This window comes from Caulobacter sp. GW821-FHT09B11 (assembly GCF_059418205.1).
In genome coordinates this window covers 131438-189108 of sequence record NZ_JBWKPK010000006.1, presented here as the reverse complement: position 1 = coordinate 189108, position 57671 = coordinate 131438, and the positions used below count along the sequence as shown (strand labels likewise).

The window sequence follows — 57671 nt, the reverse complement described above, 5'->3', positions numbered from 1 at the left end:
CCAGCCGCCAGGAGCCGTCCGACAGCGGCTGGGCCTCGCGCACGTGGGCGAGGTTGACCAGGGTCGAGCGGTGGGCGCGGGCGAAGAGGCGGGGGTCCAGCCGCGCTTCCAGCCCCTGCAGCGTGGCGCGCAGCAGGCCCTCGCGGCCGGCCCAGTGGACGACGACATAGTTGTCGGCCGCGCCGAACCATTCGACGGCCGAGATCTCGACCGGGATGCGCCGGGCGCCCGACATCACCATCAGCCGCTCGGTCTCGGGCGCGGGAGCGACGGCGCGAGCTTCGGCCAGGGCGCTCTCCAACAGGGCGTTGCGAGCCCGGGCCTCGGCGGCGCGGCGGTGGTGGACGGCCGCCAGCCCGACCGCGACGATGGCCGAATAGAGCAGTAGGCAGACGGGCGTGCGCCCCAGCATCCGCGCGCCGAAATCGCCGTCGCCGAGAAAGCCGGCGTCGATCAGGCTGGAGATCGCCGCCTGCGCAGGAACCACGGCGATCCCCGCGACGAAGCTCGCCGCCACGCCGCGCGCCCCGGCTCCGAACCGGCGCAGCAGCCACCAGACGATCGCCGCCGCCGGCAGCCAGGCGGCATAGATCGAACCTTGCCAGAGCAGTGACGGGACGACGCCCAGCGCCTCGCCGCGATCGGCGGCGAACCGGCGGGCGAACCAGGCGGCGCTGACCGTGGTCATGGTCCAGCTGTAGGCGACGAAGGCCCAGACCCAGGCGCGGGGCGGGGCGGCCTTCAGGCGGGCGACCATACTCGCCGCCGCCGGATGATCAGCACCGCGATCCAGCCCATGGCCAGCGGTTGGAACAGCAGGGTCGGCCAGAGCTGGCTCCATGGCGGCGGCAGGAAGGTCAGGAAATTGCCCGAGAAGGCGCTGATCACCGCCCCGTAGGCGCACAGCATCTTCGCTAGATGCTCGTAGGTCCAGAGGTCTGGGCTGAACGGCCAGTCGGTCGGCCGGGCGAACCGCCAGAGGTCCCAGCCGCCGAAGGCGAAGGCGGCGTAGGCCAGGGCCAGGGTCGGCATGCGCGGGCTCTTCGAGGCGCCGGTCAGCAGCTGGCCCACCACCCAGGCGCCGATGGCGACCACGGCCAGGGCCGCCGCCCAGTCCAGGGGCCGGGCGCGCTGGCGCGGGTCGAGGTCGGGGCGCTTGCGGCCCAGCACCCGGAAGCCGGAGAACAGGCCGATGCTGGCCGTCGCCGACAGGGCGGCGAAATAGGCGTTGAAGCGCAGGACCGTCATCACCCAGGCCGCCGCCAGCAGCGTCCCCATCACCGCCACATAGACCCGCCCCGACAACCGGTGCAGCCGCGAGCCCTTGCGGGCCAGCAGCGGAACGAGGCCGGCGGCCACGACGGCGAAGCCGCAGGTCACATGCAGGGCGAGGGCGGGGGAGAAGAGGCTGTCCATGGCCGCCGTGATGGCCGGCTGGCGCGGGCGGCGACAGCGGTGTGGGGCGGACGGCGGCGGGCGGGGGCGAAGCTGCGCGCCTTCCATCGTCATCCCGGCCGCAGCGAAGCGGAGAGCCGGGACCCAGGGGCGGCCGCACTGCGCTGGACCGTCGCTGGGGCGCTTGATCGATCCGCCGAGCCCGGTCCCCTAGGTCCCGGATAAGCCCTGCGGGCTTTCCGGGATGACGAACTTATTGTGGAATTGGCGCCGCCTCAGTCCTCGATCGCCTCGATCCCCTGCGCATCGAGCCGGGCCAGGTGGTCGCGCATGGCCTGGAGCTGCTCGGCCGGATGGCCCGTCCAGTCGGTCACCTCGCCGACGACCCGCAGCGGGTCCTTGGTGCGGTACGACAGGGTCGGATTGCCGGGGAACTTCTTGTCGGTGAGGTTGGGATCGTCCTCGAACGGTCCGGTCGGCTCGACGACGTAGATCCGGCCGCGACCCTCGCCCCGGGCCAGTTCCGCGCCCCAGGTCGCCGCGTCGAGGGTGGCGCTGAAATAGACGTAGGCCGCCGCCCGGCCCGCGCCGTAGTTGGAGGCGTAGCCGGCGCCGATCAGGTCGCCGATTTCGAGGTCGGCCTTGGTGCCGTGATAGTACGCGGTCGTTGAGGTCATGGTCGGGGCCCTTTCGGATGGGGCCGCGGCCCCGCGTCGAAGGCGCTACAGACTGCGCATAATTCGCCGGCCGACAATTCTTGAACTTCGGTTTTTCGACCCCAGATCCATGACGAGCGAGGGACGGGCGTCAGGCCGCCTCGCGTTCCCCCGCCCAGGTCTCGATCGTCGCATAGAGCACGTCCTTCTGGATCGGCTTGGCCACGTGATCGACCATGCCGGCCTCGCGGCACTGGGCGACCTGCTGGGGCAGGGCGTCGGCGCTCATGGCGATGATCGGCACGGCGGCGGCCGGGCCGGGCAGGGCGCGGATGGCGCGGGTGGCGCTCAACCCGTCCATGCCGGGCATGTGGATGTCCATCAGCACGACGTCGAAGCCGCCGGCCCGAGCCAGGTCGACCGCCTGCCGGCCGTTGTCGGCGGTGGTCACCTCGCAGCCGGCCAGGGTCAGGAAGGCGCCGCCGATCTCGCGGTTCATCGGGTGGTCGTCGACCAGCAGGACGCGGGTCCCGGCGATCCGGCCGGCGGCGGCCAAAGGCGCATGGCGGGGCGCGTCGCACGCCTCGGCCGACAGCTCGATCCAGAAGGTCGAGCCCTGGTCGGCGTTGGCCTCCATGCCGATCCTGCCGTCCATCAGCTCGACCAGCGCCTTGCTGATCGCCAGGCCCAGGCCCGCGCCGCCGAAAGCCCGCGTGACCGAGCTGTCGCCCTGCGAGAAGCGCTGGAACAGCCGGTCGCGCAGCTGCGGCGGCACGCCGATGCCGGTGTCGCTGACTTCGATCCGCAAGGTGTCGGTTTCGGGGCCGGACGTCACGATCAGGCGGGCGGTCACCTTGCCGGCCGGGGTGAACTTGACGGCGTTGTTGAGCAGGTTGAGCAGCACCTGTCGCAGGCGGGCGGCGTCCAGGCCGTGGTGGCGATCAGCCTCGCCGACGATCTCGATGTCCAGCGCCAGGGCCTTGGCCTGCGCGTCGTGGGCGACGATGGCGGCGGCGTCGCGCAGCACGGTCTCTGCCCGGGCGGGCGCGATCTCCAGCTCGACCCGGCCGGCCTCGACGCGCGAGAAGTCGAGCACGTCGTTGACCAGGGTCAGCAGGGCGCCGCCCGAGCCGTCGATCAGGGCCACGTGGCGGCGGGCCTCGGGGGCCAGATCGTCGCGGTCGGCCAGCAGGCGGGTGAAGCCCAGCACGCTGTTCAGCGGCGTGCGGATCTCGTGGCTCATGGTGGCCAGAAACTCGGTCTTCGCCAGGCTCGCGGCCTGGGCGCGGGCCTGGGCCTGACGCGCCAGGGCCTGGCGGCGCACCAGCAGTTGCTTGAGGCGCTGCTGGTTGGCCAGCACCAGGGCGGCGGCCAGGCAGGTGAAGAAGAGGGCGCTGACGAGGAGCTGCAGGGCATGAGCGCGCTCGGACGCCTGGGCTCTCGTCGCGGCTTCGGCGACGATGCCCAGCACGCTGAGCGGCGTGGCGATGGCGGCTGTGATCAGGGCCGACCAGGCCGCGCCCTTGGGACCCAGCCGGAAGGCCACCAGCACCCCGGCCGGAAACACCAGGAACGGCAGGGTGTGGCCGGGGCGGCCGAACGCCAGCAGGGCGGCGACGGCGACCGACAGGTAGCACGCGGCCTTCTCCCAGGCCGACCGCTCGAAGCCGCGCTTCATCCGTGGGTCGAACAGGATCAGGGCGGCGGGCAGGCCGACGCTCATGCCCAGGATGTTGATGAACAGCCAGTTCTTGATCAACACGGGCAGGGGCGCGTGCAGCATCGGCGCGGTCGCGAAGGCCCCCGTCACGGCCAGCACCACGGTCACCGGCAGGGCCAGGCTGACCGTCCGCACGGCGCGCCCCAGGTTCTTCAGCCGGGGCGGTCCGCCGAAGGTGCGCGACAGCACCAGGGCGATCAGCACCGCCTCTAGCGAATCCAGCGTCGTGAACAGCACCGTCATGGCCGGCGGCGTGCCGCCCAGGCCGTCGAGCAGCAGGTGGCTGGCGGCGCTGACCACCAGCAGGATCGCGCTGCGGCCGGGCGTCAGCAGCATCAGGCCGGCGGCCAGCAGGCCGTTGCACGGCCACATCGAGGCCATGCCCGACGGGCCCCGGGTCAGCAGGTCGCAATAGGCGATGGCGACGGCGTAGGCGGCGATCAGCGACAGCAGCAGGCGGGTCTGGCTCGCCTCGCCCTCGAAACGCTTTACTGCAAACATGACGCCGTACTCGCTCGTCCCGTCCGAACTCGAGAGCAAGGTCGCGTCTAACCCCGCCTATAACGTTAAGGCGCGGCCGAATTTGAGGAAAATGGGCGAGGCGCCTAGGCTTCCAGGCCTTCCAGCGCCGAAATCAGCGCGGAAAACGCCTCGGGCGGGGCGTCGCCCTGCGCCAGCAGCAGGTCGTCGAGGTCGCGGGCCAGTTCGGTGATCTCGCCATAGCCGAACACGCCCGCCGCGCCGGCCAGGCGGTGAACGACATAGTGGCGGTCCTTGATCGAGGTCTCGTCCGACCGCAGCAGCGCCAGGTCCTGCGCCGCGCGGACGAGGAACTTGGCGCGCAGCGGGGCGAGGGGATCGCTCATCGGGCCAGGATCGCCCGCACGTCCTGGGCCAGGGTCATCGGGTCGAACGGCTTGGTGATGACGTCGGCCGCGCCGAAGCCCAGCAGGCGGGCGCGCTCCTCGGCCTGGGCGCGGGCGGTGATGAAGATCACCGGCGCGCCGTCGAGGTCGCCCCGCTCGCGCAGTCTGGCCAGCACGGCCGGACCGTCCATGTCGGGCATCATCACGTCCAGCAGCACCACGTCCGGGCGCCAGGCGTCGCGATCGAGCATGGCGAAGGCCTCGGCGCCGCCGTCGGCGGCCCTCACCTCGATGCCCGGATCCAGCTCCAGCGAGAAGGTCGCCACCTCGCGGATGTCGGCCTCGTCGTCGACGTAAAGGAGCTTCAGGTCGGTCATCGGCGTCTCTTGGAATCGGCGTCCGCGGCGAGCTTGCGCACAGTTCGGGCCAGCTGGTCCAGAGTGGTCTTGGACTTGGTCAGCACCGCGTCGACCGAGGCCGCCAGGGCCTTGTCCTCGATGGGCTGGGCCGAGAACACGATGACCGGAACCGGATCGCCGCCATCGTGCAGGTCGCCCAGCAGCTCCACGCCGTTGCCGTCGCCGAGGCCCAGATCGAGGATGACGACGTCGGGCCTGGCCATCGAGAGGGCGGCGCGTCCGGTCCGCACGCTGTCGGCGTGGCGGACGGTGCAGCGGTCCAGCAGGGCGTCGCGGACCACGGCGTGGACGTCGCGGTCGTCCTCGACGTGCAGCACATCGATGCGGCGGGTGTCGGCATGGCCGTTGACGGCGCGATGGACGGCGGTGCGCAGGCGCTCCAGGTCGATCGGCTTCTGCAGCCAGTCGACGACGTCCAGCGCCTCGCCCCGGCCCTCGGCGGCCTCGGCCGAGATCACCAGGGCGGGGATGTCGCGGGTGTTGGCGTCGGCGCGCAGGCGGCGCAGCAGGTCAAGGCCGCTGCCGTCGGGCAGGCGCACGTCGGTGACGAAGGCGTCGAAGCCGCCGATCTCCAGCACCGCCCGGGCCGAGGCCACGTCGCCGACCGTGTGCACCCGCACCCCGGCCTCGCGCAGGGCCTGGGACAGGATCTCGGCGATGTCGGGATCGTCCTCGCACAACAGCACCCGGGCGCCGCCGTCGCCGGCCTCGATCGTCCGGGGGCGGGTCTCGACGGTCGCCAGCTCGAACTGGAAGGTCGCGCCCTGGCCGGGCTCGGACTCGAACCACAGCCGCCCGCCGTGGCGCTGGACGATCTCGCGCGAGATGGCCAGGCCCAGGCCCGTGCCGCCCTTGGCGCGGGTGTCGGAGGCGTCGGCCTGGGCGAATTTCGAGAAGATGCGGTCGCGGAAGGCCTCGGGCACGCCGGCGCCGTGGTCGCGCACCGAAAACCGCAGCAGGTCGGGACGCGGGGCGTAGACCCTGACCTCGACCACGCCGTCGGGCGGCGAGAACTTGGCGGCGTTCGACAGCAGGTTGGCGGCCACCTGGGCCAGGCGGTCGGCGTCGCCGCGCACCGGCGGCAGGTTCGGCGCGACGTCGAGCTTGAAGGTCACGCCCATCTGGCCGCCCAGCCCGCCCATGCCGTCCACCGCCCGCTGGGCCAGGTCGCTGAGGTCGAGCGGCTGGAGCGCGAACTCCATCTGGCCGGACTCGATCTTCTCGATATCCAGGATGTCGTTGATCAGCCGCACCAGCCGCTGGCAGTTGCTGTGGGCGATGCCCAGCAGGCGCGCGGCGCGCTCGGGCAGGGCGCCGGCCGCCCCGCCGACCAGCAGCCCGAGCGAGCCGGCGATCGAGGTCAGGGGCGTACGCAGCTCGTGGCTGACGGTCGAGACGAACTCGGCCTTCAGCCGCTCGACGCGGCGGCGCTCGGAGATGTCGCGCACCGAGGCGGTGATGCGCTCGCCCTCGGGCAGGCGGACGAGGCCGATCGAGGCCTCGACGGGGAAGGTGCTCCCGTCGGTGCGGTAGGCGACGAACTCGCGCAGCACGCCCTTGGACAGGTCTTCGCCGCCGGCCAGGTGCTGGACGAACAGCTGGCCGCGGTCGGGCAGGTCGACGAATTGCGACAGGGCCCGGCGCACGAGCGTCTCGCGCGGCAGGCCAAACATGGCCTCGGCCGCCTTGTTGACCGTCTCGATGGTGCCGCTGGGATTGAGGGTGATGACGGCGTCCTGGGCGTTGTCGAGGATGGCGTCCAGCCGTCCGGCCGTGGCCTGGGCCACGGTGAACAGCTGCTGGCGGGCGCGGATCTGGCGCGACAGCAGGATGAAGGCGGCCAGCAGGAACACCACCAGCACCGCGAACAGGGTCTGGGTCAGGCGCTCGGTGCGCAGGGTCAGGGCGTCGTTGGCGGCGATGCGGCGGTCGAGGGCGGCCTTGTCGGACGCCTGGAGCTCGCGGGTGACGAGACGGATCTCGTCCATGATCACCTTGCCCTTGCCGCTGGAGATCAGGGTGCGGGCCGCGTCGTGCCCCTGTTCGCGGCGAAGGCGGATGCCCTCGGCCATCGTCTGTTGCTTCTGCTCGATCAGGGCTTCGAGGCGATCGAAGACCGGATCGTCGTTGGCGATGAGGTCGCCGACGTCGCGCTGGCGCAGGGCGCGCAAGGAAGCCAGCTGGCTGGGCAGGCGGCGCAGGGCGGCGTCGTAGGGCTCCAGGAACCGGTCCTGGCCGGTGATGACGAAGCCGCGCTGGCCGGTCTCGGCGTCCTGCATCAGCGAGAACACCGTCTGCAGCTGCATGCGCTGCTCGTAGGAGTGGTCGACGGCGTCGCGCAGCATGCGGCCGCGGGTGAACTCGCGCTGGATCTCCCAGGTGGTCAGCAGCAGCAGCAGCGGCGCGACCACCAGGCCCAGCAGGACCGAGATCAGCAGGCCGCGCTGCTCGCGGCGCAGGAGGAAGCTGGTCATGGGCGTGCTTTTCCTCGCGGCTTTCGAGTCACAGCTTACGGCCGGTCGCGGGGACGACTCAACGCGCCATTCCACGGACCCCCGCACTTGGCTTCTCCACCGAGCGTTGACTTACCCGGGGTCACGCCGAAAACCATGTTCTTCGAACGGCCGCGCCAGACGGCTTCACCGGGAGAGCAGCGATGATCCAGGACGCCGTCGATTTCGCCCGCATGCCGACGCTGGGCGACGTGCCCCGCTATCACGCCCAGGTGCGGCCCGACGCCGTGGCCTTCGCCTTCGAGGGGCGTGAGACCAGTTTCTCCGAGCTCGACCGCCGCACCAACCAGGTGGCCCGGGCCCTGATCGCCGAGGGGCTGAAGCCCGGCGACCGCATCGCCTATGTCGGCAAGAACAGCGACAGCTATTTCGAGCTGCTGCTCGGGGCGGCCAAGGCCGGGGTGGTGATGGCCCCCGTCGGCTGGCGCCTGGCCCCGGCCGAGATCGCCTACATCGTCGCCGACACCGAGGCGAAGATGGTCTTCGTCGGCCCCGAGCTGGTCGAGCACGTGGGCGAGGTCGCCAAGCTGCTGGCCGGACCCCAGCCGCCGGTCGTCGCCATGGAAGGCGGCGGCGATCTTGCGGCCTTTCCGGCCTGGCGCGACGCCCAGGACGAGGCCGATCCCGCCGTGCCGCTGGCGCCGTCGGACGTGGTTTTGCAGCTCTACACCTCGGGCACGACGGGCAAGCCCAAGGGCGCGATGCTGACCCACGACAACCTGCTGGCCATGCGCAAGGCCGCCGCCGAGCAGACGGCGATGCCCTGGAACGTATGGGGTCCCGACGACGTCAGCCTGGTGGCCATGCCGGTGGCCCATATCGGCGGCACCGGCTGGGGCTTGGTGGGCCTCTTCAACGGGGCCAAGGGCGTGGTGGCGCGCGAGTTCGACCCCTTCAAGGTGCTGGACTTCATCGAGCACGACCGGGTGTCGAAGATGTTCCTGGTGCCGGCCGCCCTGCAGATCGTCGTGCGCCTGCCCCGCGCCCGCCAGATCGACTATTCGCGGCTCAGCTACATCCTCTATGGCGCGGCCCCGATCCCGCTGGATCTGCTGCGCGAGAGCATCGAGGTGTTCGGCTGCGGCTTCGTCCAGCAGTACGGCATGACCGAGACCACCGGCACGGTGGTCTATCTGCCGCCCGAGGACCACGACCCGGCCGGCAACACCCGCATGCGCTCGGCCGGCCTGCCGATGCCGGGGGTCGAGCTGCGCATCCTCGACGAGGCCGGCGGCGTTCTGCCTGCGAACACCGTCGGAGAGATCGCCGTGCGCAGCGCCTCGAACATGGCCGGCTACTGGAAGCTGGACGCGGCCACCGCCGCGACCATCGACGGCGACGGCTGGCTGCGCACCGGCGACGCCGGCTACCTGGACGACGACGGCTATCTCTTCATCCACGACCGGGTGAAGGACATGATCGTCTCCGGCGGCGAGAACATCTATCCGGCCGAGGTGGAGAGCGCCGTCTACGGCCATCCGCACGTGGCCGAGGTGGCGGTGATCGGCGTGCCCGACGACAAGTGGGGCGAGGCGGTCAAGGCGGTGGTCGCGCCCAAGCCCGGGATCACGCCCGACGCCGATGACATCATCGCCTTCGCCCGCACGCGGATCGCGCACTTCAAGGCCCCCAAGAGCGTGGACTTCGTCGAGGCCTTGCCGCGCAACGCCTCGGGCAAGATCCTGCGCCGGCAGCTGCGCGAGCCCTACTGGGTCGGGCGCGAAAGACGGGTGAACTGATGGCCGATCCCCTCTCGCGGGCCGCCGCGCGACTGCTGAAGCCGGACGGGGGACCGGCGATCGACTTCTCCGCCCCGCCGGGCGCGGCCGCCCTGATCGCGCCGGACTCGGTGTCGTGGCGGGTGTTCAAGAACCCGGTGTCGCTGTTCGTCGGCGGCATCACCGCGGTGCTGCTGGAGCTGGCCGAGCCGCGCGTGCGCTCGGGCGTCTGGGATCATTCCAGCTTCAAGGCCGAACCCCTGAAGCGCCTCAAGCGCACGGGCCTGGCGGCCATGGTCACGGTCTACGGCCCGCGCGAAACGGCCGAGAAGATGATCGCCGGCGTGGTGCGCATGCACGGCCATGTGACGGGGCAGACGCCGGGGGGCGTCGCCTACCAGGCCAACGACCCGGTGCTGCTGGACTGGGTGCAGGCCACGGCCAGCTTCGGCTTCATCGAGGCCTATCACGCCTACGCCCACGCCCTGACCCCGGCCGAGCGCGACGCCGCCTTCGCCGAGGCCGCCCCCGGCGCGCGGCTCTACGGCGCGACCGGCGCGCCGACCAGCGAGGCCGAGTGGAAGCGGCAGATGGCCTTGATGCTGCCGAGTCTCGAGCCGTCGGACATAGTCTTCGAGTTCCTCCACATCATGACGTCCACGCCGCTGCTGCCGGGGCCGCTGCGGCTGATCCAGAAGCCGCTGGTGCGGGCGGCCGTGGCCATCACCCCGGTCGAGGTGCGGGCGCGGCTGGGCCTGGGCGAGACCTGGCAGTTGAACGGTGTCGAACGGCGCCTGGTGCGTCTGGCCGGGGCCAGCGCCGACAAGGTGCCGATCAAGGGTTCGCCGGCCGTCGAGTCTTCCCGCCGCATGGGCCTGCCGGACGACTATCTCTATCGCCGCCGGGCCGCCTGAGGCAGTCTCGTCCCCAGAAGAAAACCATGACCTGGGGAGGGCATGATGAGCCAGATCAAGAGCAAGACGCCTTGGCACCTGTGGCTGGTGGGCGCGGTCGCCGTGCTGTTCAATTCCGTCGGCGTGTTCGATTTCGTGATGAGCATGGCCCAGGGGCCGGCCTACATGGCCAGCGCCGGCATGACCCAGGCCCAGATCGACCACTACCAGCGAATGCCGGGCTGGATGACGGCGGTCTGGGCGATCGGCGTGTTCGGGGCCTTCGCCGCCTCGGTGCTGATCCTCCTGCGCCGGAAGATCGCCGTGCCGGTGTTCGCCGTGTCGCTGGCCGCGTTCCTGCTGAGCCTCCTCTACACCTATGTCCTCAGCGACGGCGGCAAGGTGATGGGCCAGCAGATGGCCGTGACCAGCGCGGTGATCGCCGTGCTGCTGGCGCTGTTCATGGCCTACGCCTGGTGGCAGACGAAGCGGGGCGTGCTGCGGTAGGGGCTTCGTTTCCTACCAAGTTCGTCATCCCGGATAAGCGCTACGCGCTTTCCGGGATGACGAGCGGGGGGGAGAGCGTTTGAAAGCGTGATCTAGACCAGCGCCGACGCCACCAGCGCCGCCGCGAACGCCACCAGCCCCGCCATCGTCGAGGCCACCGTCCAGCTCCTGAACGTCTCGGTCTCCGACAGGCCCAGATACTGCCCGACCAGCCAGAACCCCGCGTCGTTGACGTGGCTGACCACGGTCGCGCCGGAGCCGATGCCGATCACCACCAGGGCGACCTGGTTGGCGTCGAGCCCGGCCGCCGTCGCCAGCGGCGCGGCGAGGCCGGCGGCGGCGACCATGGCCACGGTGGCCGAGCCCTGGGCGATGCGCATGATCGCCGCGATCAAGAAGCCGAACACCAGCGGCGACAGCCGGGCGCCCTCGACGGCGGCGGTCAGGTGGGCGCCGGCCCCGCTGTCGATCAGCACCTGCTTGAAGGCCGCGCCGGCCCCGATGACCAGGGCGATAGCGCCGGCCGGCTCCAGGGCGCGTCCAGCGATCCCCAGCAGCCGATGCCGGTCGACGCCGCGCCGGCGCAGCAGCACCCAGGCATAGCCGCAGGCCACGGCCAGGGCCACGAACGGATGGCCGAAGAACTCCAAGGCGGTGCGGACCGGTCCTTCCGGCAGGGCGGCGTGGGCCACGGCGCCGGCGACGATCAGGACGAGCGGGGCCAGCATGCCCACCAGGGCCGGCCAAAGGCCGATCAGGGCGTCGGCCGCGCCGTCGTCCGCGACCGGTGACGTCTCTGGTGCGACGTAGACGCCCTTCCGGAAAGCGGCCAGTGCGTAGAGCGGCCCGGCGACCAGCACGGCCGGGATGCCGCAGGCCAGGCCCCACAGGGCGATGCGGCCATAGTCGGCGTGCAGCAGTTCGGCCGCCGCGACCGGTCCGGGATGCGGCGGTAGCAGGCCGTGCATCACCGCCAGGCCCGCCAGCACCGGCAGGGCGACGAAGGCCACGGCCTTGCCCGAGCGCTGGGCCACGCCCAGCATCAGCGGGGCCAGGATGATCAGGGCGACGTCGAAGAAGAGGGGAATGCCCACAAGCACGCCGATGGTCGCCAAGGCCCAGGGCGCGCGGCGTACGCCGAAACGGTCGAGCAGGGCGCGGGCCATGACGCCCACCCCGCCGCCGGCTTCCAGCAGGGCGCCGAAGATCGAGCCCAGGCCCAGTATCACGGCGACGAAGCCCAGGGCCTCGCCCGCGCCCTTCTTCACCGAAGCCAGCACGCTGACCGGCTCGGCCCCGAAGGCGATCCCGGCGGCGATGGCGGTCAGCAGCAGGGCGAAGAAGGCCGGCAGGCGCAGTTTCAGCGTGGCGAAGACCACCAGGGCGACCCCGGCGGCGACGACCAGCAGGGTCCAGAGCGGCCCGCTCACGCGAGGCTCACGGGCGTGAGGATGGCGGTCGCCGGATCACGGCCCTTGCCGGGCGCGGTGATCGTGAAGGCCCCCCTCAGCCGGATGTCGGCCGATGACGAGCCGACCATGACCTCGACCTTGCCGGCCTCGATGATCCAGCCGGCCGGGCTCCAGATCGCCAGCTGGGCGGGCGTCAGGGTGAAGGCCGCGCGCTTCTTCTCGCCGGGCGCGAGGGTCACGCGCAGGAAGCCGCGCAGCTCCTTGACCGGCCGGGCGACGCTGGCGACCGGGTCACGGACATAGAGCTGCACCACCTCGTCGGCGGCGACCGATCCGGTGTTGGCCACGGTCAGGGAGATCCTCACCGCCCCGCCGGGCGCGACGGTCTCGCGATCCAGCGCCAGGTCGGAATAGGCGAAGGGCGCGTAGCTCAGGCCATGGCCGAATGGGAACAGCGGCCCGATGTCGACGTCGTGGTAGCGGACGGTGTCCTTGGCGAGATCCGGATCGGCCGGACGGCCGCTGGGCGTGTGGGCGTAGAAGGTCGGCGACTGGCCCGTGGCGCGCGGGAAGCCGACCGGCAGTCGGCCGCCGGGGGCTGCCTTGCCGAACAGGATGTCGGCCAGGGCCGGTCCGGCCTCGACGCCGAGGAACCAGGTCGCCAGCACCGCCGGGGCCTTCTCCAGCACCTCAGGCGCGACCAGCGGGCGGCCCGACGGCAGCAGCACGACGACGGGCTTGCCGGTGGCCAACACCGCGCGGGCCAGGGCGCTCTGGGCGCCGGGCAGCGACAGGTCCGAGCGGCTGCGGGACTCGCCGCTGTGGTCGAAGTCCTCGCCGACCATCAGCAGCACGAGGTCGGCGGCCTTGGCGGCCTCGACGGCGGCGGGGATGCCGCTCTCGTCGAGGCTGCGCGGCGAGGCGCCGGCCACATGGACGATCTCGGTTCCGGCCGGCGCGGCGGCCTGCAGCGCCGGCAGCAGCGGGGCGACGTCGGCGACTTGGCCGCGCGCCTTCCATGAGCCCAGCTGCGAGAGGTTGTCGGCCGCCAGGGCGCCGATCACGGCGATCTTCTTCGTGGCGGGCGCGATCGGCAGCAGGCCGCCGTCGTTCTTCAGCAGCACCACGGCCTTGCGCGCCGCCTCGCGGGCGATGGCGCGGTGCGGCGGGCTGAGGAACACCGTCTTCTCCCGCTCGACGTCGCCGAAGCGGTAGGGATCGTCGAACAGGCCAAGCCGCATCTTGGCGGTCAGGATCCGGGTCACGGCCTGGTCGAGCAGGGGCGCAAGCGACGGATCGGCGGCGATCGCGGCCTTCAGGTGGGCGGCGTAGACGCCGCTGGCCATGTCCATGTCGACCCCGGCCTTCAGGGCCAGGGCGGCGGCCTGGACCGGGGTCTCGGCGATGCCGTGGTTGATCAGTTCGAGGATGGCGTTCCAGTCGCTGACCACCAGGCCCGGCCAGGTCCACTGGGTCTTCAGCACGCCGCGCACCAGGGCGGCGTTGGCGGTGGTGGGGGCGCCGTTCAGGTCGTTGAAGGCGGTCATCATCGTACTGGAGCCCGCCATCGCTGCCGCATGAAAAGGCGGCAGGTAGACCTCGTTCAGCGTGCGGTCCGACAGCTCGGCGCTGTCGTAGTCGCGCCCGCCCGCCGCCGCGCCATAGGCGCCGAAGTGCTTGGCGCAGGCCAGGATCGAGTCCTTGCCCGCCAATCCCTTGCTTGAGGGCCCGTCGCCCTGGAAGCCGCGCACCTGGGCGTCGGCCATGACGCTGCCGAGATAGGGATCCTCGCCGGCTCCCTCGACGATGCGGCCCCAGCGCGGGTCGCGGGCGATGTCGACCATCGGGGCGAAGGTCCAGTGCAGGCCGCTGACCGCCGTCTCCACCGCCGCCATCCGCGCCGTCGCCCGCACGATCTCCGGATCGAAGGTCGCCGCCATGGCCAGCGGCACGGGGTAGAGGGTGCGGAAGCCGTGCACCACGTCGATGGCGAACAGCAGCGGGATCTTCAGCCGCGACTCCTCGACCGCCGTGCGTTGCAGTTCGCGCAGGAAGGCCGCGCCGGCCACGTGCAGGTACGACCCGACCCCGCCCTTGCGGACGAGGTCCAGCGCCGCGGCGTCGATCTTGGAGTTCAGCGCCCTCTGCCGACCGCCGGCCGGCTGGTGGGTCTGGCCGATCTTCTCGTCGAGGGTCATCTGCTTCAGCAGCGCGCCGACGCGGGCCTCCTGGTCGGCGGCGAGGGCGGGGAGGGCGGGGCCGAGGCCCAGCGCGGCGGCGGCCAGCAGGGCGCGGCGGCTGGGTCCTTGGGCGCTGTTTGCCTGGGCGTCGTGCATGGGGCCTCCCTCGATCGTCGAACGCGGTCGTTAGGCAGGGACAGCACTATGGTTTGACAACGCTGTCAACGAAGTTGTAGCGGCCGAGGGCCTCAACCCTTCGGCGTCGCCTCAGGCCTCGGCCTGGTGCTCGACATGTCCGTCAATCACCTCGGTGCGGGAGAACACCTCTTCCTGGCCGTCCTGCAGCAGTTCCTCGGCGGCCACGTGGTCGCGTTCGGCCTCTTCGAGCACCTGGCGCAGGGCCTCGACCTCGGTGTCGGCCTCGACCAGCGCGCTGCGCAGGGGGGCGTGTCCCTCGCCCAGTCGGATCTCGATGCGCCATTGGGCGGTCATGGTCGTGTCTCCCTTCAGCCAGACTGATAACGCAAGCGGACGGTTCAAGTTCGGGGCCGGTTCGCCTCGCAGCGGGCGAGCCGTTGCGCGACGGGCCGTCCTCGGCGAGGTTGCCCGCCGAAAGGCTGTCGGAAGGGATTCTATGGATCGGCGTGAGGCGCGGCTTGAAGGGATCAGCCGTCGCGGACTTATGGCGGGCGGCGCCGGGATCGCGGGGCTGGCCCTGGCCGGCCGGGCGGCGGCGCAGGGGCGAGGCTCGGATCGCGTCGAGGCGCTGATCGCCCAGATGACCATCGAGGAGAAGGCCGGGCAGCTTTCCTGCTACGCCGACATGATCCGCCCGCCGGTGGGCGACATGAACCCGGCGGTGAACCTGCGCAACACCCAGCAGCTGCTGGCCGAGACCCGGGCGGGCAAGATCGGCACGCTGATGAACGGCGTCGGCGTCGAGGGCGCGCTGCTGGCCCAGACGGCGGCGGTGGAGCATTCGCGTCTGGGGATCCCGCTGCTGCTGGCGGCCGACGTCATCCACGGCTTCAAGACCGTCTATCCGATCCCCCTGGCCGAGGCCGCCGCCTTCGACCCGCCGCTGGCCGAGCGCACCGCCCGGGCGGCCGCGCAGGAGGCCACGGCCCACGGCCTGCACTGGACCTTCGCGCCGATGGTCGACGTCGCCCGCGACGAGCGCTGGGGCCGGGTGGCCGAGGGCTCGGGCGAGGACGTGTTCCTTGGCGAGGCCCTGGCCCAGGCCCGGGTGCGCGGCTTCCAGGGACCCAACCTGACCGCGCCGGACTCGATGCTGGCCTGCGCCAAGCACTTCGCCGCCTACGGCGCGGTGGCCGCGGGCATGGACTACAACACCGTCGAGATCTCCGAGGCGACGCTGCGGGAGGTGCACCTGCCGCCGTTCCAGGCCGCCTTCGAGGCCGGGTGCCTCACCGCCATGTCGGCCTTCAACGACATCAACGGCGTGCCGGCCACGGCCAACAAGGCCCTGCTGACCGACCTGCTGCGCGGCGAGTGGAAGTTCCGCGGCGTGGTGATCTCCGACTACACCGCCGACCAGGAGCTGGTGGCCCACGGCTACGCCGCCGACGACCGCGACGCCGCGCGCCTGGCGATCCTGGCCGGCGTCGACATCAGCATGCAGAGCGGGCTCTACAGCCGCTACCTGCCCGAGCTGGTGGCCGCCGGCGCCGTGCCGATCGCCGTGGTCGACCAGGCCGTGCGCCGGGTGCTGATGCTGAAGGAGGCCATCGGCCTGTTCGACCAGCCGTTCCGCTCGATCGACCCCAAGGCCCAGGCCGCCCGCACCGCGACGCCGCAGATGCGCGCCCTCAGCCGCGAGGCCGGCGGCCGCTCGATCGTGCTGCTGAAGAACGACGGGAACCTCTTGCCGCTGCCGCGATCGGGCAAGCGCATCGCCCTGATCGGCCCCTTCGCCGAGGACCGCGACAACATCCTGGGGCCGTGGGCCTTCTTCGGCGACAAGAGCCTGGGCGTGGATCTGGCCTCCGGCTTCCGCCAGGCGCTCGAGGACCCCAACCTGCTGCGCACCGCCAAGGGCTGCGAGGTCGAGGCCTCGATCCGCGGCGGGATCGAGGCGGCGGTCGCCGCCGCCCAGAACGCCGACATCGTCGTGCTGGCGATCGGCGAGGGCCAGAACATGTCGGGCGAGGCCCAGTCGCGCACCGACATCGGCATCCCCCGGCCGCAGATGCTGCTGGCCGAGGCCGTCGCCGCCGTCGGCAAGCCCACCGTCGTGCTGCTGCGCCACGGCCGGGCCCTGGTGCTGGACGGGGCGGTCAAGAACGCCCCGGCGATCCTGGCCACCTGGTTCCTGGGCACCGAGACCGGCCACGCGGTGGCCGACGTGGTGTTCGGCGCGGTGAACCCCTCGGGCCGCCTGCCGGTCAGCTTCCCGTACGAGAGCGGCCAGCAGCCCTACGCCTACAATCACCGCACCACCGGCCGGCCCGCGCCCGCCGACAGCGAGATCCAGGAGTACAAGGCCCGCTGGCGGACGGTGAAGAACGAGGCGCTCTATCCTTTCGGCTACGGGCTTTCCTACACCACCTTCGCCCTGTCGGACCTGAAGCTGTCGACGACCAGCCTGGCCTGGAACGATCGCCTGCGGATCACCGCCAAGGTCAGGAACACCGGCAAGATCGCCGGGACCCACGTGGTGCAGCTCTATGTCCGCGACCGGGTGGCCAGCCGCACGCGGCCGGTGCGCGAGCTCAAGCGCTTCACGCGCGTGGACCTCAAGCCCGGCGAAACCCGCGAGGTGACCTTCGTCCTGCAGCGCGAGAGCCTGGCCTTCTACGGCGAAAACGGCTGGCTCGCCGAGCCGGGCCTGTTCGACCTGTGGGTGGCCAACAGCGCGGTGGACGGGCTGAACGCGCAGTTCACGCTGGTGGGGGCGTAGGGGGTCTTCCGAACCCCGACGCTCGGACGCCAGAAATCCTGCTTCCCTGGGCCTCGTGCCCAGGGCCCATCGTTCAGCCGCTCAGACCTTTCGCGCCGGGCCGAGGTTTGAGCGGTCGCCGACATGGACCCTCGCCACGAGGGCGGGGGAGGCGAGCTTTTGAGCCCTTGAGAGGCTTCTAGACCGCGACCTCCTCCGCCTCCGCGAACAACCCCCGCACCCAGTCGTTCACCCGGCCGTCGATGACCAGGTGCACGCGGTCTTCGGTTCCATGGTTGGCGACGCTGTGGGGGTCGGTGAGTTTCAGGTACCAGGCGCTGCCGGCCTCCATGACCACCCGCCGGCCGTTGAGGCGGAAGTCGACGTCGGGATTGGTGACCACCGGCACGTGAAAGCGGACCAGGGCGGAGGTGGCGTCGAGGTCCTCGTCGCTGTGGGTCTTGATGACCGAGCCGGGGGCCAGCTTCATCAGCCGCGCGCTGGTCGCCTCGAACGGGAAGGCGGCGATCACGCCGCGGAAATAGGGGCAGGGGGCCAGGAACGGGGTGTCCTCGAACGCCGTCGCGCCCGGATCCGAATAGATCATCATCACCGGATGGGTCGCGCCGGCGGCGCTGCGCAGGGGGATGACGCTCCAGTCGCCGTCGTAGTTCTGGGTGACGAAGTGGGCGATCCAGTCGGTGGAGGCCGCCAGCGCCGCCAGGTCCGCGCGCAGCCGCTCGGCGTCGAACGCGAAGGGCAGCTGCAAGCGGTCTGGAAATCTCATCGTCCGAAACTATTGTGCCGTCTCTCAACCGACAAGGGCTCGGGGCGGGCATGCAACTTTCGGCGGGCGATGCCCGGGACGCTCTGATCGCGCGGCTGCTGGCCGAGCCGCAGGCCTGCGCGCGGCTGGCGGCGCTGTTCCGCGACGAGGATCTGGTCGCCGCCCTCGAACCGCTGGCGGCGGCCTGGGGGATCGGGCTGGAGCGCGAGGCGATCCGGGCGGCGCTCGATCGCCGGACGGTTCTGTCGCTGCGGGCCGCGCCGCCGGCCGGCTGGCTGCCGGTCGCCGTGCGGCCGGACGAGGACGCGGTCGACTGGGCCTTCTTCGGCGCGCGGCGGCTGGACGAGCCGTTCTTCGGCGAGAGCGTCGGCGCGGTGCGGCACGCGCCGCTGAACCGGCTGCTGGCCCCGCGCACGCGGCTGGCCGCGCTGGAGGGCCTGGCCGGTCCCGCGCCCGACGGCCTGATCTTCCACATGTCGCGCTGCGGCTCGACCCTGGTCGGCCGGATGCTGGGCGCGCCGGAGGGGACGACCGTGCTGTCGGAGGCCGCGCCGATCGACGCGGTGGTCCGCTCGGAACTGCCCCGCGAGCGCAAGGTCGTGCTGCTGCGCGGCGTGGTCGCGGCGCTGGGCCGGTCGCGCGGGGCGGGAGAGGGGCGGCTGTTCCTCAAGCTCGACTGCTGGCACGCCATGGCCTTCGACCTGCTGCGCGAGGCCTTTCCGCACGCGCCCTGGATCCACCTCTACCGGTCGCCGGACGAGGTGCTGGTGTCGCATGCGCGGGGCGTGGGCGAGCAGATGGTTCCGGCCGTGGTGGCGCCGGCGGTGTTTGGCCTGGCCGAGCCAGCGGTTCCCGACGTCGACTATCGCGCTCGGGTGCTGGCGGCGATCGGCGAGGCGATGCTGGACGCCTTCGGGCGCGACGGGGCGGGGCTGCTGGTCAATTACGACGCCCTGCCGGCGGCGGTGACCGCGCGCGTCCTGCCGCACTTCGGCTGGTCGCCGACGGCGGCGGAGCGGCAGGCGATGGCGGCGGCGGCGGGGACCGACGCCAAGTCGCCCGGCCAGGCCTTCCGGCCCGACGGCGCGGCCAAGCGCGCGGCGGTCGATCCGGCGATCCGCGCGGCCTGCGCCCTTTGGCTGGACGACCTGCACGGGCGACTGGAGATGGGATCGGGGGCGGAAACCTCGCCCTTCGACAGGCTCAGGGTGAGGTTTCTCCCTGAGCGGCCATGACCTTGGTCCTCATCCTGAGCTTGTCGAAGGACGAGGGCCACGCACGGCTTAGGCTGTCGCTGATCTGAAAAGAGAGGGGTGGAAGGGGCGCGCCTGGGATTGGGGGGGTGACGCGCCCCTTCCGGTCGCGGCGTGTCCGGGGGGATGCCGCCGCGATCAGCCCCGCACCGTCGCGCGGGGATGGAAGAGGGGAGGGCCGAGACCCTCCCCGGTAGGTCAGGCTTTCGGGGCGCCGCCGCCGAGAACCTTGTAGAGCGTGACCAGGTTGCTGGCCCGGGCCAGGCGCGCGTTGATCAGGCCCTGCTGGGCCGAATACTGCGAACGCTGGGCGTCCAGCAGGGTCAGGGAGCTGTCGACGCCGCGGTCGTAGCGCAGCTTGGTCAGGCGCGCGGTGTCGGCGGCGGCGGCGGCCAGGCGTTCCTGGGCGGCCAGTCGGTCGCCGATGGTGGCCTGGGTCGCCAGGGCGTCGGCCACCTCGCGGAAGGCCGTCTGCACGGTCTTCTCGTAGGTCGCCACCGCGATCTTCTGGCTGGCCTTGGCGCCGTCCAGATTGGCCTTGTTGGCCCCGCCGGCGAAGATCGGCAGGGTGATGCTGGGGCCGAAGCTCCAGCTCTTGGTGCCGCCCTTGAACAGGTCGCCCAGGTCGCCGCTGGCGCTGCCGTACGAGCCGGTCAGGCTGATCTGCGGGAAGAAGGCCGCGCGGGCCGCGCCGATATTGGCTTCCGCCCCCATCAGGCTGTGCTCGGCCGCGATGACGTCCGGACGGCGGGTCAGCACGTCGGACGGCACGCCCGCCGGCAGGTCCGACAGGATCTGCGCGGTGATCAGGCCGCCGGCCGGCAGCAGGTCGGCCGGCACGTCGGTCCCGGCCAGCAGGCGCAGGGCGTTCCTGTCCTGCTCGACCTGGGCCGTGTAGGTCGCGACGTCGGAACGGGCGGTCTCGGCCAGGGTCTGCGAGGCGCGCAGGTCCAGCTGCGAGACGGCGCCGGCGTCGAACTGGCGCTGGGTGAGGGCGAGGCTGTCCTCGCGGCTCTTCAGCGTGTCCTTGGCCAGGGACAGCAGGTCCTGGTCGGCGGCCAGGGTCAGCCAGGCGTTGGCCGTCTCGGCGATCAGGCTGATCTGGGTCGCGCGGGCGGTCTCGGCCGTCGACAGATAGCTCTGCAGGGCGACGTTCGACAGGCTGCGGACCCGACCGAACAGGTCGACCTCGTAGGAGGTGACGCCGATGCCGGCGCTGAAGGCCTCGACCTCGAGCGCCGAACCGGTCTGCGAGGTCGCCGCCGGGGTGTGGCTGCGAGTCTCGCTGAGCGAGGCGTTGACGCCCGGCAGCAGGTCGGCGCGCTGGACGCGGTAGGTCGCCCGGGCCTTGTCGATGTTGAGCACCGCGACCCTAAGGTCGCGGTTGTTGGCCAAGGCCAGCTCGATCGTCCCCGCCAGGCGGGGATCTTCGAAGACCTGTTTCCAGGCCAGGTCGCCGGCGCTCACGCTCGAACCGTTGGCCGAAGCCGTGGGCCAGGTCGTGGCGACCGGCAGGGCCGGACGCTCGTGCGGGGGAGCCAGGGTGCAGGCGGAAAGCGCGCTCGCCGCCAGCAGGGTGAGGGTCAGATTACGAAGCATCTCAGTGGCTCTCGGCCGGAGCGGCGGGGGCCTCGTCTTGGTGACGGGGCTTGGGCTTGAAGATCCGTTCGACGATCACGAAGAACAGCGGGACGAAGAAGATCGCCAGGACGGTCGCCGACAGCATGCCGCCGATGACGCCCGTGCCGATCGCGTGCTGGCTGCCCGATCCGGCCCCGTTGGAGATCGCAAGCGGCAGAACGCCGAAGACGAAGGCCAGCGAGGTCATGATGATCGGACGCAGACGGATGCGGACGGCTTCCAGCGTGGCTTCCACAAGGTCGCCGGTGCGCTCGAAGATCTCCTTGGCGAACTCGACGATCAGGATGGCGTTCTTGGCCGCCAGGCCCATGGTCGTCAGCAGGCCCACCTGGAAGTAGATGTCGTTGGACAGGCCGCGCAGGGTGGTCGCCAGCAGGGCGCCGACGATGCCGAGCGGAATGACCATGATCACCGACAGCGGGATCGACCAGCTCTCGTAGAGGGCCGCCAGCAGCAGGAACACCACCAGGATCGAGATGGCGTACAGGGCCGGAGCCTGGTTGCCCGCCTCGCGTTCCTGGGCCGACAGGCCGGTCCATTCGAAGCTGATGCCGGCCGGCAGCTGGGCGGCGATCTTCTCCATCGCGGCCATCGCGTCGCCCGAACTCTTGCCCGGGGCCGGCGAGCCCTGGATGTTCATCGACGACAGGCCGTTGTAGCGCTCGAGACGCGGCGAGCCGTAGATCCAGTGGGTCGTGGCGAAGGCCGAGAAGGGCACCATCTGGCCGGTGCTGTTGCGCACGTACCAGTTGTTGAGGTCTTCCGGCTTCATCCGGTACTGGGCGTCGGCCTGCAGGTAGACCTTCTTCACCCGGCCGCGGTCGACAAAGTCGTTGATGTACGACCCGCCCCACGCGGCGCTGAGGGCGGCGTTGATGTCCGAGGTGGTCAGGCCCATCGCCCCGGCCTTGGCCTGGTCGATGTCGATCTTCAGCTGCGGGGTGTCTTCCTGGCCGTTGGGACGCACGCCGACCAGGTTGGGATCCTGGGCGGCCATGCCCAGAACCTGGTTGCGGGCGGCGGTGAGGGCGTCATGGCCCACGCCGCCGATGTCCTGCAGCTGGAAGTCGAAGCCCGACGAGGTGCCCAGTTCCGGCACCGCCGGCGGCACGATGGCGAACACCATCGCGTCGCGGATCTGGCCGAAGGCCCCCATGGCGCGCCCGGCGACGGCCGCGGCCTTGAGGTTGGCGGCCTTGCGCTCGTCGAAGTCCTTCAGGCGGACGAAGGCGAGACCGGCGTTCTGGCCCGCGCCGCTGAAGCTGAAGCCCGAGACGGTGAACACCGACTGCACGGCGTCCTTCTCGCCTTCCAGGAAGTGGCTGCGGACCTGGTCCAGCACGCCCTGGGTGCGTTCCTCGGTGGCGCCCGGCGGCAGCTGGACGAGGGTGATCATGATCCCCTGGTCCTCTTCCGGCAGGAAGGCGCTGGGCAGGCGGACGAACAGCAGGCCCATGACCAGGATGATCGCGCCGTAGATGGCCATCCAGCGGACGCTCTTGCCCAGGATGCCGCGGACGCCGTTCTGGTAGCGGCCCGAGACGTCGTTGAAGCTGCGGTTGAACCAGTTGAAGAAGCGGTTGAAGAAATTGACGATCGCGCCCAGCGGACCCTTGTGGTCGGTCTGGAGCGGCTCGCCGTGGCCGCGGCTCGACGGCTTCAGCATGGTGGCGCAGAGCGCCGGGGTCAGGATCAGGGCGACGATGACCGACAGGCCCATCGCCGAGACGATGGTGATCGAGAACTGACGGTAGATGACGCCCTGCGAGCCGCTGAAGAAGGCCATGGGCACGAACACCGCCGACAGCACCAGCGCGATGCCGATCAGGGCGCCGGTGATCTCGGTCATCGACTTGCGGGTCGCCTCGAGGGGCGAAAGCCCTTCCTCGCTCATCACCCGCTCGACGTTCTCGACCACGACGATGGCGTCGTCGACGAGCAGGCCGATGGCCAGCACCAGGCCGAACATGGTCAGGGTGTTGATGGAGTAGCCGAAGGCCGCGAGGATGCCGAAGGTGCCCAGGAGGACGACCGGGACGGCGATGGTCGGGATCAGGGTCGCGCGCCAGTTCTGCAGGAACAGGAACATGACGATGAAGACGAGGATGATCGCTTCGATCAGCGTCTTGATCACTTCGTGGATCGACAGCTCCACGAACGGCGTGGAGTCGTAGGGCACGACGTAGCGGTAGCTGGTCGGGAAGCTCTTTTCGAGCTGCGCCATGCGCTCCTTCACCGCCTTGGCGGTGTCGAGCGCGTTGGCGCCGGGGGCCAGCTTGATGGCCAGACCCGCGGCCGGCTTGCCGTTGAACTTGGCGTTCGAGACGTAGCTTTCGGCGCCCAGCTCGACGCGGGCGACGTCGCGCAGGTGGACGATGGCGCCGCCGGTGCTGTTCTTGACGATGATGTTCTCGAACTCTTCCGGCGTCTGCAGGCGCGACTGGGCCGTGATCGTGGCGTTCAGCGCGGTGCCCGGCAGGTTGGGCGTGCCGCCCAGCTGGCCGGCCGAGACCTGGGCGTTCTGCGCCGTGATGGCGCTCGAAACGTCGGCCGGGGTCAGGCTGTAGGCGGACAGCTTGTTCGGGTCGAGCCAGATGCGCATGGCGTACTGGGCGCCGAACAGCTGCACGTCGCCGACGCCGTCGACGCGGCTCAGCGGGTCCTGGATGTTGGACGAGATGTAGTCGGCCAGGTCGGTGTTGGTGGCCTTCGGATCCTCGGAATAGAGGCCGACGACCATCATGAAGTTACGGGCCGACTTGGCGACCGTCAGGCCTTGCTGCTGCACCTCTTGGGGAAGCAGGGCCTCGGCGCTCGACAGCTTGTTCTGCACCTGCACCTGGGCGATGTCGATGTCGGTGCCGGCCTTGAAGGTCAGGGTCGTGGTGGCCGAGCCGGAGCTGTCGCTGGTCGACGACATGTAGTCCAGCCCGTCCAGGCCTTTCATCTTCTGTTCGATGACCTGGGTGACGCTGTCTTCGACCGTCTTGGCCGAGGCGCCGGGATAGTTGGCGGAGATCGACACCTGCGGCAGGGCGATCTCGGGATACTGGGCGATCGGCAGCGTGCGGATGGCCAGGGCCCCCGCCAGCATGATCACGATGGCGACGACCCACGCGAAGATGGGCCTGTCGATGAAGAAACGGGACAACATGACGGTCCGGCCTTAGCGTTGAGCGGTGATGACGGCGGCCTTCACGGGCGCGCCGGGACGGACCTTCTGCAGGCCTTCGACGATGACCTGGTCGCCGACCTTGAGGCCGGAGGTGACCAGCCACTTGTCGCCGACCGTCTGGCCGACGGTGATCGGACGGGTTTCGGCCGCGCCCTTGGCGTCGACGACCATGACGGTCGCATTGCCCTTGGGGTCGCGGCTGACGCCGCCCTGCGGGATCAGCACGCCGTTGGAGGCCACGCCCTTGCCGAGGGTGGCGCGGACGTACATGCCGGGCAGCAGGGTGCCGTTGGGGTTGTCGAAGGTGGCGCGCAGGCCGAACGAGCCGGTGGTCTGGTCGACGGTGACGTCGGCGAACTCCAGGCGGCCCGAGACGGGATAGGTCGAGCCGTCTTCCAGCTTCAGGGTGACCTGGGCCGAGCCCGAGCGGCCGATCTGGCCGCCGGCCAGGTCGCGCTGCAGGGCCAACAACTCGGCCGACGACTGGGTCAGGTCGACATAGATCTTGTCGAGGTTCTGGATGGTCGCCAGAGCGGTGGTCTGGCTGGCCGTGACCAGGGCGCCGGGGGTCACCGAGCTCTTGCCGATGCGGCCCGAGATCGGGGCGACCACGCGGGTCCAGCCCAGGTTGATGCGGGCGCTGTCGACGGCGGCCTTCTGGGCGGCGACGTTCGCCTGAGCCTGCTGGGCGGCGGCCTGGGCGTCGTCGTTGTCCTGCTTGGAGACGGCGTTGACGGCGACCAGCTCCTTGTAGCGGTCGGCCTTCAGCTTGGCGGCGGTGTAGGTCGCCTGGGCCTGGGCCAGGCCCGCCTGGGCGCTGTTGACCGCCGCCTGGAAGGTGGCCGGGTCGATCTGGTAGAGCGGCTGGCCGGCGCGGACGTAGCCGCCTTCCTGGAACAGGCGCGACTTGACGATGCCGCCGACCTGCGGACGCACTTCCGAGACCAGGTAGGCCGAGGTGCGGCCCTGCAGTTCGCTGGTCAGGGTCACCGGCTCGGTCTTCACGACCACCACGCCCACGGGCGTCGGCCCGCCCGCGCCCATGCCGCCCGCGGCTCCGCCTTTGCCTTGCCCGCAGGCGGCGAGGGTGAGCGAGACAGCCGCCAGAAGAACCGCCGAAGCGGCGAGCGGACGTTTGATAGCCATGGATATCCCCGGAGCGTCAGAGCGCCGCAAGGAGGGAGGGACCCTTGACGACGCGCCTATGATGAACAATTTGAGAATGAACGTTCATTCTCAATTGCGCTGGACATAGGCCCGGGGTAAGGCGAAGTCAACACCCCGGCAGACCAGCTCGGTTGACCTGACGGAAATGTAATGGAGAACGGGACCGCTCAATGGTCGACGTGAGTTCAAGCGCCAAGCCGACGCCCGAAGCGCGCCGGCAACAGATCCTGGATGCGGCCTGCGACATCGTGCGCCGATCGGGTTTCCACGGCGCAAGCATGGCCGAGATCGCCAAGGCCGCCGGCCTCAGCGTGGGCCAGATCTATCGCTACTTCGAGAACAAGGAAGCCATGGTCGCGGCGATCGTCGCCCAGGACCTGGCCGAGATGCGCGAGAAGTTCGCCGAACTGGAAAGCCGGCCCGGCACGCTGCTCGACGCCATGCTCGAGCACATCGATGAGGCCGTGGGCAAGTGCTACGACCCGCGCCGCGCGCCGCTGGTGCTGGAGGTGATGGCCGAGGCCTCGCGCAATCCCAAGGTCGCGGCCATTGTCCGCGCCGCCGACGAGCAGGAGCGCCTGCTGGCCCGCAGCATGCTGGAGCGCAGCCGCAAGCCTGAATGGAGCGACGAGGAGTTCGCCGCCCGCACCGAGATGATCGGCGCGATGTTCGACGGCCTGGTCATGCGCAGCGTCAACCACCCCGACCAGGACCGCACGGCGATCGCCCGGACGATGAAGGCCGTGCTGACCTGCCTGCTGGGGTAGGCGGGGCTCTTTAGAACTGCCAACCCAATATCGTCATCCCGGCCGTAGCGCAGCGTAGAGCCGGGACCCAGGGGACCGGGCTCGGCGGCAGGGTCCTCCATCCTATCGCCAGCCGACGCTGTGCGGCGGCCCCTGGGTCCCGGCTCTGCGGCGCTGCGCGCCTTCGGCCGGGATGACGAGCAGGGGGGAAGCGGCTCCTACGGCACCAGGTACCGCCGCAGCGCCGGCACGGCGACCGCCAGTTCGTCGGTCACGATCTTCGAGAAGTAGTCGGCGCCGTCGCGGCCCAGGTGGGTGTAGTCGAACGACAGCTTGGCCTGGCCCATCGGCTCGACGGCGGCGTTGTTCTGGGCCTGAGCTGCGGGTGTCGCGCCCGGCGTCGCGCTGGGAGCGGCCGGCTGGGCGCTGATCGTCGTGCCCGTGCGGGCGGCGGCCAGCACTTCGGGCGGGGGCGGCTGCTGGGCGAAGCGCGTGGCCTCCGCCGCGCCCATGGCCTGGACGGCGGCGTAGGACCTGGCGTGCAGGTCCACCAGCGGCGCGCCGGTCTCGGCGGCGACCTTGCGGGTGGCGTCGGCCCAGGGGGCGAGGTCGTCGATCAGCTTGCCGTCCTTGAACTGGCGACGGGTCAGCGGCGTGACCAGCACCGGCTTGCCGCCGGCTGCGCGCACCTCTTCGACATAGCGTTTCAGGTTGGCGGGGAACTCGGTGGCGAGGTCCGTCGAGCGGCCCGGCTTGCCCGGCTGGTCGTTGTGGCCGAACTGGATCAGCACATAGGTGTCGGTGAAGCCGCCCGAGCCGATCTCCTTCAGCGCCACGCGCCACGAGCCCTCGCTGCGGTAGTTGCCGCTGGAGCGGCCGCCGCGCGCCAGGTTGATGCAGGCGGCGAACGACGTCAGGTGCTGGCCGCAGAAGCTGGGACCCCAGCCGCCGATCACGGCGGTGGTGGAGTCGCCGACCAGCACGACCTTCACCGCGCGGAACACCGGCGGCTCGGGTTCCTGGGCGTGGGCGGCGAGGGGCGTCGCCAGAAGGGCGGCGGCGAGGAGGAGGGACTTCAGGCGCATGTCAGCTCCGAGGTCTGGGAGGGAAGATGCTCCCCCTATGGGGGAGCTGTCGCGGAGCGACTGAGGGGGTCTAGCGCCTGCGCTGGCCCCCTCCGGCCCTCTGGGCCACCTCCCCCAGAGGGGGAGGATCTAAGATCAGTCCAGCGCCCGGTACTTGAAGTTCCGGAACCGCGCCGAGCCCTTGCCGGCCGCGTAGAGGCCCGGCTTCAGCATCAGGAAGCCGCCGCGCACATTGTGGTGGTAGCCGCTGACCTCCATGCCGCGGTCGAACCGCTTCCAGGTCTTGCCGCCGTCTCCCGAGGTGTGGAAGGCGACGATGTGGCGGGTGTTGCGCAGGCGCAAGAGCATCTTGCTCCCATGCGGATTGGCAGGCCGTCCACGCTCGATGCCGTACTGGTGGGTGACGAAGTTCTTCGTATCGAACCCCAGGCCGCAATAGAGCTGGCGGTCGTAGAACAGGATCAGCCCCGCCCGGGTCTCCGGATCGACCTCGATCTCGCACTCGATCTCATAGGCCTGGTCGCCATTGACGAAGATCAGCGGCGAGCCCGTCGATGGGGCCTCGCCGGCGCCCTTCAGGGTCAGCACGCCGTTCGAGCGGCTGATGCGGTCCTGCTCGCCCGGCTTGGGATCGAAGAAGTTCCACTGCACGCCGTACTTGTCGGCGCTGAAGTCGTCCGACAGCGCCATGCCGTGCGGGCCGCTCTTGCCGCCCTTGGGCTTCCTGATCGGTTTGGCGAGATCCCCGCCGCCGATCTCGAACCAGCCGTCCTTGGTCCAGGTGACCGGAGCCAGCAGGGTCTGGCGGCCCAGCGTCCAGTAGCCGTTCTCGTAGCCGTGATAGACGGTCCACCAGTCGCCGGGCGTAGGGCCCTCGACCAGGGTGGCGTGGCCGCGCGACCACCACTTCTCGGCGTTGTCGACGGTGCGGACCAGCGGGTTCTTCGGATGGTTCTCCCACGGGCCGGCCAGCGACCTGGCGCGGGCGGCGATGACCATGTGGCCGGTCGGCGGGCCGGCCGTGCCGCCCACGGCGGTGATCATGTAGAACCAGTCGCCGCGCTTCATCACCTTGGGGCCTTCGGGCGAGAAGCCCTCGACGTCCCAGTCGTCCGGATAGCGCCAGGGATCGTAGACGTGCTCGGGCTTGCCCACCGTCGACAGGCCGTCCGGCGCCAGCCTGATGCGGTCGCCGCCGGACAGGAACAGCCAGCGCTCGCCGTTCTCGTCGACCACGTGGCCGGGGTCGATATAGCCGGGCAGCTTCAGGTCGATCGGCTCTGACCACGGGCCTTCGATCCTGTCGGCCCAGATCACGTAGCTGGTGTTGTTCTTGGGGAACTTGGCCGGGATGTAGAGGTAGTAGCGGCCCTTGTGCTTGCACAGTTCCGGCGCCCAGACCGAGCCGATGTTGGTCTTCAGGGTCGGCGCCACCGGCGTCCAGTTCACCAGGTCCTTCGAATGCCAGATCAGCAGGCCCGGATAGGCGTCGAACGACGAGTGGGTCATGTAGTAGTCGTCGCCGTCCTTGAGGATCGACGGGTCGGGATGGTCGCCGGCCAGGATGGGATTTAGGAAGGTCCCGTCGCCGAGGTCGGCCTTGCGCTGGCCTTCGATCCCCTTGGTCCAGTTCGGTCCGCTCGCGCTCTTGGCGGGCAGGGAGCCGACACCTTCGGCCGCCGCGGGCAGGGCGGCGGCCGCTGCCGCTCCGGTCAGAAGCGAGCCTAAAGCACCGCGGCGGCTGAGGTCGGCCATGTGTTTCCTTCCCGAAGACTGGGCCGCGCATCCTGCGTCGCGCTGGCCTGTTACCGGTCACTTAAGCGGCGTGGAGCGGCTTTGTCTACCGGTGTCATGACCCATTTTCCGACGATAACGCTGTCACTGGCGAGGGCAAAAGAAAACGCCCGGGAGCGGGGCTCCCGGGCGTTTGTCTGTCGAGGAACCTCCCCCTGTGGGGGAGGTGTCGCCGAAGGCGACGGAGGGGGGGCGTTTTCAGCCGCCGAGGCGCTGGCCTTCATCCCCCCACCGACCGCTTCGCGGTCGCCTCCCCCACAGGGGGAGGTTTTTGCCTCACCCCTCCATCGCCTCCAGCTCCTTGCCACGGGTCTCGTGGATGAGCTTCTGGACGAGGAAGAACGAGACCACGGCGCTGGCCGCGTAGAAGCCATAGGTCGCCGACAGGCTGAGCTTGGCCATGGCCGGGAAGCTGAACGAGATGGCGAAGTTGGCGATCCACTGGGCGAAGCCGGCGACGGCCAGGGCCGAGCCGCGCATCTGGTTGGGGAACATCTCGCCGAGCATGACCCACATGACCGGACCCCAGGAGAGGTTGAAGAAGATCACGTAGAGGTTGGCGGCGACCAGGGCGATCGGGCCGACCGAGGCGTCCAGGTGCAGGGCGCCGTTGACCGTGGTGGCGGTCGAGAAGCACCAGGTCAGCACGCCCAGGGTCACGGCCATGCCGGCCGAGCCGATCAGCAGCAGCGGCTTGCGGCCGATGCGGTCGATCAGGGCGATGGCGGCCAGGCACGCCACGATCGACAGGGCGCCCGACAGGATGTTGATCTTCAGGCTGTCGTCCTCGGTGAAGCCCACCGACTGCCACAGCACCGAGCCGTAGTAGAAGACGATGTTGATGCCGACGAACTGCTGGAAGATCGCCAGGACCAGGCCGGCCCACAGGATCGGACGGATCTTGCGGGTCGTGGGGTCCAGCAGGTCGGAGAACTTCGGCTTGTGGTCGGCGCTCAGCGAGGCGCGGATCTCGGCGACCTTGGCCGCGCCCGTGCCGGCCCCGAACAGGCGCGACAGGATGGCCTCGGCCTGGGCGTCCTTGCCCTTGGCGACCAGGAAGCGCGGGCTTTCCGGAATGGTCAGCAGGGCCAGGAAGAACACGCCGGCCGGGATGACCTGCATCCAGAACATCCAGCGCCAGGCGGGCAGGCCCAGCCAGAACTCGGCGGTCGAGCTGCCGGCGGTGTGGGCCAGCACGTAGTTGGCCACGAACGCGCCGGTCAGGCCGGTGATGATCATGATCTGCTGCACCGACGACAGGCGGCCGCGGATGTTGGCGGGCGTGACTTCCGAGATGTAGACCGGGCACAGCACGCTGGCCGCGCCGACGCCCAGGCCGCCGATCAGGCGGAAGATGACGAAGACGGTCGAGGTGTGGGCCGCGCCCGTGCCCAGGGCGCTGATCACGAACAGCAGGGCCGAGATGATCATCACCGTGCGGCGGCCCCACACGTCGGCCAGGCGGCCCGCGGCGAAAGCGCCGAAAGCGCAGCCGATCAGGATGGCGGCGACGTTCAGGCCGGTGCCGAACTCGGTGAGCTTGAAGGCGCTGTTCAGGCCTTCCTGGGTGCCGTTGATGACGCCGCTGTCGTAGCCGAACATGAAGCCGCCGATGGTGGCCACGGCCACGATGGCGGCGACGAAGGCCATGTTCACCTTCGCGCCGTCGGCGCTCATGCCGGCGCTTGGTCCGGCGCTGGAAACTGATGCCACTGGAGTCCTCCCCGAACTGGCCCCCTCTAGGAGCCATGTTTGATCCCTAACGCGCCCCCGTAGGGACCTTAGTTGCCGGCGACCTTAGTGTTACCGGTATCAGCGCGCAAGCGGCCGTTTTTGCGGGATTCCCGCTCGCGGCGCCGCCCTCGTCGCGGGGGGATAGTGTCAGGTCCGGCGCGCCTCGCAAGGGGCAATGGCAGCGTTGTCATCCGGCGTCGTCCAACGCGGCTTTCGGGCAAGAACTTGCGAGATATTCGCAAGTATCGTCTCCGCCGCGCAAGAACATTGCCGAAAAGAAATTTGCTCCGCGATCAAAGCCGCGCTTTACGGCTGAAGGTCGAGACCAGCGCGGAACGTCCGCTCGCGGCGCCTCGACCGACGACCTCGGGGGAGCGCGCCTTGCGCCTGAAGACCATCCTGCTTTCCGCCACCGCCATGATCGCGGCGCCGTGCCTGGCCCTGGCCCAGACCGCCGCCCCGGCGGCCGCGCCGACCCCCGCCCCGAAGGCTTCCGCCCCGGCCGCCGTCGAAGGCGTGACGGTCACCGGCGACAGCACAGCCATGCGCAGCTCGATCGACCGCCGCAGCTACAGCGTCGCCAACGACCTTTCCGCCCGCACCGGCTCGATCGCCGACGCCCTGCGCAACATCCCCTCGGTCGAGGTCGACGTGCAGGGTAATGTCAGCCTGCGCGGCGACAGCAGCGTCACCATCCTGATCGACGGCAAGCCGTCCGGCATGTTCAACGGCGACGGCCGCGGCGACGCCCTGCAGGCCATGCCGGCCGACCAGATCGACCGCGTCGAGGTGATGACCAACCCCTCGGCCGCCTTCCGTCCCGACGGCACGGCCGGGATCATCAACCTGGTCACCAAGAAGACCCGCAAGCCCGGCGGCACGGGCACGGTGCGCCTGAACGCCAGCACCGACGGCCGCTACAACGGCGGCGTCAGCGGCAACTACGTGAAGGACAAGCTGACCCTGTCGGGCGATGTCGGCCTGCGCCACGAGAAGCAGGAGGCCTGGCAGTCGATCCAGCGCCAGACCGCCGCCGGCGCCAGCAGCCAGGACGGCGCCTTCGAGAACAAGGGCGACATGGTCAATCTGCGCGGCGGCGTCGACTATGACGTCACGTCCAGGGACCGCCTGAGCGGCGAGGTCCGCTATCGCCGCATGAAGTTCGATACGACGGGCGAGGAGACCTACGACTATGTCGGCTCGGCCTCCGACTACGCGCGCTCGACCGACGCCCACATGAAGCGCGACAACGCTGGCGTCAGCGCCGACTGGCGTCGCCAGTTCAAGGGCGCCGAGCACCTGCTGACCGCGCACCTAGAGTACGAGGAGACCGACTTCTCGCGCGACTCCACCGCCGTCAACGACTACGCCGCCGCCAGCGACCTCTATGAGCGGTTCGGCTTCGGGGCCAAGCAGAAGCGCACCAACTTCAAGACCGACTACGCCCAGCCCGGCGTCGGCGGCGGCACGCTGAAGACCGGCGTCGATTTCGAGTGGACAAAGAACGACTACGACAATCACGGCGAGACCGGCCCGGCCTGGAACGCCCTGACGGTCAGCGCCGCGCGCACCAACCGCTTCCTGTACGACCAGGACGTCTACGCGGCCTACGTCACCTACGAGCACGCCTTCGGCGACTTCACCGCCCAGGGCGGGCTGAGGGCCGAGCAGGTGCAGTTCGACGCCAACCAGGCGACCACGGGCCAGAAGACCTCGAACGACTACTTCAAGGTCTATCCCAGCCTGCACCTGGGCTACACGGTCAACGAGAACAACAGCTTCAAGGCCAGCTACAGCCGCCGCGTCCAGCGTCCGCAGGTGCAGGACCTGAACCCCTATCCCGTCTACCAGGACCCGCAGAACTACCGGGCCGGCAACCCCTTCCTGAAACCGCAGATCACCGACTCGTTCGAGTTGGGCTGGCAGTACCGCAAGGGCCCGGCCTACTATCTGGCCACGGCCTATTACCGCACCAGCGACGGCGTGGTCACCGACGTGGTCCGCGACCTGGGCGGCGGCGTGCTGCTGACCACCCGCGAGAACCTCAGCCAGAGCCGCAACGGCGGGCTGGAGCTGGTGGCCAACGGCCGCCTGACGCCGAAGATCAGCTACAACGTCAGCGCCAACGCCTTCTGGAACGAGATCGACGCGACCAATCTGGGCTTTGCCGGCACGCGCTCGGCCACCACCCTGTCGGGCCGCGCCAACGTCAACTGGCAGGCCACGCCGAAGGACTTCTTCCAGATCAACGCCTTCAGCTCGGGCAAGCGCCTGACCCCGCAGGGCCACCGCGAGCCGTTCCAGATGGTCAATCTGGGCTACCGCCGGAAGGTCAACGACCGGCTGTCGCTGGTCGTGACGGTGCAGGACGCGCTGGACAGCTTCGAGGACAAGGTCGTCACCGACACCCCGACCCTGAAGGACGTGACCGTGCGCACCGCCAATGTGCGGGCGGCGTTCTTCGGCTTCACCTGGGCCTTCGGCGGCGGCAAGCCCAAGCCCGAGCAGTTCGACTTCGGCTCGGGGGCGGTCGGGGGGTAAGGCCCTCCTGAAGGGTAGGGCTATCGCAGATGAGGCATGGGCAAATTAGAGATGCTTTCCTGGGCCTTGTGCCCAGGACCCATGCGGGCGGCGGGCTCCGAGTTTGACGCTTCGGGGAGCCGAGAGGCCTCAGGAACACGTCCGGTTCAGAGGATGCTGAACGATGGATCCTGGGCACAAGGCCCAGGAAGGCAGATTTTTTCTGAACCTGATCCACGTCTGAAGCCCTGCCCTAGAGGGGAGCATCTGATCCCTACAGCCACCCCGCCTTCTTGAACCGCCGATAGAGCAGGGTGCAGACGATGGCGATCAGGCCGACCGTCGCCGGATAGCCGAACGCCCACTTCAGCTCGGGCATGTGCTCGAAGTTCATGCCGTAGATCCCCGCCACCGCCGTCGGCACGGCCAGGATGGCGGCCCAGGCGGCCAGCTGGCGGGTGATCACGCCCTGGCGCTGCTGCTCCAGCAGCGAGCTGACCTCGAACACCGAGTTGAGCACATCGCCCAGGCTGCCGATCAACAGGTCGATGCGGGCGATGTGGTCGCGCACGTCGCGGAAATAGGGCTTCACGTCGGCGTCGATGCACGGCGTGTCGTGGTGCTCCAGATAGCCGGCGACCTGGGCCATGGGGCCCAGCAGCCGCAGGAACTTGGTCAGCTCGCGCCGCAGGGTGAAGAGGCGGGTGATCTCGGCGCGGCTGAGGAAGGCGTCCAGCGCCCGGTGCTCCATCTCGGCCAGTTCGTCCTCGACCGCGTCGACCACCGGCAGGTAGCCGTCGACGATGAAGTCGAGGATGGCGTGCAGCACGTAATCGCCGCCCTTGGACAGCAGGGCGGGCGTGGCCTCGAGGTGGGCGCGCAGCTCCAGGTGCGCGCGGGCCGAGCCGTGGCGCACGCTGATCAGGTGGCGGTCGCCGACGAAGATCTCGGTCTCGCCGAACACGACCCGGCCGGCTTCCATCTGGGCGGTCTTGGCGACCACGAACAGCTGGTTTCCATAGAGGTCGACCTTGGGCATCTGCCGGGCGTGCAGGGCGTCCTCGACGGCCAGCGGGTGCAGGTCGAAGCGTTCCTGCAGGATCCGCAGCTCGTCCTGCGTGGGCTCAACAAGCCCGATCCAGACGAACTCGCCCTCGCGCGGCGTCAGGCCGTCGGGCTCGTCGAGCCGCAGCTCGCGCACCCGCTTTCCATCGACATAGGCGTAGGCGGCGACGACGCTCATGCGGGCTCCCGGTGTCTGGCTGCGAGACATGGCCGCAACGCGGAGCGGGGGCAAGGGCGCCGCTTGACGATCTTCGCAACATATGTAGAGTTTTTATCGACGCCCCGGCCGGCGTCGCAACGGAGCACGTCCATGCCCGCCGCCCCCCGCAAGCTTTCGCCCCAGTCCCTGGCCGTGCTCGAGGTCCTGCACGGACGTGAGTGGCTCTATGGCCTGGAGGTCTCGGCCGCCACGGGACTGAAGTCGGGCAGCCTCTATCCGATCCTGATCCGGCTGGCCGACCGCGGCCTGCTGGAAAGCCGCTGGCTGGAGCCCGAGCGCCCCGGCCGCCCGGCCCGCCACGCCTATCGCATGACCGGCGCCGGCCGTTCGGCCCTGGCCGCGGCCCGCCGTCCGTCCGCATCCTTGGCCCTTGGGGGAGCCTGATGACTGCAAACCGTAGAGACCTGGCCGCCTGGATCATGGATCGGGCGCTTCGCAAGCCGCCCGCGGGACGGGAGGATTGGGCGCAGGCCATGCAGGCCGAGTTCGCCGCGCTCGACAGGGACCGGCTGTCCTGGGCGGTCGGGTGCCTGATCGCCGCCGCGCACTGGCGGGCGAGAGGGGAGGCGGCCTTCGCGGGCGCCCTGGCGGCGGGGGTCGTGTTCGTCGGCGCCGTGCCCCTGGTCCTGTTCGGTCTGGTCGCGGCGGGGCTGCTCACCAGGCCGCAGATGGCCTTGGCGATCATGCCCTTCATCGTCGGCGCGCCCGTTCTGGCCGGCTTCGTCATCGCCCTGAACTGGCCCGGTCGCAGGCTGGCGACCGCCGTGATCCTGGGCATGGGTCCCTCGCTGATCGGCAACGCCATGCTCGTGGTCGCAGGGGTGGGGCTTCGCGCCCTGAGCCCGCAGATGCTGGTCGGCTGGACCGCTTTGGTGGGCCTCGCTTACCTCGGCGCCCTGGCGGGCTCGGCCCTGGGCCGGCGCCGAGAGGCGAGGATCGCACGACGGGGCGTCGCCTGAGATCCTCCCCCTCTGGGGAGGCGGCCCGGAGGGGGTAACGCTGCGCCGGCCCCCTCAGTCGGCTTGGCCGACAGCTCCCCCAGAGGGGGAGCATCTACGCCGTCCGATCGCTACGCCCGCTCCAGCGTCACCAGCACCAGGTCGTTCCGGCGCATGGCGAAGTCGATCGTCGCCACGCCGTCCTTGCCGACGGTGATGGTCTTTTCAACCTCCGGCTTGTCGGTCGTCAGCGCCTGGAGCTTGCCGACCTGCTCGGCCGAGAGCTTCTGCGGCAGGCCCAGTTCGATATAGGCCGTGTAGGCGTCGTTGGCGCGGAAGCCTGTGCGCTGGGCCTTCAGGCGGTAGCGGCCGGGTTTCAGGCCCGCGACGCTGAGCGCGGCGGCCGGGGCGTCGGTCGTCGGCTGGACCTTGGTGTAGAACGAGCGGTTGCTGGTCGGCTGAACCGGCTGGGTGAAGTCCCAGACCAGGGCCGAGATCTTGCCGCCGTCCACCGAGGCCAGAACGTTATTGTCCGTAGACGGAACTTCATTGCCGCGCAGAGCCGCCAGGTACTTGTAGGCGAACCACGAGGGCTTGCGGATCCCCTCCGGGTTCATCAGGCCGAAGCCGCCCTGGAACGGGGCGGTCGGCGGACCGGGCTCCTCGAAGAGGTCGCTGTAGGTCCAGTAGCTCATGCCCTGGACGATCCCCTTGACGCCCTTCAGCTTGGCCAGGATGTAGGCGGCGCTGTGATAGCTGTCGTGCACCGGGTCGCGCGGCGTGTAGCTGGTGCTCCATTCGGTGAAGTAGAGCGGCAGGCCCGGATAGGCGGAGGCTTCGATCTCGCGGCGCACCTTGCGCACGTCGCCGATGATGGCGTCGGGGGAGGGCGACAGCTTGGTGTCGTCCTTGCCGTTCTCGTCGAGGAAGCCGCCGTCGACGCCGTAGGTGTGGGTGGTGACGAAGTCGACCGCCGCATTGTTGGCCTTGCAGTAGGCCAGGAACTCCGGAACCCAAGCCGCGCCGGCCGTCGACGGGCCGCCGACCCGCAAGGTCGGGTCGATCGCCTTGATGGTCTTGGCGGTCAGGGCGTAGAGGTCGAAATAGACCTTCTGGTCGGCCTTCTCCCAAAAGCCGTCGAGATTGGGCTCGTTCCAGACCTCGAAGAACCAGGTGCGGACCTCGGCCTCGCCGTAGCGGCCGCGCAGGTGCGTCACGAAGGCGTCGATCAGGTGCGCCCAGGGCTCGAACTGCGGGTGGGAGGTGTTGCCCTTCCACCAGAAGATCGTCAGGTCCGAGGTCTTCATCGCCTCGGGCGTGAAGCCCAGCTCGATGAAGGGCTTGAGGCCCATGGCCAGCAGGCGGTCGTAGAGCTGGTCGATCTTCGTCCAGTCGTAGACGATCTTGCCGTCCGCGCCTTTCTTCACCGTGCCCAGCACGTCGTGGAAGATGGCGTGGAAGCGGATGTAGCGGAACTTCAGCTCGTCGGACGCCGTCTTCAGCTGGGCCAGGCTGTCATCACGCAGCAGGGTGCCGGGATAGTCCGAACCGATGGAGAGGTCGAAGAACCTGTCGACCGGCGTCGTGGCCTTGGCGACGTCCAGCGCGATGACGCGCTTTTCGGACGCGGCGAAGGCGGGCAGGACCGGCAGCGCTGTCAGGCTGGCGGCGGCGGCCATCAGGCGGCGGCGCGAGAACATGGGCGTCTTCCTTCCTTTTTGACCAATTCAGTTCGTCATCCCGGCCGCAGCGAAGCGGAGAGCCGGGACCCAGGGGCAACTGCAGTGCGGCGGCTCCTGGGTCCCGGATAAGCCCTTCGGGCTTTCCGGGATGACGACCTCTCTGGAGGTGTTTTGTAGTTAGTGATTATGCCTTGGCAGCTTCGCCGCCAGGTCCTGGTACTTCACGGCGAATTCCAGCACCCCGCCGGTGTCGAGCTGGCCGGTGTGGGCGCGGTAGATCTCCTGCCAGGGGGTCATGGTCTCCGGCACGGCCGGGACGCCCTCCTTGCGGCGCTCGGCGATCACCGCCTCGTCCACCAGGGCGTCGCAGCGGCCGGTGTTGATGTCGATGCGGATCGCATCGCCCGTCCGCAGCCACGACAGCCCGCCGCCGATCGCGCTTTCGGGCGAGGCGTTGAGGATCGAGGGGCTGTCGGCGGTGCCCGACTGGCGGCCGTCGCCCAGGGTGGGCAGGCTCATGATCCCCTTCTTCAGCAGGTGATCCGGCGGCTGCATGTTGACCACCTCGGCCGAACCCGGCCAGCCGATCGGACCCGCGCCGCGGATCACCAGGATGCAGCTCTCGTCGATGTTCAGGGCCGGGTCGTTGATGCGGGCGTGGTAGTCGTCCGAGCCGTCGAAGACGATGGCCCGGGCCTCGAACACGCCTTCCTGGCCGGGCTTGGACAGGTAGCGCTCGCGGAAGTCGGCGCCGATGACGCTGGCCTTCATGATCGCGAAGTCGAACAGGTTGCCGCGCAAAACGAGGAAACCCGCTTTTTCAGCCAAGGGCTCGGCGTAGGGGAAGATGACCTCGCGGTCGCCGGTTTCGCGACCCTGCAGGTTCTCGGCCATGGTCTTGCCGGTGACGGTCAGGACGTCGCCGTGCAGGCGGCCCTGCTGCAGCAGCTCCCACAGCACCGCCGGCGCGCCGCCTGCCCGGTGGAAGCGCTCGCCCAGATACTTGCCGGCCGGCTGCATGTTGACGATCAGCGGGATGTCGTAGGCCGCGCGCCAGTCGTCGGCGGTGACTTCGAGCCCCGCATGCCGCGCCATGGCCGCGATGTGCGGCTGGGCGTTGGTCGAGCCGCCGGCCGCCGCCACCAGGGCGATGGCGTTCTCGAAGGCCTTCTTGGTCAGGATGTCCTTGGGCTTGATGTCCTCATAGGCCAGGTCGACGATCCGCTGGCCGGTCTTGTAGGCCATCTGGCCGCGCTCGCGGTACGGGGCGGGGATGGCCGCGCAGCCGGTCAGCGACAGGCCCAGGGCCTCGGCGACCGCGTTCATGGTCGAGGCCGTGCCCATGGTGTTGCAGTGGCCGGCCGAGGGGGCGGAAGAGGCCGCGCGCTCGATGAACTCGGCCTCGTCGATCTCGCCGGCCGCCAGCTTGCGGCGCGAGCGCCAGATCACCGTGCCTGACCCGACCAGCTCGCCCTCGTGCCAGCCGTCCAGCATCGGGCCGCCGGAGAGCACGATGGCCGGGATGTTGACCGTGGTGGCGGCCATGATGCCGGCAGGCGTGGTCTTGTCGCAGCCGGTGGTCAGAACCACGGCGTCGATGGGGTAGCCGTGCAGGGTCTCGACCAGGCCCAGATACGACAGGTTCCGGTCCAGCGCCGCCGTCGGGCGACGGCAGTTCTCGAAGATCGGGTGGACCGGGAACTCCATCGGAATGCCGCCGGCGTCGCGGATGCCGTCGCGGATCCGCGTCACCAGGTCCAGGTGGATCCGGTTGCACGGCGAGATGTCGCTGCCGGTCTGGGCGATGCCGATGATCGGCTTGCCGCTGCGCAGCTCTTCCGGGGTGATCCCGTAGTTCATGAACCGCTCCAGATAGAGGGCGGTCATGTCGATGTGGTCGGGATTGTCGAACCAGTCGCGCGAGCGGAACCGGCGGGGCTGACGATTAGCGGAGGTCAAGGCGCACCTCGTATTGCGGCTGGCCGGCGACGTCGACGCTCAGGGCGAACAGCCCGCCGCATAGCGGGGCCGCGGCCAGCTGCTCGTCGCTGAGGCCCTTGCGGGCGGTGGTGAAATAGAGGGTCTTCAGGTCGGGGCCGCCAAAGCACGGCTTGGTGACGTTGATGGCGTCGAGCAGGACCCGGCGTTCGATCTCGCCGGTCGGCGTAAGGCGCAAGGCGCCCTGACCGCCCCACAGGGCCGTCCAGACGTAGCCCTCGGCGTCGACCACCGAGCCGTCGGGCCAGGCGTTCTCGATCGTCAGGTGGAAGAATTCGCGCTTGTTCGACAGCGCGCCGTCGGCCCCGATGTCGAAGGCCCAGATCACCTTCGCCATTGTGTCGGTGTGGTAGAAGGTCTTGCCGTCCGGGCTGACCGCCGGGCCGTTGGTGATGCAGATGCCGGCGTCGTGCTTGGTCAGGCTGCCGTCGGCTTCGAGGCGATAGAGCGCGCCGCTGTCGGCCTCTTCGCCGTCGTGCATGGTGCCGAACCACAGGCGGCCTTGCGCATCGACCGTGGAGTCGTTGGGGCGGTTGTCGAGGCCGGCGTCCTCGATCTCGGAGATGAAGGTGAAGCCCAGCTCGGGCGTGAAGTGGTGCAGGCCGCTCTTGAGGCCCGCGACGAAGCCGCCGCCGACGCGCGGGGCGACGAAGGTCACCTGGTCGGGCGCGTCCCAACTGGCGGTCTCGCCGGTGGCGGGGGTGTAGCGGTGGACCCTGTGGCCCTTGATGTCGACGAACCAGACGGCGTCGCCATGCCAGATCGGCCCTTCGCCGAGCGTGGCCTTCAGGTCCCAGACGCAGGTGGGGGCAGTCATCGCGCTTCGTCTCCTCCTACGGCGCTAGACCCCCTCAGTCGCTTCGCGACAGCTCCCCCAGAGGGGGAGCATCTTCTTGGCGCGGCGCTCCTAGATCCTCCCCCTCTGGGGAAGGTGGCTCGGAGGGTCGAAGGGGGTCGTCGCCGACCTATCTTATCGCCAGCCGGCGTCGATCCAGTACTCATGCCCCGTGCACAGGCTGCCGTCGTCCGAGGCCAGGAACAGCACCAGCGAGGCGACGTTGGCCGGCAGGATGCGGCCCTTGACGGCCTGGGCCTTGACGATCTCGGCTTCGCCTTCCGGGGTGTACCACTTCTCCTGGCGCTTGGTCTTGACGTTGCCCGGCACCACGCAGGTGACGCGGATGTCGTCGGGACCGAGCTCACGGGCGAGCGCCCGGGTCATGCCCTCGATGCCGGCCTTGGCGGTTTCGTAGAGGACCAGGTCCTCCAGGCCCAGGTGCCAGCTGATCGAGCCGAAATTGATGATCGCGCCGCCGCCGCGTTCCTTCATGCCCGGGGCCGCGGCCTGGGCGCAGAACAGCATGTGCCGCAGGTTCACGTTCATGCGGTTGTCCCAGTAGGCCGGGGTCACGTCGGCCAGGCTGTGACGGTCGTCGTTGCCGGCGTTGTTGACCAGCACGTCGATGGGACCCGTCTCGGCGAAGAAGGCCTTCACGGCCTCCAGGTCGGTCAGGTCGACCTGCTTGAACACCGGCGTGACGGCCGAGCCCGACAGCTCGGCGACCAGGGCCTCGGAATCCTCGACGGCGATGTCGACGAAGATCACTTCGGCGCCCTGCTTGGCGAAGGCGGTGGTGATGCCCGCGCCGATGCCGCTGCCGCCGCCGGTGATGACGACGCGCTTGCCCTGGAGGCTGGGATAGATGGCGGAGGACATGCGCTTAAGCCTGGAAAGAGGAAACGAGGGTCACAGCAGGCCGCGGCCGGCCAGATTGCGGATCAGGGCGGAGATGCCGAAGGTCCAGGGCTTGGCCTGGTCGCAGGTGGTCACCTCGTTCTCGAGCACGCCCAGCTTGGGGGTCGAGACGCGGACGCGGTCGCCGACCTTGTGCGTGAAGCCCTGGCCGGCGGTGTCGCGGTCCTGGATCGGGGCGAACATGGTGCCCAGGAACAGGGCGAAACCGTCCGGATACTGGTGCTGCCGGCTGTAGGCCTGGCTCGCCAGCACGGCGGGGTCGCGGCTGATCAGGCTCATGTTCGACTTGCCGTCGAGCACGAAGTTGTCGCGGCCGGTGATCTTCAGCTCGACCTCGGCGCTACGCACGTCGTCCAGCGAGAACGAGGCGTCGAACAGGCGGAAGAACGGGCCGATCGAGCACGAGGCGTTGTTGTCCTTGGCCTTGCTGAGCAGCAGGGCCGAGCGGCCTTCGAAGTCACGCAGGTTGACGTCGTTGCCCAGCGAGGCGCCGCGGATCTCGCCCTGGCCGTCGCACAGCAGCACGACTTCCGGCTCGGGGTTGTTCCAGTGGCTGTCGGAACGGACGCCGACCTGGTCGCCCCAGCCCATCGACGACAGCGTCGGGCCCTTGGTGAAGATCTCGGCGTCGGGGCCGATGGCGACCTCAAGGTACTGCGACCACAGGCCGTCCTTGATCAGGGTCTGCTTCAGGCGCTCGGCGCCTTCGGACCCCGGGTTCACGCTGCGCAGGTCGCCGCCCATGCTCTCGGACAGCTGCTCGCGGATCTTCAGGGCGGCGGCGGCGTCGCCGCGGGCGCGCTCCTCGATCACCCGCTCCAGGGTCGAGACGGCGAAGGTGACGCCGGCGGCCTTCAGGCATTGCAGGTCGACGGGGGCCAGCAGCTTGGCGGCGGCGTTGCCTTCACGGTCGTCCCAGACCGGGCGCAGGTCGAGCTTTTCCAGAGGACCCTTGTCCTCGCCGCGCGGGATCGCGTCGCCGGGGGCGTAGGCGTTCATCAGGTCGGCGACGGTGGGGGCGATCTTGCTGACGTCCTCGACGTGGCCGCCGCGGATCAGGACGGGCGTCGGGCCCTGGCCGAAATCGATGCGGCCCAGAAGGGTCGCTTCCCGCCAGTCCTCGGGAAGGTATTGCGTCACGCCCACCGCGTTTTCTCCCTCTCGCGCGAGCGGATCTTTGCGAACGCCCGCTACGCTTCGTAACTCCCCGACTTGTTAGCGCTAACATGTGGAGGGGCGCAAGCGAGTTGTCTGACAACTGTTCTGCGGTGGCCGACAGAAGCGCTGGCGCTACTCCTCCCCGTGAAACGGGGGAGGGGGGGCCGCGAAGCGGTGGAGGGGGCGAGACTGGGCTCTGTGCCGGCCGTCGCCCCCTCCGTCACGGCGCTGATAGCGCCGCGCCACCTCCCCCGTTTCACGGGGGAGGAGTTGGTCAGACCGGCGCCGGCCCCGCCGAATCCCGCACGATCAGCGTGTGCGGATGCATCAGCTGCCTGGGCTCGCCGGTGCCATCCCGGTGGCGGCGGATCTCTTCCAGCACCAGGTCGACGGCGGCGCGGGCCATGGCGGCGATGGGCTGGTGGACGGTGGTCAGGGCCGGCCAGATGTTGGCGGCGATCGAGGTGTCGTCGAAGCCGACGATCGAGACGTCGCCCGGCACGTCCAGGCCCAGGCGGTGGGCCAGGCCCGCGGTGGCGGCGGCCATGTCGTCGTTGGCGGCGAAGATCGCGGTCGGGCGGTCCTTGACGTTCAGCAGCCGCTCGGCCGCCTCCAGCCCCGAGCGATAGGTGAAGTAGCCCTGCTCGATCCGGACGTCCTCCTGGGGAATTCCGGCGGCCTTCAGGGCGGTCATGAAGCCGTCCATCCGCTGCTGGCTGACCGTCTGGTTGGGGTGGCCCTTGATGAAGCCGAAGCGCTTGTGGCCGAGACTCAGCAGGTGCTGGGTCAGTTCGAAGGCGGCCGCCTCGTTGTCGATGCGGATGGTGGCCATGTCGCTGCTGGCCATGCCCGGCGCGACGGCTACGGCGGCGGCGCCGGCGGCCTTCACCTCGGCCAGCACGGTCTGGGATTCGCACAGGGGCGGCGGCAGGATCAAACCATCGACGCCGGTCTTCAGCAGTCGGGCCAGGGTGGCGCCGGCCAGTTCCGGCTCGGCGCACTTCTCGATGACGATCTGCGAGCCGGTGCGGCTGCTCTCGTCCAGCGCCCCGACCAGGAACTCCGACAGATAGCCGGTCGAGGGGTTGTCGTAGAGCAGGCCGATGCGGAACGGGGCGCTGCCGGCCAGGCTGCGGGCGGCGGGGTTGGGGGCGTAGTTGAGCTCGGCGATGGCCGCCTCGACGAGGGCCCGGGTCTCTTCCTTGACGGTGGATTCGCGGTTGATGACCCGCGAGACGGTCATGGGCGACACCCCGGCCCGCGCGGCGACGTCGCGGATCGTGGCGCTCTGGCTGCTGCGGCGCCGCGTGCGCTCGGTGCGTTCGTTCATGACTGAGAAGTCCGTCCCTTTTGGGCGAGTCTAGACCGTTTCTCGCGCCATGGGGAAGCGCGGCCTTGGTAGCGGTCTCCGGGCGGGCGTAAGGAGGGCGTCATGACTGTGTTCGATGCTCCCCTGGGGGCTGTCATTCTCTGCGGCGGCGGCTCGGTCCGGATGGGGCGCGACAAGGCCCTGCTGGACTGGGACGGTCTGCGCGCCGTCGACCGCGTCGCGGCCCTGGCCCGGGCGGCCGGGGCGAGCGTGGTGCTGACCGCCGGGCGCGACTACGGCCTGGACTGGGTTCCCGATCCGGAGGAGGGCGCTGGGCCGGTCGGCGGCGTGCTGGCGGGCGTCGCGGCGCTGCGGGCGCGGGGCTGCGCGCGGGCGCTGGTGCTGGCGGTCGATGCGCCGACCCTGACCGTGGACGATCTGGCGCCGCTGCTGGCGGCGGAGGCGGGCGCGACCTTCGACGTGTCGCCGGTGCCGATGGTGCTGCCGCTCGGGGCCGTGCCGGCAGGGGCGCTGCCGGGCTGGCCGCTGCGGCGGCTCGTGGAGCGGGCTGGGCTCGTGGTGCTGGAATGTCCCGTGGATGCGAAGGCGCGGATCCTGGGGGCCAATACGCCGGAGGAGCGGGCGCGGCTGAGGCCGTAACCCCTCACCCTCCCATTGCTGCGCAATGGGCCCCTCCCTCTCCCTCTGGGAGAGGTTGAAGAAAAGGCTGGCCGCTTCGGAAACACCTCTCCCATGGGGAGAGGTAGGGGCCCGCGCCGAAGGCGTGGGAGGGTGAGGGGCTACGCCGCCTCAGTACACGTCCCGCCGATACCGCCCCTGATCCGCCAGGTCCTCCAGCGCGCCCCCGCCCAGGATCTCGGCCAGGGCCGCGTGGACTTCGCGCGACATGCCTTCCAGCGAGCCGCAGACATAGATCGCCGCGCCCCGGGCCACCCAGGCCCGGACCTCGTCGGCGGCCGCCCGCAGGCGGTGCTGGACGTAGACCTTCTCGGTCTGGTCGCGGGAGAAGGCGAGATCCAGCCGCGCTAGCACGCCCGACGCGACCCAGGCCTCGATCTCTTCCCGGTGGAAGAAGTCGTGGGTCGACGAGCGCTCGCCGAACACCAGCCAGTTGCGCTTGCGGCCCAGGGCGGCGCGAGCCTTCAGGTGGCTGCGCAGGCCGGCCAGGCCCGTGCCGGCGCCGATCAGGATCATCGGCCGGTCGTCGGCCGGGGCGTGGAAGCTGCGGTTGGAACGCACGCGGCCGGCGATCTCGGATCCGACCTCCGCATGCTCGACCAGCCAGCCCGAGCCCAGGCCCGGCTTGCCGTCGGCGCGGCGCATCAGGCGCACGACCAGCTCGACCCCGCCGTCGGCGGGCAGGGAGGCGATGGAGTATTCGCGGTGGGGCAGGGCGGGCAGGGTGTCGACCAGGGCCTGGGGCGCGGCGCCGGCCAGCGCCTTGATGGCCGCCTCCTCGTGCGGCAGGCGGCGCCAGGAGAGGGCCTCACCCAGCGCAGCCGCCTCGTCGGCCTTTACCGGCGCGTCAGCGGAAAGCGACAGGCGCGACAGCAGGTCGGCGACCTCGGCCGGGGCGTTGCGGGGGCCGATCTCGACGATGTCGCCGGCCTGCCAGGCGACGTCGCCGTCCAGCGGTTCGAGCCTGACGTGGAAGGCGCCTTCGCCGGCCGAGCCGGGATTGAGCAGGCGGCGGTCGGCCAGTTTCCAGCGGCCATAGGCCGGGCGGCTCCAGTCGGGGGCGTCGGTCGAGCCCGTGAGCACCGAAAGCTGCGACTGCCAGTGGCGCAGGGCGGCGGCCTCGCCGTCGTCGACCTCGACCGCGTCGAACAGGCGCGCGCCGCCGTTGCGGGCCAGCCAGGCGTCCAGGCTGTGACCGAAGGCGCAGTAGTGGGCGTAGCTGCTGTCGCCCAGGGCCAGCACGGCGTAGGTCAGGCCCGAGAGGTCCGGCTCGGTGGCCATGACGTCGCGGATGAAGCGGCGGGCGTTGTCGGGGGCGTCGCCCTCGCCCGTGGTGCTGACGATGAAGAGGGCGCGGCCGGTCAGGTCGGCGGGCTCGACGGCGGCCAGTTCGCGCAGGCGCACCGGCACATTCGCGGCTTGCAACGCCTTGGCCGTCGCCAGGGCCAGCTCCTCGGCGAAGCCCGTCTGGCTGGCGAAGGCCACGAGCACCGGCTCGCCGGCGCCGGAGGCCAGGGCCTTCTCCTCGCGGCGGGCCTTGGCCTTGCGCAGGGCGACCTTCAGGGCGATCCCGGCGCACAGCAGCAGGTAGAGGCCGACGACGATCGCGGCCAGGACCAGGCGGCGCGAGCCCGGCGGCAGGCTGGAGAGCAGGTCGGTCATTCGTCGAGCATCGCCTGCAGGGCCGGCGACAGACGCTCGCTGAGGCCATTGGGGCCGCGCGTGACGATCAGGGCGGGCAGGTCGCGCGCCATTGCGAAGGCCAGGGCGGCGTCGGGGCCCATCACGGTCAGGGCCGTGGCCAGGGCGTCGGCGGTCATGCACTCGGCATGCAGCACGGTGACGCTGACCACGCCTGCGTCGCACGGCGCGCCCGAGGCGGGGTCCAGGGTGTGGGCGTAGCGCTTGCCCGCATGGTCGAAGAACCGGCGGTAGTCGCCCGAGGTCGCCACCGACAGGCCGTGCAGGGCCAGCACCGTGCGCGGGGCGGCCTCGTCGTTGGCGCCGGCGACCGGCGGGCGTTCCAACTCGACCCACCAGGGCTGGCCGTCGGGCTTGGCGCCCGTGCCGCGCAGCTCGCCGCCGACCTCGACGAGGTAGGAGCGCACGCCGGCCCGATCGAGGGCGCGGGCGGCCTCGTCGACGCCGAAGCCCTTGGCGATGCCGTTGAGGTCGATGTGAAGCCCGCCCGGCTGAAACAGCGCGTCGCCGTCCAGCGTCACGCGGCGCCAGCCCATGGGCGCGCGGGCGGCGTCCAGCGCGTCGGCGCCGGGCGGCTCGCCGGAGAAGGGGCGGGGGCCGAAGCCCCAGAGGTCGGTGATCGCGCCCAGGGTCGGGTCGAAGGCGCCGTCGCTGTCGGTCGCGACCTCAAGGGCGCGGCGCAGCACGGTCGCGAAGCCGGCCGGCAGGGCGGTCCAGGTTCCGGCCGCCGAGCGGTTGAAGCGCGAGAGCGCCGACATCGGGTCCCAGGCGCTCATCTGCGCGACCACCTGGTCGAGGGCGCGCTGGACCATGGCGGTCATGGCGGGAAGATCTGTGGTCGCGGGCAGCACCGCCTTGACCGACCAGGTCGTGCCCATGCTTGCCCCGTCGAACCCGCGCACGACCCCGCCCACCGGCCGGGCCGGCGGTTCGCTGATCAGGGGGACGAGGACGCGGGTCATGGGGAGAGGCGGTGTCCAAGCTCCTCCCTCGCGAAGCGGGGGAGGTGGCGCGCTGCGGATACGCAGCGTGACGGAGGGGGCGAGTTCAGGCGCGGTGCGCGCCGCCGCCCCCTCCACCACTTCGTGGTCCCCCTCCCCCGCGAGCGGGGGAGGAGCAGGTCAGGCGTTACGGACGCTGGGCTTCGAACGTCGCGGTGTAGCTGGCGCTGAAGCCGTTGCCGGCCAGCGGGCCGGTCTGGCCGCCGCCGGGGCCGCCCGGACCACCTTGACCGCCGCCGGGAGGACCGCCTTGCGGGCCGCCCTGACCACCGGGACCGCCCTGGCCGCCCGGAGCGCCGCCGCCCGGGCCGCCCATGCCGCCGCCGCGGCCGGTCTCGCCGGTGCGGACGCTGGCGTTCAGCCAGTACATGCCGGCTTCCGGCAGGGTGAACTTCACCGCGCCGTCGGGGCCGGTCTTGACCTTGATCTCGCCCGGGCTGGCGCGATAGCGCGAATTGCCCGGCACGATGGTCACTTCCAGGTCGGCGGCGGGCTTGCCGTCGATCACGAACTTGAAGGTCGCGGCTTCGCCGGCCACCACGTCGTTGGGGTGGGTGACGGAAACCAGCTCCAGGCCCTTGCCGGTCGACGTCACGGCGGTGGGCGCGCCGCGGGTGACGAAGGTCTCGTTGCGGTTGAAGCTCTTGATGGTCTTCAGGTCGGCGGCGCCGGCCGGAACCTGCTTGGCGAAGTCGTCGGCCGAACCCCGGAAACGCTTCACTTCGCCGTTCTCGGTCCAGCTGGCGATCACGCTGCTGGAGGCGGTGCCGATCCGGTAGGTGCCGGGCTTGGCCAGCTCGACGTCGAACACCGAGCGGTACTGGCCGGTCGAGCCGTTCTTCAGCGGTTCGGTCGTGCCGTCCGGCGTGGTGATGACCACGGCGTCCAGGCGCATCGGCCGGTGGTCGGGATAGAACAGCTCGTTCGAGACGGCCGCGTCGACCGTCACCCAGGCGCCGTCGCCCGACAGGACGGTGGCGGAGGGCACGATCCAGCCGCGGTGGGCGTTGGCGGCGATGGGCAGGGCGGCCAACGCCGCCGTGAGGGCGGTGAGGGCCAGGAGGCGCTTGCGGATGTTCATGGCGTTATCCCCTCTTATTTGACGGTGACCGAGACGGCGCCGAGTTCGGCCGTCCCCTTGGCGGTGGCGACCTTGCCGGGCTTGCCCCAGGTGAACGGGACGCGGACGGCCTCGTGGCCGCCGACTTCGCGGGCGGCCTCGACCACCAGCGTGTACGCGCCCGGCTTCAGCTTGGAGAGCTCGCTCTTGGCGCCGCTGAAGACGAGCTTCTGCGGACCCGGCGCGCGGGTCGCGCTGGTGACGCCATCGGCGGGGAAGCTCATGGCGCGGCCGGCCTTGCGCCACCACTGGCGCATGTCCTTCAGCCACTTCTGGCCTTTGTCCTCGCGGGAGTCGGCGTCGTACCAGACGGCCAGGGTGGCGGCCGCGGCGGCGTCGGGGCCTTCGACCCAGATGGCGACGTAGGGCTTGTGGTACTCGGCCACGGTCAGGCGCGGGATCTCGACGGTGACGTTGAGGTCTGCGGCCATCGCCGGAGCGCCGACGGCGGCGCCGGCGAAGGTCAGCAGGGAGACGGTGAGCTTCACGGAAGGCGGCCTTTCTCTAGAGGTGGACGAACAGGATCACGAGGAGAAGCGGTATGGCCAGCCCGGCGGCGGTCAGCGGCCAGGTCATCGGCCGCCCGCGGGCGTGGAATTGCAGCAGGATCAGGCCGGTGACCGTGAAGATGACGCAGGCGCCGGCGAAGATGTCGATGAACCAGCCCCAGGCCTTGCCGGCGTTGCGGCCCTTGTGCAGGTCGTTGAGCAGGCTGACCGCGCCGCGCGTGGTCTTTTCATGCTCGACGGCGCCGGTCTCGCGGTCGATGGCGATCCAGGCGTCGCCGCCGGGACGGGCCAGGGCCAGATAGACCTCGGTGTCGGACCATTCGCCCACGCGGCGGGCGATGTCGGCGTCGACGGCCTTGTCGAGCCAGGTCTCGACCTTGATCGGCAGCGGGCGCTTGCCCTCCACCGGCCCCTTGGCCAGCTCGGCCAGCAGGTCGGCGGGCAGGGTCGCCTTGCGGGTGACCACCTTGGGCTCGGCCTCGATCTGGCCGGCGTGATTGAGGGTGAAGCCGGTGATCGCGAACAGCAGCATGCCCACCAGGCTGAGCGCCGCGCTGATCCAGTGCCACTGGTGCAACTGCTTCAGCCAGAAGGAGCGGCGGTTCTGTTCGGCGGCGGCTTTCACGGGATTCCGGCAAGGACGAGCTTCGGTGCCGCCGTCCATACTTGAGAGCGACTTGCAATTACAAGACCCGATCGCGCCGCGGCCGCGATTGGAAACAATCCGCCCGCGATCGGTTCTGTGACCATGACCTATCAGCTGCATTATTGGCCGGGGATTCAAGGGCGCGGCGAGTTCGTGCGCCTGACGCTGGAAGCGGCCGGCGCGCCCTATGTCGATGTCGCCCGCCAGCCCGAAGGCAAGGGCGGCGGCGAGGACGCCCTGATGGACGACCTGGCCGAGCTGGGCGGACCGCGCGCGGCCTTCGCGCCGCCGTTCCTGGTCGACGGCGACCTCGTCATCGGCCAGACGGCCAACATCCTGCTCTATCTCGGTCCGAAGCACGACCTGACGCCCGTCGCCGAGAGCGGCCGGCTATGGGTCAACCAGTTGCAGCTGACCATCGCCGACCTGGTGGTCGAGGCCCACGACACCCACCATCCGGTCGGGGCCGGGCTCTATTACGAGGACCAGAAGGACGAGGCGCGGCGAAGGGCGGCCGAGTTCCGGTCCGAGCGGATCCCCAAGTTCATGGGCTGGTTCGAGCGGGCCCTGGAGGGCGGCGACGCATGGCTGGCCGGCGGCGCGGCGAGCTATGCCGACCTGTCGCTGTTCCAGGCGATGGAGGGTCTGCGCTACGCCTTCCCGCGCGCCATGGCGCGGCTGGAGCCTGACCTTCCCAAGGTCACGGCCTTGCGCGACCGCGTCGCCGACCTGCCGCGCATCGCCGCCTACCTGGCGTCGGAGCGGCGCATCCCGTTCAACGAGATGGGGATCTTCCGTCGTTATCCCGAACTGGACGCCTGAGACGACGCTGGGGCGGCGTCCTGGTCCTCGGCCTGGCCTTCCGACCCGTGCGCGCGATAGGCGTAGCCGTCGTGGGCGACGAAGCCGGCGTTCTTCTCGCGCAGGGCCGCGGCGGGCTCGTCATAGAGGAACGGCAGGAAGGCGTAGCGCCGCCCGCGGGTGACCGGCGCGGCCTCATGCAGCAGCGAACACGAGAAGACGACGGCGCCGCCGGTCGGGGCGCGGTACAGGCGCTGGCCGAACTCGGGGAAGCGCAGGTCGCCGCCCTCGTAGTCCTCGGCGTTCAGGTTGATCGTCACCGCGAAACGCCGGTGGGCCGTGCCCTTGGTGGTGTTGTCGCGGTGCGGCCGGAAGAAGCCGCCTTCGTCAGCGTCGTAGCAGGCCACCAGGTCGCGCTCCATCCGGGTGGCGGCGAACTGGAAGGCCTTGAAGATCTGCGGCGCCAGGCGGCGGGTGATGCGCTGCCGCGCGGCGGCGTGAAGCGATCCCGGCGGCAGTATGAAGTCGCGGCGGATCTTGTGCTGGGGGTTGTGGACGACGACGGTCTTGCCGTCGACTTCGCGCATGAAGCCCGAGCGATCGCGGTCCTCGGCGTCGTAGGCGGCGATCAGGGCCTGGCACAGCTCCGGTTCGAAGATCCGCGGCGCGACCAGCACGGGCGCGAAGAGCTCGACGCCGGCGTGGGCGCTCACCGGGGGAAGGGCGTGCAGGGCCGTCGACAGCGCGTCGAACTGGTCCATCCGCCAGGTCGCCAGCACGCGGTAGCTGGGGTCGATCAGCAGCCAGCCCGGCTGCTCGCCCGTCTCGTCCAGCATGCCGCAGACGCGCCACGTCGCCTGGCCGGGGTCCCTGAACCAGCGGACGCCCGGCAGGCTGTCGATCCGGGTCTCGAACTCGGCCGGGTCGCTCTGGACGCCGAAGAAGGCCAGCTTGTCGTCGTCGAACAGGCGGCGGTGGTCGGCGACGAAACGGTCCATGGACTGGGCGAGCGCGGCGTCGTGCAAGGGCCGAAAGCCCAGCAGCAGATAGCGTCCCGCCGCCGTGTCCAGCACGAAGCGCGGGTTCGACGAGGTCGCCGCCACGAGTTGGGGAGCCGGATCGCCCGGAGATAGCATCATCGCGCCCTCTCTCGCTTCGCGTCGCCTGCCTGTCAAATCCTCGCTGCGGCGGCGGACCCGGGCGGACGCGGCCGCCGGACCGCACGATAACGCCGTCCGGCCAAGTTCGTCTCGACAAGCGGGCCCCAACAAAAGAAACATCCAGGCTTCCTGCCGCGAGGGGACTTCGCGGGCTGCATTGGGGTCGTTTCGTGAAAGCGCTTTTCTTCTCGGTTTCGCTGCTGTCGCTGGTGGGCGGCGCCGCTCTCGCCCAGGACTATCTGCCTCAGCCGGCCCCGCCGACCCCGCCGATCGTCGCCCCGCAGGACGTCGCCTATCCGGGGACGCTGAAGCTCTACGTCGACGCCACCGACCTCGAACGCAAGATCTTCGACATCAAGCTGACCCTGCCGGTGGCCAAGGCCGGCCCGCTGACTGTCTACTATCCGGAGTGGGTGCCGGGCGGCCACTCGCCGCGCAACGACATCGACAAGCTGGCGGGCCTGGTGATCACCGCCAATGGCCAGGTGATCCCGTGGAAGCGCGACGTGGTCGAGGTCAACGCCTTCCACATCGACGTGCCGGCCGGCGTCACCGAGCTGAACCTCGCCTACAAGTTCCTGTCGCCGGTCGAGACCAAGGTCGGCCGCATGGTCATGACCCCGGACATGCTGAACCTGCAGTGGCTGCAGATGACCATGTATCCGGCCGGCCACTTCACCCGCCGCATCGCCGTCGAGCCGACCGTCAAGCTGCCGGAAGGCTTCCAGTTCGCCTCGGCCCTCGAGGTCGGCAAGACCGAAGGCCAGGTGACGACCTTCAAGCCGACCACGGTCGAGACCCTGGTCGACTCGCCGATGTTCGCCGGCCGCTACTTCAAGTCGGTCGAGCTGGATCCGGGCGCCAAGGTTCCGGTGCGCCTGAACATGATCGCCGACAAGCCCGAGCTCCTGGAGTTCAAACCCGAGCAGCTGCAGGCCCACAAGAACCTCGTGCAGCAGGCCTACAAGCTCTACGGCTCGCACCACTACGACCACTACGACTTCCTGGTGGCACTGTCGGACCAGCTGGGCGGCATCGGGCTGGAGCACCACCAGTCGAGCGAGAACCGCGTCGCGCCGAAGTACTTCACCGACTGGGACAAGGCCTATGTCGGCCGCGACCTGCTGCCCCACGAGTTCACCCACTCGTGGAACGGCAAGTTCCGCCGCGGGGCGGATCTCTGGACCCCGACCCTCAACACCCCGATGCGCGACAGCCTGATGTGGGTCTATGAGGGCCAGACCCAGTACTGGGGCTACGTGCTGTCGGCGCGCTCGACCCTGCTCTCCAAGGAGCAGACGCTGGACGCCATCGCCATGACGGCCGCCGCCTACGACAGCCGTCGCGGCCGCGACTGGCGCCCGGTGCAGGACACCACCAACGACCCGATCATCGCCAACCGCAAGCCGCTGTCCTGGCTGTCGTACCAGCGCAGCGAGGACTACTATTCGGAAGGCCAACTGGTCTGGCTCGACGCCGACACGCTGATCCGCGAGAAGACCGGCGGCAAGAAGTCGCTCGACGACTTCGCCAAGGCCTTCTTCGGCGTGGCCGACGGCTCGTACGTCTCGCACACCTACACCTTCGACGACGTGGTCTCGGCCCTGAACGGCGTCGTGGCCTACGACTGGGCCACCTTCCTGAAGGACCGTATCGAGGGCGTGAACCCCAAGGCCCCGCTCGATGGCCTGACCCGCGGCGGCTACAAGCTGGTCTACACCGACACCCCGACCGACTACTTCAAGGTCTCGGAAACGCGCGGCAAGACCACCAACCTGGCCTATTCCATCGGCCTGTCGCTGGGCTCGGACGGCGTGCTGACCGACGTGCAGTGGGGCGGTCCCGCCTTCAAGGCCGGCCTGACCCAGGGCCTGACCCTGGTGGCCGTCAACGGCGAGGCCTTCGACGCCGACAAGCTCAAGGCGGCGGTCAAGGCCACGGCCAAGGGCGAGCCGGTCGAGCTGCTGGTCAAGGAAGGCTCGCGCTACCGGACCGTGAAGCTCGACTACACGGGCGGCCTGCGCTACCCGCGCCTGGAGCGCATCGCCGGGACCCCGGCGCGCCTGGACGACATCCTGGCCGCCCGCAAGTAAGCCCATAGAGCCGTCCGGCGCCCGGGGCCGCGAGGCGCCGGACGGCTTTGCTTCCAAGACGCGCGGCCGCGCATGTCCGGGAGGCCAAATGTCCGATTCCACCCTCAAGCTCGATCGCCGCCATCTGCTGGCGGGCGCGACCGCCGCCGCCGTCTCCAGGGCCCTGCCGGCCATGGCCGCGCCGAAGGACGAGCGGGCCAGGCTCTACGCCCTGTTCGACACGTTCTTCGACGAGGACCTGAGCGAGAACCCCGAGCAGGCCACCAATCTGGGCCTCGACACCGGCGCCCACGCCGGCGCGCGCGCCAGGCTCGGCGACCGCTCGATCGCGGCCTGGATCAAGGAACGCAAGGAGCCGGCCCAGCGTCTTGCGCGCCTGAAGGCCATCGACCGCAAGGCGCTGAGCGGCGACGACGCCGTCAACTACGACACCGCCGCCTACTACTACGGCGCGCGCGACAAGGCCTCGGGCTTCGACTACGGGGCGATGTCGCGGCCGTTCGTGGTGACCCAGTTCTACGGCGGCTATTCGTCGGTCCCCAGCTTCCTCGACAACAAGCACGAGGTGAAGTCGGCGGCCGACGCCGACAGCTACCTGGCCCGCATGGCCGGCTTCGCCGGTGTGCTCGACCAGGAGAGCGAGCGGGTGCGGGCCGACGCCGCCAAGGGCGTGATCCCGTCGGACTTCATCCTCGACAAGGCCATCGGCCAGCTGAAGCAGTTCCGCGCTCTGCCGCCTGAGAAGAACGTGCTGGTCGCCTCGATGGCCCGCCGCGCCAAGGCCTATGGCGACTACGACGCCAAGGCCGCCGCCCTGCTGGCCGGCCAGATCCACCCGGCCCTGGACCGCCAGATCGACACCCTGACCGCCGTCCGCGCCAAGGCCGTGCACGAGGCGGGCATGAGCCGCTTCAAGGACGGCGAGGCCTTCTATGCGGCGCTGCTGCGCATCTACACCACGACCGAAAAGACCCCTGACGAGGTCCACCGCCTGGGGCTGGACGAGGGCGCGCAGATCCAGGCGCGGATGGACGAGATCCTCAAGAAGCGCGGCTTCACCCAAGGCAGCGTCGGCCAGCGCATGGCGGCCCTGAAGGACCTGCCGGGCGAGGCCTATCCCAACACCGACGAGGGCCGGGCCCAGATCCTGGCGTACTGCAATCGCCTGATCGCCGAGATGCAGCCCAAGCTGCCGCAATGGTTCGGGATTACGCCGAAGATCCCGGTCGAGGTGCGCCGCATCCCGCCCTATACCGAGGCCGGCTCGTCGGGCGGCTATTACGAGCGCCCGCCGCTGGACGGTTCGCGCCCGGGGGCCTTCTACATCAACCTGCGCGACACGGCCGAGCGCCCGCGCTACGCCCTGCCGACCCTGACCTATCACGAGGCCGCGCCGGGCCATCACTTCCAGCTGGCCCTGACCGCCGAGGGCAGCCTGCCGAAGCTGCGGCAGAACATGTTCTTCTCGGCCAACACCGAGGGCTGGGCGCTCTACGCCGAGCAGGTGGCCATGGAGATGGGCCTCTACGAGAACGACGACCTGGGCCTGCTGGGCATGTACCAGGCGCGGCTGTTCCGGGCTTCGCGCTGCGTGGTCGACACCGGCATCCACGCCAAGGGCTGGAGCCGCGAGAAGGCCATCGCCTACATGATCGAGACCGGCGGCGACGACGAGGGGCGCGTCACCCGCGAGGTCGAGCGCTACTGCGCCAACCCCGCCCAGGCCTGCTCCTACAAGGTCGGCCACACCGTCTGGGCGGCCCTGCGCGAGCGGACCAAGGCAAGGCTCGGCGGCAAGTTCGACATCCGCCGCTACCACGACACCGCCCTGCTGGTCGGCCCCACGCCGCTGACCGTGCTGGAGGGGGTGGTGGACGCCTGGGCGGGGTGACTGGCTTGTAGGCTGTGAGGAGGGGGGAAATGCGAAGGATTTTGATTGTGGCACTTGCCGCATGTGTAACGGCATGTGGGGGACCAAGTCTGAGTACGAAGCAGCAAGACGAGGTCTCCGATATCGCGGCCGACGTCGCCGACACATCGGTGTCGGAGTCGGCCAAGATCGCTGATCTTGAGGCTCGGATTTCCGAGCTTGAGAACAAGGTCGAGGAATTGGAAGCGGGTAGCCATGACCACTAGCTGCGCGGCTCGCCACCGTCGGCTAATCAATGAAGTGACCGGTAACATTTGGGCTTGAGTGGTCTGACAAGCTCTCCCATAGTGCCAGGCAAGACGGCGCGAAGCCGCCGTGACTGAATGCTGGGGAAACGCAAGGATGACCACCACCCTTACCCGCCGCACGCTGGGCGTCAGCCTGGCGGCTCTCGGCGCCGCCATGGCCCCGGTGGTCCGCGCCGCGCCGAAAGCGAACAAGCCAGGGGGGGGCGACAAGCCGCTCTACAAGGACGCCGCCCAGCCGGTCGAGGCGCGGGTCAAGGACCTGCTCGGGCGCATGACCCTGGAGGAGAAGGCCGCCCAGCTGATCGGCATCTGGCTGACCAAGGCCGCGATCCAGACGCCCGAAGGCGACTTCTCGCCCGAGACCGCCAGCAAGAACTTCCCCAACGGCCTGGGCCAGATCTCGCGCCCGACCGACCGCAAGGGCCTGAAGCCCACGACCGAGGTCAACGCCGCCGCTGGGGCCGACGACGGCTCGATCGGCCGCAACGCCCCGCAGACCGCCCGCTACACCAACGCCGCCCAGAAGTGGGCGGTGGAGAAGACGCGCCTGGGCATTCCGATGCTGATGCACGACGAGGCCCTGCACGGCTACGTCGCCCGCGACGCGACGAGCTTCCCCCAGGCCATCGCCCTGGCCTCGACCTTCGATCCGGAGCTGGTGGAGAAGATCTTCGCCACCGCCGCCAGGGAGATGCGGGCGCGGGGCTCCAACATCGCGCTCGCGCCCGTCGTCGACGTGGCCCGAGACCCCCGCTGGGGCCGCATCGAGGAGACCTATGGCGAGGACCCGCACGTCTGCGCCGAGATGGGCCTGGCCGCCATCCGCGGCTTCCAGGGCAAGACCCTGCCGCTGGCGCCCGACAAGGTGTTCGTCACCCTCAAGCACATGACCGGCCACGGCCAGCCCGAGAACGGCACCAATGTCGGCCCCGCCCAGATCGCCGAGCGGACCCTGCGCGAGAACTTCTTCCCGCCGTTCGAACGGGCGGTGAAGGAACTGCCCGTCCGCTCGGTCATGCCCAGCTACAACGAGATCGACGGGGTGCCCTCGCACGCCAACCGCTGGCTGCTGACCGACGTGCTGCGCGGCGAGTGGGGCTATCAGGGCTCGGTGCAGAGCGACTATTTCGCCATCAAGGAGCTGATCAGCCGCCACAAGCTGACCGACCAGATCGCCGACACGGCGGTGATGGCCATGCACGCGGGCGTCGATGTCGAGCTGCCCGACGGCGAGGCCTATGTCCTGCTGCCGCAACTGGTGCGCTCGGGGCGCATCCCGGAGGCCGAGGTCGATGCGGCCGTGGCGCGGGTGCTGCGGATCAAGTTCGAGGGCGGCTTCTTCGAAAATCCGTATGCGGATGAAAAGGCCGCCGACGCCAGGACGGCGACGCCGGAAGCGATCGCCCTGGCCCGCGAGGCCGCCCGCAAGGCGGTGGTGCTGCTGAAGAACGACAAGGGCCTGCTGCCGCTGGACGGCAAGAACATCAAGCGCCTGGCCCTGCTGGGAACCCACGCCAAGGACACCCCGATCGGCGGCTATTCCGACGAGCCGCGCCACGTGGTCTCGGTGCTGGAGGGGCTGAGCGCCGAGGCCAAGGCCCAGGGCTTCGCCCTCGACTACGCCGAGGCCGTGCGGATCACCGAAAAGCGCGTCTGGGCCGCCGACGAGGTCAAGCTGGTCGATCCGGCCGTGAACGCCAAGCTCATCGCCGAAGCCGTCGAGGTCGCGAAAAAGGCCGACGTCGTCGTCATGGTGCTGGGCGACAACGAGCAGACCAGCCGCGAGGCCTGGGCCGACGCCCACCTCGGCGACCGCGACAGCCTCGACCTAGTCGGCCAGCAGAACGATCTGGCCCAGGCGATCTTCGCCCTGGGCAAGCCGACCGTGGTGTTCCTGCTCAACGGCCGGCCGCTGTCGGTGAACCTCCTGGCGCAGAAGGCCGACGCCCTGGTCGAGGGCTGGTACCTGGGCCAGGAGACCGGCAACGCCGCCGCCGACGTGCTGTTCGGCCGCGCCAATCCGGGCGGCAAGCTGCCGGTCAGCATCGCCCGCGACGTCGGCCAGCTGCCGATCTACTACAACCGCAAGCCCACGGCCCGCCGCGGCTATCTGTTCGACCGCCAGACCAGCCCGCTCTATCCGTTCGGCTTTGGGCTCTCCTACACGACCTTCGACATCTCGGCCCCGCGCCTCTCCAAGGCCCGCATCGGCCAGGGCGAGAGCACGACGGTGTCGGTCGATGTCGCCAACACCGGCAAGGTCGCCGGCGACGAGGTGGTGCAGCTCTACATCCACGACGAGGCCGCCTCGGTGACCCGTCCGGTGCTGGAGCTGAAGCACTTCAAGCGCGTGACCCTGGCCCCGGGCGAGAAGCAGACCGTGACCTTCGAGGTGAAGCCGTCGGATCTGTGGATGTGGAATCTGGCGATGAAGCGGGTGGTCGAGCCGGGGGATTTCTCGATCCTCGTGGGGCCGAACTCGGTGGACCTGAAGGCGACGAAGCTGACGGTGGTTTAGGGATAGATGCTCCCCCTCTGGGGGAGCTGTCGCGGAGCG

Annotated in this window: 45 protein-coding genes and 2 pseudogenes (1 of these 47 cut by a window edge); 17 read left to right on the top strand and 30 right to left on the bottom strand. The window is 70.0% G+C overall.

Translation table 11 applies throughout. The features are described from left to right. A protein-coding gene (locus AC07N1_RS06510; RefSeq protein WP_494671062.1) for a LytTR family DNA-binding domain-containing protein crosses the window boundary here: on the bottom strand, positions 1-757 show its 5' portion. Its footprint begins 83 nt before the window's first position; only the first 757 of its 840 coding nucleotides appear in the window; it begins with the start codon at positions 755-757; its stop codon lies off the left edge, out of view. Then, the gene (locus tag AC07N1_RS06505) at positions 742-1416 is read right to left on the bottom strand and encodes a DUF2306 domain-containing protein (protein ID WP_494671061.1); all 675 of its coding nucleotides are present in this window, start codon (positions 1414-1416) and stop codon (positions 742-744) included. Before AC07N1_RS06505 ends, AC07N1_RS06510 begins: the two co-directional genes overlap by 16 nt. Positions 1417-1488: 72 nt before the next feature. On the opposite strand from AC07N1_RS06505, the gene AC07N1_RS06500 reads away from it, so the two are divergent. Then, on the top strand, positions 1489-1620 hold the full coding sequence (locus tag AC07N1_RS06500; RefSeq protein ID WP_494671077.1) for a hypothetical protein: 132 nt from the start codon (positions 1489-1491) through the stop codon (positions 1618-1620). A 50-nt stretch (positions 1621-1670) separates the two neighbouring features. On the opposite strand, the gene arr is transcribed toward AC07N1_RS06500, so the two are convergent. From arr to AC07N1_RS06475, 5 genes are all read right to left on the bottom strand, one after another. Further along, a complete protein-coding gene (gene arr, locus AC07N1_RS06495) occupies positions 1671-2072 on the bottom strand; it encodes an NAD(+)--rifampin ADP-ribosyltransferase (RefSeq protein ID WP_494671060.1) in 402 nt (133 codons plus the stop codon). Positions 2073-2202: 130 nt separating this feature from the next. Continuing rightward, the gene (locus AC07N1_RS06490) at positions 2203-4272 is read right to left on the bottom strand and encodes an ATP-binding protein (RefSeq protein ID WP_494671059.1); all 2070 of its coding nucleotides are present in this window, start codon (positions 4270-4272) and stop codon (positions 2203-2205) included. Between the two features lie 104 nt (positions 4273-4376). After that, positions 4377-4637 (bottom strand): Hpt domain-containing protein, encoded by a 261-nt coding sequence (locus AC07N1_RS06485; protein WP_494671058.1) that lies wholly within the window; start codon positions 4635-4637, stop codon positions 4377-4379. Then, a complete protein-coding gene (locus AC07N1_RS06480) occupies positions 4634-5014 on the bottom strand; it encodes a response regulator (RefSeq protein ID WP_110119282.1) in 381 nt (126 codons plus the stop codon). Before AC07N1_RS06480 ends, AC07N1_RS06485 begins: the two co-directional genes overlap by 4 nt. After that, positions 5011-7530, bottom strand: coding sequence for a CHASE3 domain-containing protein (locus tag AC07N1_RS06475; protein ID WP_494671057.1), 2520 nt, complete (start codon positions 7528-7530; stop codon positions 5011-5013). The genes AC07N1_RS06480 and AC07N1_RS06475 overlap by 4 nt, the downstream gene beginning before the upstream one ends. A gap of 185 nt (positions 7531-7715) precedes the next feature. Between AC07N1_RS06475 and AC07N1_RS06470 the strand changes: the two genes are divergently transcribed. From AC07N1_RS06470 to AC07N1_RS06460, 3 genes are read left to right on the top strand one after another with little or no spacing between them, the layout of a single operon-like run. Further along, on the top strand, positions 7716-9308 hold the full coding sequence (locus tag AC07N1_RS06470; RefSeq protein WP_494671076.1) for a fatty acid--CoA ligase: 1593 nt from the start codon (positions 7716-7718) through the stop codon (positions 9306-9308). Beyond that, positions 9308-10201, top strand: coding sequence for an oxygenase MpaB family protein (locus tag AC07N1_RS06465; RefSeq protein WP_494671056.1), 894 nt, complete (start codon positions 9308-9310; stop codon positions 10199-10201). Before AC07N1_RS06470 ends, AC07N1_RS06465 begins: the two co-directional genes overlap by 1 nt. 45 nt (positions 10202-10246) lie before the next feature. Continuing rightward, on the top strand, positions 10247-10687 hold the full coding sequence (locus AC07N1_RS06460; RefSeq protein ID WP_494671055.1) for a hypothetical protein: 441 nt from the start codon (positions 10247-10249) through the stop codon (positions 10685-10687). A 92-nt stretch (positions 10688-10779) separates the two neighbouring features. Here AC07N1_RS06460 and AC07N1_RS06455 read toward each other — a convergent pair whose 3' ends face one another. From AC07N1_RS06455 to AC07N1_RS06445, 3 genes are all read right to left on the bottom strand, one after another. Next, entirely contained in the window at positions 10780-12117 is a 1338-nt protein-coding gene (locus AC07N1_RS06455; RefSeq protein ID WP_494671054.1) for a GntP family permease, read from the bottom strand. Beyond that, complete coding sequence (locus AC07N1_RS06450; RefSeq protein WP_494671053.1) at positions 12114-14435, bottom strand: glycoside hydrolase family 3 N-terminal domain-containing protein; 2322 nt, start codon at positions 14433-14435, stop codon at positions 12114-12116. The genes AC07N1_RS06455 and AC07N1_RS06450 overlap by 4 nt, the downstream gene beginning before the upstream one ends. 111 nt (positions 14436-14546) lie before the next feature. Then, a complete protein-coding gene (locus AC07N1_RS06445; protein ID WP_494671052.1) occupies positions 14547-14771 on the bottom strand; it encodes a hypothetical protein in 225 nt (74 codons plus the stop codon). Positions 14772-14913: 142 nt separating this feature from the next. Between AC07N1_RS06445 and bglX the strand changes: the two genes are divergently transcribed. After that, the gene (gene bglX, locus AC07N1_RS06440) at positions 14914-17199 is read left to right on the top strand and encodes a beta-glucosidase BglX (RefSeq protein ID WP_494671051.1); all 2286 of its coding nucleotides are present in this window, start codon (positions 14914-14916) and stop codon (positions 17197-17199) included. Positions 17200-17377: 178 nt separating this feature from the next. On the opposite strand, the gene AC07N1_RS06435 is transcribed toward bglX, so the two are convergent. Continuing rightward, positions 17378-17947 carry an aspartyl/asparaginyl beta-hydroxylase domain-containing protein gene (locus tag AC07N1_RS06435; RefSeq protein ID WP_494671050.1) on the bottom strand — a complete coding sequence of 190 codons (570 nt, stop codon included), beginning with the start codon at positions 17945-17947 and terminating at the stop codon, positions 17378-17380. Positions 17948-18015: 68 nt separating this feature from the next. Between AC07N1_RS06435 and AC07N1_RS06430 the strand changes: the two genes are divergently transcribed. Next, positions 18016-19200: a sulfotransferase family protein gene (locus tag AC07N1_RS06430; protein ID WP_494671049.1), complete on the top strand. Its 1185-nt coding sequence runs from the start codon at positions 18016-18018 to the stop codon at positions 19198-19200. 216 nt (positions 19201-19416) lie between these two features. On the opposite strand, the gene AC07N1_RS06425 is transcribed toward AC07N1_RS06430, so the two are convergent. The 3 genes from AC07N1_RS06425 to AC07N1_RS06415 are packed head-to-tail and all read right to left on the bottom strand — an operon-like array spanning position 19417 to position 25180. After that, complete coding sequence (locus AC07N1_RS06425; RefSeq protein WP_494671048.1) at positions 19417-20817, bottom strand: efflux transporter outer membrane subunit; 1401 nt, start codon at positions 20815-20817, stop codon at positions 19417-19419. Position 20818: 1 nt separating this feature from the next. Next, a complete protein-coding gene (locus tag AC07N1_RS06420) occupies positions 20819-24013 on the bottom strand; it encodes an efflux RND transporter permease subunit (RefSeq protein WP_494671047.1) in 3195 nt (1064 codons plus the stop codon). A 12-nt stretch (positions 24014-24025) separates the two neighbouring features. Beyond that, a complete protein-coding gene (locus tag AC07N1_RS06415; protein WP_494671046.1) occupies positions 24026-25180 on the bottom strand; it encodes an efflux RND transporter periplasmic adaptor subunit in 1155 nt (384 codons plus the stop codon). 191 nt (positions 25181-25371) lie between these two features. On the opposite strand from AC07N1_RS06415, the gene AC07N1_RS06410 reads away from it, so the two are divergent. Both AC07N1_RS06410 and AC07N1_RS06405 read left to right on the top strand, forming a co-directional pair. Beyond that, the gene (locus AC07N1_RS06410; protein ID WP_494671045.1) at positions 25372-25968 is read left to right on the top strand and encodes a TetR/AcrR family transcriptional regulator; all 597 of its coding nucleotides are present in this window, start codon (positions 25372-25374) and stop codon (positions 25966-25968) included. A gap of 16 nt (positions 25969-25984) precedes the next feature. Further along, positions 25985-26145, top strand: a pseudogene (locus tag AC07N1_RS06405) (hypothetical protein); the annotation flags it as partial. 20 nt (positions 26146-26165) lie between these two features. On the opposite strand, the gene AC07N1_RS06400 reads toward AC07N1_RS06405, so the two are convergent. From AC07N1_RS06400 to AC07N1_RS06390, 3 genes are all read right to left on the bottom strand, one after another. After that, on the bottom strand, positions 26166-27032 hold the full coding sequence (locus AC07N1_RS06400; protein ID WP_494671044.1) for a rhamnogalacturonan acetylesterase: 867 nt from the start codon (positions 27030-27032) through the stop codon (positions 26166-26168). 135 nt (positions 27033-27167) lie between these two features. Continuing rightward, on the bottom strand, positions 27168-28787 hold the full coding sequence (locus AC07N1_RS06395) for a family 43 glycosylhydrolase (protein ID WP_494671043.1): 1620 nt from the start codon (positions 28785-28787) through the stop codon (positions 27168-27170). Between the two features lie 315 nt (positions 28788-29102). After that, entirely contained in the window at positions 29103-30539 is a 1437-nt protein-coding gene (locus AC07N1_RS06390) for a sugar porter family MFS transporter (protein WP_494671042.1), read from the bottom strand. A 402-nt stretch (positions 30540-30941) separates the two neighbouring features. Here AC07N1_RS06390 and AC07N1_RS06385 point away from each other — a divergent pair, with 402 nt between their 5' ends. Continuing rightward, positions 30942-33101 carry a TonB-dependent receptor domain-containing protein gene (locus AC07N1_RS06385; RefSeq protein WP_494671041.1) on the top strand — a complete coding sequence of 720 codons (2160 nt, stop codon included), beginning with the start codon at positions 30942-30944 and terminating at the stop codon, positions 33099-33101. Between the two features lie 253 nt (positions 33102-33354). Here AC07N1_RS06385 and AC07N1_RS06380 read toward each other — a convergent pair whose 3' ends face one another. Further along, positions 33355-34323 carry a magnesium and cobalt transport protein CorA gene (locus AC07N1_RS06380; protein WP_494671040.1) on the bottom strand — a complete coding sequence of 323 codons (969 nt, stop codon included), beginning with the start codon at positions 34321-34323 and terminating at the stop codon, positions 33355-33357. Positions 34324-34455: 132 nt separating this feature from the next. Here AC07N1_RS06380 and AC07N1_RS06375 point away from each other — a divergent pair, with 132 nt between their 5' ends. After that, a complete protein-coding gene (locus tag AC07N1_RS06375) occupies positions 34456-34749 on the top strand; it encodes a PadR family transcriptional regulator (protein WP_494671039.1) in 294 nt (97 codons plus the stop codon). Then, the gene (locus AC07N1_RS06370; protein WP_494671038.1) at positions 34749-35324 is read left to right on the top strand and encodes a hypothetical protein; all 576 of its coding nucleotides are present in this window, start codon (positions 34749-34751) and stop codon (positions 35322-35324) included. Before AC07N1_RS06375 ends, AC07N1_RS06370 begins: the two co-directional genes overlap by 1 nt. A gap of 110 nt (positions 35325-35434) precedes the next feature. Here AC07N1_RS06370 and AC07N1_RS06365 read toward each other — a convergent pair whose 3' ends face one another. Beyond that, a complete protein-coding gene (locus AC07N1_RS06365; protein WP_494671075.1) occupies positions 35435-36982 on the bottom strand; it encodes a GH39 family glycosyl hydrolase in 1548 nt (515 codons plus the stop codon). Between the two features lie 39 nt (positions 36983-37021). Here AC07N1_RS06365 and AC07N1_RS06360 point away from each other — a divergent pair. After that, a pseudogene (locus tag AC07N1_RS06360) lies at positions 37022-37111 on the top strand (hypothetical protein); the annotation flags it as partial. 51 nt (positions 37112-37162) lie between these two features. Here AC07N1_RS06360 and xylD read toward each other — a convergent pair. The 5 genes from xylD to xylR form a co-directional block, all read right to left on the bottom strand. Continuing rightward, entirely contained in the window at positions 37163-38944 is a 1782-nt protein-coding gene (xylD, locus tag AC07N1_RS06355; RefSeq protein WP_494671037.1) for a xylonate dehydratase XylD, read from the bottom strand. Beyond that, positions 38931-39800 carry an SMP-30/gluconolactonase/LRE family protein gene (locus AC07N1_RS06350; RefSeq protein WP_494671036.1) on the bottom strand — a complete coding sequence of 290 codons (870 nt, stop codon included), beginning with the start codon at positions 39798-39800 and terminating at the stop codon, positions 38931-38933. The genes xylD and AC07N1_RS06350 overlap by 14 nt, the downstream gene beginning before the upstream one ends. Before the next feature lie 153 nt (positions 39801-39953). Further along, positions 39954-40700 carry a D-xylose 1-dehydrogenase gene (gene xylB, locus AC07N1_RS06345; protein WP_494671035.1) on the bottom strand — a complete coding sequence of 249 codons (747 nt, stop codon included), beginning with the start codon at positions 40698-40700 and terminating at the stop codon, positions 39954-39956. 30 nt (positions 40701-40730) lie between these two features. Next, positions 40731-41885, bottom strand: coding sequence for a fumarylacetoacetate hydrolase family protein (locus AC07N1_RS06340; protein WP_494671034.1), 1155 nt, complete (start codon positions 41883-41885; stop codon positions 40731-40733). A gap of 286 nt (positions 41886-42171) precedes the next feature. Next, a complete protein-coding gene (gene xylR, locus AC07N1_RS06335; RefSeq protein ID WP_110119310.1) occupies positions 42172-43227 on the bottom strand; it encodes a transcriptional regulatory XylR in 1056 nt (351 codons plus the stop codon). A gap of 102 nt (positions 43228-43329) precedes the next feature. On the opposite strand from xylR, the gene mobA reads away from it, so the two are divergent. Next, the gene (mobA, locus tag AC07N1_RS06330; protein ID WP_494671033.1) at positions 43330-43866 is read left to right on the top strand and encodes a molybdenum cofactor guanylyltransferase; all 537 of its coding nucleotides are present in this window, start codon (positions 43330-43332) and stop codon (positions 43864-43866) included. Positions 43867-44016: 150 nt separating this feature from the next. Here mobA and AC07N1_RS06325 read toward each other — a convergent pair whose 3' ends face one another. The 5 genes from AC07N1_RS06325 to AC07N1_RS06305 form a co-directional block, all read right to left on the bottom strand. Continuing rightward, positions 44017-45567 (bottom strand): flavodoxin domain-containing protein, encoded by a 1551-nt coding sequence (locus AC07N1_RS06325; protein ID WP_494671032.1) that lies wholly within the window; start codon positions 45565-45567, stop codon positions 44017-44019. Continuing rightward, complete coding sequence (locus AC07N1_RS06320) at positions 45564-46568, bottom strand: FAD:protein FMN transferase (RefSeq protein ID WP_494671031.1); 1005 nt, start codon at positions 46566-46568, stop codon at positions 45564-45566. Before AC07N1_RS06320 ends, AC07N1_RS06325 begins: the two co-directional genes overlap by 4 nt. A 166-nt stretch (positions 46569-46734) precedes the next feature. After that, the gene (locus tag AC07N1_RS06315; protein ID WP_494671030.1) at positions 46735-47688 is read right to left on the bottom strand and encodes a DUF4198 domain-containing protein; all 954 of its coding nucleotides are present in this window, start codon (positions 47686-47688) and stop codon (positions 46735-46737) included. A gap of 14 nt (positions 47689-47702) precedes the next feature. After that, complete coding sequence (locus tag AC07N1_RS06310; RefSeq protein ID WP_494671029.1) at positions 47703-48215, bottom strand: DUF2271 domain-containing protein; 513 nt, start codon at positions 48213-48215, stop codon at positions 47703-47705. A gap of 16 nt (positions 48216-48231) precedes the next feature. Next, positions 48232-48861 (bottom strand): PepSY-associated TM helix domain-containing protein, encoded by a 630-nt coding sequence (locus AC07N1_RS06305; protein WP_494671028.1) that lies wholly within the window; start codon positions 48859-48861, stop codon positions 48232-48234. 123 nt (positions 48862-48984) lie between these two features. On the opposite strand from AC07N1_RS06305, the gene AC07N1_RS06300 reads away from it, so the two are divergent. Continuing rightward, complete coding sequence (locus AC07N1_RS06300; protein WP_494671074.1) at positions 48985-49704, top strand: glutathione S-transferase; 720 nt, start codon at positions 48985-48987, stop codon at positions 49702-49704. On the opposite strand, the gene AC07N1_RS06295 is transcribed toward AC07N1_RS06300, so the two are convergent. Next, entirely contained in the window at positions 49683-50822 is a 1140-nt protein-coding gene (locus AC07N1_RS06295) for a 2OG-Fe(II) oxygenase (RefSeq protein ID WP_494671027.1), read from the bottom strand. The genes AC07N1_RS06300 and AC07N1_RS06295 overlap by 22 nt on opposite strands. Before the next feature lie 191 nt (positions 50823-51013). Here AC07N1_RS06295 and AC07N1_RS06290 point away from each other — a divergent pair, with 191 nt between their 5' ends. The 3 genes from AC07N1_RS06290 (at position 51014) to AC07N1_RS06280 (ending at position 57632) form a co-directional block, all read left to right on the top strand. Then, positions 51014-52936 carry a M61 family metallopeptidase gene (locus tag AC07N1_RS06290; RefSeq protein ID WP_494671026.1) on the top strand — a complete coding sequence of 641 codons (1923 nt, stop codon included), beginning with the start codon at positions 51014-51016 and terminating at the stop codon, positions 52934-52936. An 88-nt stretch (positions 52937-53024) separates the two neighbouring features. Then, positions 53025-54827, top strand: a complete 1803-nt coding sequence (locus AC07N1_RS06285) for a DUF885 domain-containing protein (RefSeq protein WP_494671025.1) — start codon at positions 53025-53027, stop codon at positions 54825-54827. A gap of 381 nt (positions 54828-55208) precedes the next feature. Beyond that, the gene (locus AC07N1_RS06280) at positions 55209-57632 is read left to right on the top strand and encodes a glycoside hydrolase family 3 N-terminal domain-containing protein (RefSeq protein WP_494671024.1); all 2424 of its coding nucleotides are present in this window, start codon (positions 55209-55211) and stop codon (positions 57630-57632) included. Positions 57633-57671: the final 39 nt, after the last annotated feature.

Excerpts from the sequence above, each read along its gene's own strand:
- AC07N1_RS06490 (WP_494671059.1), bottom strand. The coding sequence starts at position 4,272 with ATGTTTGCAGTAAAGCGTTTCGAGGGCGAGGCGAGCCAGACCCGCCTG.
- AC07N1_RS06325 (WP_494671032.1), bottom strand. The coding sequence starts at position 45,567 with ATGACCGACCTGCTCTCCAGCCTGCCGCCGGGCTCGCGCCGCCTGGTC.
- AC07N1_RS06375 (WP_494671039.1), top strand. The coding sequence starts at position 34,456 with ATGCCCGCCGCCCCCCGCAAGCTTTCGCCCCAGTCCCTGGCCGTGCTC.
- AC07N1_RS06485 (WP_494671058.1), bottom strand. The coding sequence starts at position 4,637 with ATGAGCGATCCCCTCGCCCCGCTGCGCGCCAAGTTCCTCGTCCGCGCG.
- AC07N1_RS06465 (WP_494671056.1), top strand. The coding sequence starts at position 9,308 with ATGGCCGATCCCCTCTCGCGGGCCGCCGCGCGACTGCTGAAGCCGGAC.
- AC07N1_RS06400 (WP_494671044.1), bottom strand. The coding sequence starts at position 27,032 with ATGCGCCTGAAGTCCCTCCTCCTCGCCGCCGCCCTTCTGGCGACGCCC.
- AC07N1_RS06425 (WP_494671048.1), bottom strand. The coding sequence starts at position 20,817 with ATGCTTCGTAATCTGACCCTCACCCTGCTGGCGGCGAGCGCGCTTTCC.
- arr (WP_494671060.1), bottom strand. The coding sequence starts at position 2,072 with ATGACCTCAACGACCGCGTACTATCACGGCACCAAGGCCGACCTCGAA.
- AC07N1_RS06430 (WP_494671049.1), top strand. The coding sequence starts at position 18,016 with ATGCAACTTTCGGCGGGCGATGCCCGGGACGCTCTGATCGCGCGGCTG.
- xylR (WP_110119310.1), bottom strand. The coding sequence starts at position 43,227 with ATGAACGAACGCACCGAGCGCACGCGGCGCCGCAGCAGCCAGAGCGCC.
- mobA (WP_494671033.1), top strand. The coding sequence starts at position 43,330 with ATGACTGTGTTCGATGCTCCCCTGGGGGCTGTCATTCTCTGCGGCGGC.
- AC07N1_RS06320 (WP_494671031.1), bottom strand. The coding sequence starts at position 46,568 with ATGACCCGCGTCCTCGTCCCCCTGATCAGCGAACCGCCGGCCCGGCCG.
- AC07N1_RS06505 (WP_494671061.1), bottom strand. The coding sequence starts at position 1,416 with ATGGACAGCCTCTTCTCCCCCGCCCTCGCCCTGCATGTGACCTGCGGC.
- bglX (WP_494671051.1), top strand. The coding sequence starts at position 14,914 with ATGGATCGGCGTGAGGCGCGGCTTGAAGGGATCAGCCGTCGCGGACTT.
- AC07N1_RS06395 (WP_494671043.1), bottom strand. The coding sequence starts at position 28,787 with ATGGCCGACCTCAGCCGCCGCGGTGCTTTAGGCTCGCTTCTGACCGGA.
- AC07N1_RS06475 (WP_494671057.1), bottom strand. The coding sequence starts at position 7,530 with ATGACCAGCTTCCTCCTGCGCCGCGAGCAGCGCGGCCTGCTGATCTCG.
- AC07N1_RS06410 (WP_494671045.1), top strand. The coding sequence starts at position 25,372 with ATGGTCGACGTGAGTTCAAGCGCCAAGCCGACGCCCGAAGCGCGCCGG.
- AC07N1_RS06300 (WP_494671074.1), top strand. The coding sequence starts at position 48,985 with ATGACCTATCAGCTGCATTATTGGCCGGGGATTCAAGGGCGCGGCGAG.
- AC07N1_RS06315 (WP_494671030.1), bottom strand. The coding sequence starts at position 47,688 with ATGAACATCCGCAAGCGCCTCCTGGCCCTCACCGCCCTCACGGCGGCG.
- AC07N1_RS06450 (WP_494671053.1), bottom strand. The coding sequence starts at position 14,435 with ATGCACGACGCCCAGGCAAACAGCGCCCAAGGACCCAGCCGCCGCGCC.
- AC07N1_RS06285 (WP_494671025.1), top strand. The coding sequence starts at position 53,025 with ATGTCCGATTCCACCCTCAAGCTCGATCGCCGCCATCTGCTGGCGGGC.
- AC07N1_RS06370 (WP_494671038.1), top strand. The coding sequence starts at position 34,749 with ATGACTGCAAACCGTAGAGACCTGGCCGCCTGGATCATGGATCGGGCG.
- AC07N1_RS06445 (WP_494671052.1), bottom strand. The coding sequence starts at position 14,771 with ATGACCGCCCAATGGCGCATCGAGATCCGACTGGGCGAGGGACACGCC.
- AC07N1_RS06420 (WP_494671047.1), bottom strand. The coding sequence starts at position 24,013 with ATGTTGTCCCGTTTCTTCATCGACAGGCCCATCTTCGCGTGGGTCGTC.
- AC07N1_RS06365 (WP_494671075.1), bottom strand. The coding sequence starts at position 36,982 with ATGGCCGCCGCCGCCAGCCTGACAGCGCTGCCGGTCCTGCCCGCCTTC.
- xylB (WP_494671035.1), bottom strand. The coding sequence starts at position 40,700 with ATGTCCTCCGCCATCTATCCCAGCCTCCAGGGCAAGCGCGTCGTCATC.
- AC07N1_RS06380 (WP_494671040.1), bottom strand. The coding sequence starts at position 34,323 with ATGAGCGTCGTCGCCGCCTACGCCTATGTCGATGGAAAGCGGGTGCGC.
- AC07N1_RS06460 (WP_494671055.1), top strand. The coding sequence starts at position 10,247 with ATGAGCCAGATCAAGAGCAAGACGCCTTGGCACCTGTGGCTGGTGGGC.
- AC07N1_RS06295 (WP_494671027.1), bottom strand. The coding sequence starts at position 50,822 with ATGATGCTATCTCCGGGCGATCCGGCTCCCCAACTCGTGGCGGCGACC.
- AC07N1_RS06280 (WP_494671024.1), top strand. The coding sequence starts at position 55,209 with ATGACCACCACCCTTACCCGCCGCACGCTGGGCGTCAGCCTGGCGGCT.
- AC07N1_RS06415 (WP_494671046.1), bottom strand. The coding sequence starts at position 25,180 with ATGGCTATCAAACGTCCGCTCGCCGCTTCGGCGGTTCTTCTGGCGGCT.
- AC07N1_RS06480 (WP_110119282.1), bottom strand. The coding sequence starts at position 5,014 with ATGACCGACCTGAAGCTCCTTTACGTCGACGACGAGGCCGACATCCGC.
- AC07N1_RS06350 (WP_494671036.1), bottom strand. The coding sequence starts at position 39,800 with ATGACTGCCCCCACCTGCGTCTGGGACCTGAAGGCCACGCTCGGCGAA.